Below are 53,966 nucleotides of genomic sequence, written 5' to 3' on the forward strand. Positions count from 1 at the left end.
CGGAAGGTCTGCGAGCAGGTGCCGTGGTGGCGGTAAAAGGCCCCGACCGTGGCAAAGGCCGACGACCGGCCGGCCTTGACCTCCTCATATTCCCTGATCAGGAAACGCCACTTCTGAACATAGTTCCGTTCAATCGTCCGGTCATAGCTGTTGTCGCGCATGGGTCGCTCCTTTCCGCAATCCCATCAGCGAATATCTGAACTTGCACAGCAATGACGATCGGAGGTTTGCCAGGGGGCATCAACGCGTCAGGCTGCCGAACGACGGCCAGCCTCACTCCTCCTCCTGGTCCTTTCTCTCGACAAGGTCCGGGTCGGCGGTGATCGGCCGGTAGATCTCGACCCGGTCGCCCTCGGCGAGCGGCGCGTCGAGCTTGGCGATCTTGCCGAACACGCCGACCTTCTGATGCTCCAGGTCGATTTCCGGGAACTGGCCGAGGATGCCGGAGCGCTCGATGGCGTCGCGCACCGTGCTGTCGTCGGGCATCTCCATGCGCAGCCAGACCTTGTGGACCGGGGTAACGTAGGCAATGCCGATATTCATGGCCTGAAACTCCGAAAAGACTTCTTTGCGCGTATTCTCGTCCGAAAACCGGTTCCCACTTTTCGGGAATACGCGTCAGTTTCCGACGACGATTTCCTTGGCCGCGGGCCGGGTCTCTTCCTCGGCGTCGGCGTCGGCCGGGCGGCTGGAGCGGGCATCGAGAATGCGCTTGCCGGCAAGCAGGAGGCCGAGCACGAGGAACCCACCCGGCGGCAGCGCTAAAAGCAGAAAGCCGCGGTATTCGGGAATGACCGTGATCTCCAGGAAGCTGAAGCTGTCGCCGAGGAACAGCGAGGCGTTGGCGAACAGCGTGCCGGCGCTGATGATCTCGCGGATCGCTCCCAAGACGACGAGGGCGAAGGTGAAGCCGAGGCCCATCATCAGGCCATCGAAGGCGGCCGGCAGCACCTTGACCTTGGAGGCGAACGCCTCGGCGCGGCCGAGGATCGCGCAGTTGGTGACGATGAGCGGGATGAACAGGCCAAGCACCTTGTAGAGGTCGTGCAGCCAGGCGTTCATGACCATTTCGACCAGGGTCACGAGGATGGCGATGATGAGGACGAAGGCCGGGATGCGGATCTCCGGCTCGATCATCTTGCGCAGGATCGAGACGATGAGGCCGGAGGCGACCAGCACGGCGGTTGTGGCCAGCCCCATGCCGAGGCCGTTGGTGGCCGTGCCGGTGACGGCCAGGAGCGGGCAAAGCGCCAGCATCTGGGCAAAGACGACGTTGTTGCTCCACATGGCGTCGCTGGCGATGCGTTTGTAGTCGGTGCTCATGGATTCGCCTCGCTGGTCTTTTTCGGCAGGGTGGTCAGCGCGTCGCGATAGCTGGCGAAGAATTCCAGGCCCTCCCGGACCGCCTTGACGACGGCACGCGGGGTGATCGTCGCGCCGGAGAACTGGTCGAACCGGCCGCCGTCCTTTTTCACCCTCCAGTCGTCCTGCGACGTGTTGCCGAAGGACAGGCCGGAAAAGTTCTCGATCCAGGCGCTCTTTTCGGCCTCGATCTTGTCGCCGAGGCCCGGCGTCTCCGCATGCTGCAGGACGCGGACACCGATGAGTTCGCCGTTGGCGGAAACGCCCATCAGGATCAGGATCGCACCGCCATATCCCTGTCCCGTGACCCGGTAGGCGATGGCCGTGACCTCGCCGTCGCGGATCGCCGGATAGATCATGCGGGAGTTGTCGCCGGTGGCGGAGAATTTCCAGGCGTCGACGACGGGATCGTTGTCGTGCAGGTCCTCGGGCATGACCATGGAGAGCGAGGCCTGAAGGTCTTCCTTATGCCGCTGCTCGATGGCGTCCTCGGTGCCGGCAAAGCCCGTGGCGAGAAGCGCGGCGCCGATCAGGGCGAAACCGCCGAGAAGGGCGGCGAGGTAGATCGGCGAGCGGCTGCCGTGCTCGCCGGCGGCCGTGGCGCTCGATGCCGCATCGGCGGCGCCGTCGGGCTCGACGAGCGCCTCGGCCTCGCTGCCGGTGTCTTCCGTTTCCGGCGGGCGTCGGCGGACGAGGCGGCGGGAGAGCTTTTCGTAGAAACTGGAACCTGGAATCCGCGCCATTGCCGTCAGATCTCTTCGTAGCGGATCGGCTCGCCGGAACGGGTGCGGCCGTAGATGCGGGGACGGACATAGTGGTCGATGAGCGGCACGGCGGCGTTCATCAGGAGGATGGCAAAGCCGATACCCTCCGGATAGGCGGCCCAGGTGCGGATGATGAAGGTGAGCGCGGCAACGCCCGCCCCGAAGATCAGCTTGCCCATGCCGGTCGCCGGTGCCGTCACATAGTCGGTGGCGATGAAGAAGGCCGCGAACAGGAAGGTGCCGGAGACGAGGTGGATGGCGGGGCCGGGATAGCGGCCCGGGTCGATCGCCTGGAAGAGGCCGGCCAGCACGGCCATCGTCACGATCATCGCCACCGGTGCGTGCCAGGTGATGGTGCGGGTGGCAAGGAGCAGGATGCCGCCGAGGAGGATGGCCACAGCCGAGGTCTCGCCCATGGAGCCGGGCACGATGCCGAGCGCCATCGCCGTCAGCGACAGTGAGCCGCCGACCACCTCGTTGACCGGGACACCGAGACCGAGCTGGGTCTTGATGGCGCCGAGCAGCGAGGCGCTGGAGACGGCATCGAAGGCGGTATGGCCGGCAAAGGTGATCTCAAGGCCTTCGAAAAAGCCCGGCGAGCCCCCGGTGAACATCGGCTGGGGCGTCAGGAACTGGGTCATCTCGATGGGAAACGAGATGAGCAGCACGGTGCGGGCGATCATCGCCGGGTTGAAGACGTTCTGGCCGAGGCCGCCGAAGGCGTGCTTGGCAAGAACGATGGCGATGAAGGAGCCGACGACGCCGATCCACCAGGGTGCCCAGGGCGGCAGCGTCATGGCAATGATCCAGCCGGTGACGACCGCCGAGCCGTCAAGCAGAAAGGGCTTTTGCGGCTTGCCGCCAAGGGCGAGGGCAAAGGACTCCGCGGCAATAGCCGCAGTGACGGTGACGAGGAACAGGAATACGGCCGGCCAGCCGAACTCGTAGAAGCCGAACAGTGTCGCCGGGGTCAGCGCGACCAGCACCAGCACCATCGTCCGCGAGATGCTGCTTCCGGAATGGGCGTGCGGTCCGCCGACGAGATCGCTCATGCCCCGATCGTTTCCTGCTTGGCCCGTTTCTTTTCCGCCTCGGCCTTCTTCTTGGCCTCGCGCTCGGCCTTCATGCGGGCCATCGCTTCCTGCTTGGCGCGCTTCTGGCGCTCCATGCGCTCCTCGCGGAACTGGGTGAGGCGCTTGGTCTCTTCCTGCTTGTGCTTGGCGCGCTGCTGGGCGGTCAGCTTGCCCTTGGCGTAGTTGAAGTACTGCACCAGCGGGATGCTGGCCGGGCAGACCCAGGCGCAGGAGCCGCAGGCGATGCAGTCGAGGAGGCCGATCTTGACGGCGGCGTCGAGCTCCTCCTTGCGGATGTGGCCGGCCATCTCGAACGGCGTCAGGCCGCAGGGGCAGGCGGAAACGCAGGAGGCGCAACGGATGCACGGCATCGTCTGGCGCGCCGGCGTCTCGTCGGGGCAGAGGGCGAGGACGCCGTTGCTGCCCTTGACGATGGAGGTGCGGGTCGAGGCGATCGGCTGGCCCATCATCGGGCCGCCGAGGAGCAGGCGGTCCGGCTCCTTGTTGAAGCCGTCGCAATGGTCGATCAGGTGCGAGATCGGCGTGCCGATCGGCACCTCGAAATTGCCGGTCCGCTTCATGGCGCCGCCGCTGACGGTGACGATGCGCGAGATCAGCGGCCGGCCGAAGCGGACCGCCTCGCGGATGGCGTAGCAGGTGGCGACGTTGTGGACGACGACGCCGATATCGGCGGTGAGCGCGCGGGCCGGCGTTTCCTTGCCGGTCAGGGTCTGGACGAGGTGCTTTTCCGATCCCATCGGATAGCGGGTCGGGACCCTGGCGATCAGCACGTCCTTGAACTGGTTGGCCGAGCAGACGGCCTTCAGGGCGGCAAGCGCTTCCGGCTTGTTGCCCTCGATGGCGATGATCGCGCGTTCCACGCCGAGCGCATGGCGCAGGATGCGGATGCCGTCGATGACGGCCTCGCTGCGCTCGCGCATCATGCGGTCGTCGCAGGTCAGGTACGGCTCGCACTCCGCGGCGTTGATGACCAGCGTCTCCAGCTTGTTGCGGTTGCGCAGGCCGAGCTTGACGGCGGAGGGGAAGGTGGCGCCGCCCATGCCGACGATGCCGGAGGCGGCGACGCGCTCCGCAATGACGTCGGGTTCGACGGCGAAGGGATCCTCGATCGGGGCCGGGAGTTCGCCCCACTCGTCCTTGCCGTCCGGGCGCATGGTGATGGTCTGGCCGGGCAGGCCCGAGGGGTGCGGGGCGACGAAGCGGCCGATGGCGCTGATGCGCCCGGAGGTCGGTGCGTGGATGGCGGCGGAGACAGGTCCGCGGGCGGATGCAAGCACCTGGCCCTTCTTCACCTCGTCGCCCTTTTCGACGACGGTGACGGCGGGCGCGCCGATATGCTGCTGCAAGGGAATGCGCAACAGGCTCGGCAGCGGCACGGTCTCGATCGCCTTGCCAGCAGCGAGGTCCTTGCGCTCGTCGGGGTGGATGCCGCCCTTGATCCGGAACATCTTCATCGCCGCCTCCCTCATGCCGCCAGCCCCGTATCCGGCTTCGGCCAGTGCCAGGTCATCAGGGTGTCGGTGACGGGGCGCATGGTGATGGCGCCGGTGGGACAGACCTCTTCGCAAACCTCGCAGCCGGTGCAGGCGTCGTCGACGACGCCGTGCATCTGGCGCGACGCGCCGACGATGGCGTCGGTCGGGCAGCGCTTCAGGCACTTGGTGCAGCCGGTGCACAGATCCTCGAATATGAAGGCGGTGACCGGGCCCTTGTCCTTCATGCCGGAAAGATCCGCCTCGACGCCGAGCTTGTCGGCGAGCTGGCTGGCCAGCGTCTTGCCGCCCGGCGGGCACATGGCGACGCCGATCTCGCCCTTGGCGAGGCCTTCTGCCGCCGCCGAACAGCCGAGATAGCCGCACTGACCGCAATTGGTGCCGGGTAAGAGGCCCTCGATTTCCTCGGCGATCGGGTTGCCCTCGACGCGCAGATAGTAAGCCGCAAGGCCCAGTCCACCGCCAAGCGCTCCCCCCAGTCCGAAAAGAACGGCCATCGCCTCGATCATCCGTTTCTCCTCATTGCGGCACCAGGCCGGCAAAGCCCATGAAGGCGAGCGACAGGAATCCGGCGGTCAGGAACGCCACCGGCGCGCCGGAAAAGGCGGCCGGCACGTCGGCGATCCGGAGCCGTTCGCGCAGGCCCGCGAAAAGAACCATCACCAGGGTGAAGCCGACGGCGGAGCCGAAGCCGTAGAGCATGCTCTCCACGAAGCTGTGCTTTTCCTGGACGTTGAGCAGGGCGACGCCGAGCACCGCGCAGTTGGTGGTGATCAGCGGCAGGTAGATGCCGAGCACCTGGTGCAGCACCGGCGAGACCTTGCGCACGGTCATCTCGGTGAACTGCACGATGGCGGCGATCACCAGGATGAAGGTGAGGATGCGCAGATAGCCGAGCCCGAGCGGCTGCAGCATCAGGGTCTCCAGCACCCAGCTCGCGGTCGACGCCACGGTCAGCACGAAGGTGGTGGCAAAGCCCATGCCGAGCGCCGCCGACAATTTGTTGGAGACGCCCATCAGCGGGCACAGGCCAAGGAACTTGACCAGCACCACGTTGTTGACCAGAGCCGTCCCCAGCAAAATGATCAGGTAATGTTCCATTGCGCGCCCAACCGTCCTGTCGTTCGCGACTGCGTTGGTCTCAAAAAGAGCATTATCCATGCCAGACGGGGGTGGTGCGGGAGACGGCCGGGCGAAGGCGCCGGATTCTTGACGAAACGTCGCCGAATCCTTTTGTTGCACTGCGGTAGAATATTTGTCGATAATGCGACATCGCGTAAGTGTCGTCGTCCGTGCTTGTCGCAAAGCCTACACAACGGGCCCCTTGAGAGCGACAAACGCCACGGTAACGGGCCTTTTCGGAGCGCCGGACCACGCCCTTAAAGGCATGCATCTTGCTTTAAGTATCGCCGAACCTTTTGAGGGCGGGCGAGGTAGGGATGAGCAACGAACCCGGCAAAGAGCAACATTTCGAAGCCTGTGCAGCGCTGACGGCGATCCTGTCGTCGCTGCCGGACGACCTGCCGCCGGAGGTGGAGGAGATCTTCGGGCCGAGCGCCATGCCGGTCGACGGGTCGTTGCCGCCGCGGCTTTACCGCGAGACGGTGGAGCAGCTCTCCGTCGCCATCTCGGTCACCGACACCGAAGCCAACATCGTCTATGTCAACCCGGCCTTCGAGGCGCTGACGGGCTATGCCGTCAAGGACGTCGTCGGCCAGAACGAGGCGCTGCTGTCGGCGAAGGCGACGCCGCGGGCGGTCTATCTGGAGCTCTGGAAGACGATCTCCGGCGGCGAGACCTGGCACGGCAAGCTGGTCAACCGGAAGAAATCAGGCGAGCGCTACCTGGCGGAGCTGACCATCGTGCCGGTGAAGAACCGGCTCGGCACCATCCGCTACTATCTCGGCATGCACCGGGACATCACGGAGATAAACCATCTCCAGCGCCAGGTGGAAAACCAGAAGAACCTGATCGAGAGCATCATCGACAGCGCTCCGGTGGTGATGGCGCTGGTCGATGTCTCCGGCAAGGCGATCATCGACAACCGGGCCTACAAGCGGCTCGCCCACGATATGGGCGATGCGGTGCCGGCGGAGTATTTCCTCGACGAGCTGAGGCCGCTGCTCGGCGACGACATGCAGAGCGCCTGCGAGGAGGAGCGAACGCTCTCCGGCGTCGAGGTCCGGGTTCTGATTCCGGGCATGCGGGTGCGCTGGTTCTCCTGTTCCACGATCTGGGTGCGCGAGTTCGAGCTTGCCGCGGACAGCTATTTCGAAAGCCGGCTGCAGAATGCGCTGCTGCTCGTCTGCAACGAGGTCACCAATCTGAAGAGCCAGTACGAGCACGCCAGGTTCCACGCGGTGCGTGCCGAGATGACGGAACTGGAGATGCGCCGGAACCTCACCGAGGTGATCGAGGGCGCTCTCTACCAGTTGCAGGGACCGCTCAACGTCATCCAGGCGATGGCCGGCATGCTGAGCCGTCGCGATGGCGCCGACGGGGCGCTGTCGCAGGCGACCGACGCGGCGCTGATGTCCGGCCAGCAGGCGATCGAGCGCCTGAAGACGGCGCTGCCGCCGGAGAGCCCGCCGGTCAAGGCGCCGGTCAATCTCAACCAGGTGATCCGCGACGTCCTCGTCATGTCGGCGAACAGGCTGTCGGCCGCCGGCATCGTCGTCGACTGGACCCCGGAGCGAGATCTCGCGCCGGTCTACGGCCAGGAGAACCTCCTGCGCATTCTCCTGAAGACCCTGATCGACAACGCCATCACCGCCGTCGGCGAGCCCGGCGCGCATGACCACGAGGTGCGCATCACCACCATCGTCACCGACGACGGCATGATCGAAACGGTAATCCGCGACGGCGGCCCCGGCATCGACCGCGCCGACCGCTCCCGCATCTTCGAGCCGTTCTGCTCGCTGTGGAGCGAGAAGCGGCGCGGCGCCGGCATGGGCCTTGCCCTTGCCCGCCAGATCGTCGGCGAACTCGACGGCGACATCCTGATCGACGACGGCCACCACATTGGCTGCGTGATGCGGATCGCCCTGCCCGCCTGCCGGCGCGATCCGTCGCCCGACGACCGGACCCGGAAGAGAGGGTGATGACGCCCATGGATGATCAGCGCAAACTCAGCCGATCCGACCGCATCTGCCCGCGGCCCGTCTACTGTGCCTTCTACAAGCAGGAGCTGGAGACGCTCTACAAGGTGAGCGGCCTGTTGAGCCGGTCGCTGAACCTGCGCGAAACGTCCAAGGAAGTGCTGAAGCTGTTGCACGAGGAAGGCCGGCTGCACTACGGCATGATCGGCCTCGTCGACAACGAGACCGGCGAGCTGCACATCACCGACGTCCACCAGGACAGCGCCACCATCGCCCATGACGTGCGCTACCGCGCCGGCGAAGGGGTGGTCGGCACGATCCTCCATTCGCGCAACGCCATCATCGTGCCGCGGATCGCCGAGGAGCCGCGCTTCCTCGACCGGCTCGGGGTCTACGACCCGGACCTGCCGTTCATCGGCGTGCCGATCCTTTACGGCAGCGATGCGCCGCTCGGCGTGCTCGCCGCGCAGCCGATGCGCAACGACAAGTTCCTGGAAGACCAGGCCAAGCTCCTCGAAATGATCGCCTCGCTGATGGCCCAGACCGTGCAGCTCTCGCGCGCGGTCGAACTGGAACAGGACCAGCTTCGCTCGGAGCGCGACCGGCTACACCGGCGGGTCAAACAGCAGCATGGCTTTGCCAACATCATCGGCGACACGGAGACCATGCGGGTGGTGTTCGAGCAGGTCCGCGTGGTCGCCAAGTGGAACACCACGGTGCTGATCCGCGGCGAATCCGGTACCGGCAAGGAGCTGGTGGCCAACGCCATCCATTACAATTCGCCGCGCGGCAGCGGCCCGTTCCTGAAGCTCAACTGCGCCGCGCTGCCGGACAACCTCCTGGAATCGGAGCTCTTCGGCCACGAAAAGGGCGCCTTCACCGGTGCCACCTCCCTGCGCAAGGGCCGCTTCGAACAGGCCGACGGCGGCACGCTGTTCCTCGACGAGATCGGCGAGATCTCGCCGGCCTTCCAGTCGAAGCTGCTCAGGGTCCTGCAGGAGGGCGAATTCGAGCGGGTCGGCGGCAACCGTACCCTCAAGGTGGATGTGCGGATCATCGCCGCCACCAACAAGGACCTTGAGAGCGCGGTGGAAAAGGGCGACTTCCGCGAGGACCTCTACTACCGTCTCAACGTCATGGCGATCACCATGCCGGCGCTGCGCGACCGGCTCGACGACATTCCCGAACTCGCCCGCTTCCTCGTCGCCAAGGTGGCGGAAAAGCAGGGCCGCGAGCTGATGTTGACCGACAGCGCACTCCGGCTCCTGATGCGTTATTCCTGGCCGGGCAATGTGCGCGAGCTGGAGAACTGCATGGAGCGGGCGGCGGTGATGAGCGCGGACGGGACCATCGACCGCGACGTCATCGCGCTTGCGGGACTGCCCGACAAGGCGCTCCTCAGTCCGGCGCCGGCCCGCCCTCTGGCGCCGTCGCCGGCCCCGCCGATGCCGCCCGTTCCGGCCCGGGCGAGCCCGCCGGAGACCGGATCGGGCAGCGGCGCGCGGCTCTGGGAGGACGATGCCCTTAGCGAGCGCGAACGGGTGATCGCGGCGCTGGAAGAGGCCGGCTGGGTGCAGGCCAAGGCGGCCCGGCTCCTCGACATGACGCCGCGCCAGATCGCCTACCGGATCAAGGTGCTCGACATCAAGATGCGCCGGATCTGAACCTTCCGCGCCAACGCCGTCGCAGGCGTCGGCCCGTTTCTCCATCCATTCATTGTCGCGAATGGCACAAAGGCCCGGCCGGGCGATTGTCGGTTTCAGGACACGCGCGGTCGCCGCATACCTTTCTGAAATCCTCGTAAAATCAGTATGTTGCCGCATCGCGGCAAGCTGGCACGGCCGTTGCTATGCCGGGAGGGACCGTTAAGCCGTCATTAATATGAGCCCTGTCAGCGAAGGAGCCCAGAGGGATGGAACTGAAAGTTCTCGGACCGGCCAAGCCGTCGGAAGACGGCTGCTCGAAGGGCTCCTGCGGCTCGACCGACGATCAGATGGCGCACCTGCCGGAGCACATCCGCGAGCGGGTCAAGAACCATCCCTGCTATTCGGAGGAGGCGCACCACCACTATGCCCGCATGCATGTGGCGGTGGCGCCGGCCTGCAACATCCAGTGCAATTACTGCAATCGCAAATACGATTGCGCCAATGAGAGCCGGCCGGGCGTCGTCTCCGAACTCCTGACGCCGGACCAGGCGGTCAAGAAGACGCTGGCGGTGGCCGCCACCATCCCGCAGATGACCGTGCTCGGCATTGCCGGCCCGGGCGATCCGCTGGCCAATCCGTCGCGCACCTTCGACACCTTTCGCCAGCTCTCCGACAAGGCGCCGGACATCAAGCTGTGCGTCTCCACCAACGGGCTGACACTGCCTGACCATGTGGAGGAGCTGGTCAAGCACAACATCGACCACGTGACCATCACCATCAACTGCGTCGACCCGGAGGTCGGGGCCAGGATCTATCCCTGGATCTTCTGGAAGAACCGGCGCATCCGCGGCGTCAAGGCGGCGAAAATCCTGATCGCGCAGCAGCAGAAGGGCCTTGAGATGCTCGTCGAACGCGGCGTCTTAGTGAAGGTCAACTCCGTGCTCATTCCCGGCGTCAACGATGAGCACCTGAAAGAGGTGAGCCGGATCGTCAAGGAAAAGGGCGCGTTCCTGCACAATGTCATGCCGCTGATCGCGGAAGAGGAGCATGGCACCTATTACGGCGTCATGGGCCAGAGGAGCCCGAGCCAGTCGGAGCTGACGGCCCTGCAGGATGCCTGCGGCGACATGAACATGATGCGCCATTGCCGCCAGTGCCGGGCCGATGCGGTCGGCCTCCTTGGCGAGGACCGCGGCCAGGAATTCACCCTCGACAAGATCGACGCCATGGAGATCGACTACGACGCGGCGATGGCAAAGCGCGCCGAGATCCACCAGGCGATCGAGGCCTCGCGCGATGCGCAGCGCGCAGCCCAGACGGCGAAGTCGGCCACGGCGCCGGCAAGCGGCCTGCCGAAGGGCCTGCGCTCCGTCTACATGGCGGTCGCGAGCAGCGGCCAGGGCGTCGTCAACCAGCATTTCGGCCACGCCAAGGAATTCCTCGTCTACGAGGCGAGCCCCGAGGGCGCGCGCTTCATCGGCCATCGCAAGACCGACCAGTACTGCGCCGGCGACACCACCTGCGGCGATGCGGAGACGGCGCTTCAGCGGACCATCCGCGTGCTCGACGGTTGCGAGGTGGTGCTGTGCTCCAAGATCGGTATCGAGCCCTGGGGGCACCTTGAGGACGCCGGCATCCTGCCGAATGGCGAGCACGCCATGGAGCCGATCGAGGAGGCGGTGATGGCCGTCTACCGGGAGATGTTCCAGACCGGCCAACTGGCCCCGCCGGCATTCGAAAACCGGTCGGCCTGAAGGAGAGCGGCATGGCCTATGAAATTACCGCTGCGTGCGTCAACTGCTTTGCCTGCATGGATGTCTGCCCGAGCGGGGCGATCCGTGAGGCAAAGCCTCATTTTCTGATCGACGCGGCGAAATGCACCCATTGCGAGGGCGACTTCGCCGATCCGCAATGCGCCAGCATCTGTCCGGTGGAGATGGCGATCCTCAACGAGTTCGGCGAGGCCGCCAACCCGCAGGGATCGCTGACCGGCATCCCGCTTGAAAGACTGCAGGCGCTTGCCGCTGCCGGCATACTTTGAAGGACGATAGGGCGATGCTTGCCAAGCTTCCCGAGCCTGTCGAGATCGCCGGTGGCGTGCACTGGATCGGTGCGCTCGACCCGGATCTTCGAACCTTCGACCTGATCCTGAAGACGGCGAACGGCACCACCTACAACGCCTATGCGGTGCGCGGGCCGGAGGGCGTCGTCGTCGTCGACACGGTCAAGGAGGAGTTCTCCGAGGAGTTCTTCACCCGGCTCGAACAGGTCGCGGATTATGACGAGATCCGCGCGGTCATCCTCAACCACCTGGAGCCGGACCATACCGGCGCCGTGCCGGAGCTGATGCGCCGGGCGCCGCACGCCCACATCTTCTGCTCCGTGCGGGCGCTGAAGGTGCTGACCGCGTTGCTCAAGGACGAGCTCGACAATTACGGCTACACGCTGACCGACACCGGCGACCGCTGCTCCCTTTCCGGCCGGCCGATCAGCTTCGTCAATACGCCGTACCTGCACTGGCCGGACACCCAGTGCACGTTCCTGGAAGACGAGAAGCTTCTGTTCTCCGGCGACGTCTTCGGCTGCCATTTCTGCGACGACCGGCTCTACAACGACCGGGTCGGCGATTTCCGGTTCTCGTTCGAATACTACTTCAAGCACATCATGCGGCCGTTCAAGCGCTGGGTGCTGCAGGCCGTCGACAAGATCGAGCCGCTGGCGCCGGAGCTGATCGCGCCGGCGCACGGACCGATCCTGCGCGACAATCCGCTTTCCTATGTGCGCAGCTACCGCACGCTCTCCAACTCCTACCTGCCGAACGAGGTGGAGGGGCGCGAGAAGAGCCTGCTCGTCTTCTACATGAGCGCCTATGGCGCCACCGCCGACATGGCCAAGGCCGTCCATGACGGGGCGTCATCCGTGGAGGGCGTGCGGGTCTCGCTGTACGACCTTCAGGGCGGCGAGACGGAACCCTTCGTCGACCTCATCGAGAGCGCGGACGGCCTCGTCTTCGGCTCGCCGACGGTCAATGGCGATGCGGTCAAGCCGGTGTGGGACGTGCTCGCCTCGCTGATCTCGATCGAGACCCGCGGCAAGCTCGGCGGCGCCTTCGGCTCCTATGGCTGGTCGGGCGAGGCGGTGCCGATGATCGAGGACCGGCTGCGCGGCCTGAAGATGCGGGTGCCGGCCAAGGGCCTCAGGATCAAGTTTCATCCGACGGACAAAGAACTGGACGACTGCCGGGACTATGGCCGGACGCTGGCGGAAAGCCTCGTCGGCAAGGCCAAGCCCAAGGTGGTCGATTTCGCAGATCTCTAGCGCGTATTCCCGAAAAGTGGGAACCGGTTTTCGGACAAGAATACGCGCTGAAACAAAAGGATAGAGCGTTTCGCGCGATCCTGTGATCGCGTGAAGCGCTCTGGACAACCGGGGGAAGGCCGGCCGCCTTGAACGGCCGGGCCCGAGAAAAGACGCAACGGAAAACACCGTGGTCCATCGAAGGAGTCAAAAATGGCCAAGGGTAAATTGAGCTTCACGGACATCGACGTGACCGTGACCGTTCCCGCCGGCACGCGGGTCATCGAGGTGTCCGAGAAAGTCGGCGCCGGCATCATCTACGGCTGCCGCGAAGGCGACTGCGGCACCTGCCTGATGAAGGTCGAGGGCGGCATGGAATACCTCTCCGAGCCGACGGCGCTGGAAGACAAGGTGCTGAAGGAAAACATGGCCGGCAAGGACATGCGTTGCGCCTGCCAGGCCCAGGTGTTGGGCGACGGCGAGGTCAAGGTCCACCCGGCCTGACGACGACCCCGCAAAGACAAGGAGACTGTCATGCCGAAAATCATCTTCCAGCACCCGGACTTCGACGAGTTCGAGGTGTATGCGCCGGCGACCAGCCACAAGCGCACCGTCCTGTCGCTGGCCCAGGAATACAAGGTGCCGATCATGTTCGACTGCCAGGACGGCGAGTGCGGATCCTGCGTCGTGCACGTCACCGATATCGACGGCGGCCCGACCCATATGGGCGAGCACATGACCGAGAAGGAAAAGACGGTCCTGCGCGAGATCGGCAAGATCTCCAAGGACGAGTTGGAGAAGATCGTCGTCAACGACATGGCGAGCGAATGGCGGCTCGCCTGCCAGATGATCGTCCGCGACGAGGACATCCGCATCACCTACGAGGCGGCGCAATGACCAAGCCCTTGCCACTTGCGGCGGGGGATACCCAAACGCTCCATCAGGCGCTGTTCCAGCGCCTGATGGCGAGCGCGCGGGGCGGACCGAATGACGGCTTCGTCGCCCAGATGCTGGCGAGCTGGATGGCGGACCGGGGTGGCCTGCCGCGGTGGATGGGGCTTTGCGAGGACCGTTTCTGCGAAATGCTGCACCGGCATTTCGAACACCTTCCACTCGTCTCCGGCGTGCGCGAGGACCACGCCCTGCCGGACGACATGGACGAACTGGAAGACCTGCGCGCGCTCCTCCTGGAGTTCCGCGCCGGGGAACGGGAATCCGAACTTTTCATCACCGACCTCGTCGTTGCCGGCTGCGGCTCGGCCGACCATCTTTGGTCGGATCTCGGGCTCTTTTCCCGGCCGCAACTGACTGAGATGCTGACTGTCAACTTCCCGGCGCTTGCGGCGAAAAACGACAAGAACATGAAGTGGAAGAAGTTCCTCTACAAGCAGCTCTGCGAGCGCGAGGGCCTCAATGCCTGCCGCGCGCCGAGCTGCGCCGTCTGCGCGGATTATGCGCAGTGCTTCGCGCCGGAGGAGTGAGGGCGGGGGTGTTGCTCTCTTCCAATGGATGATTATCATTATCTGGCTAATTAACGTCGATTGCTGTTGAGCATCGCATCGCAGATGTTGTTTCACAGCTGCTGCACACTCTGCCGTCACCCCGGCCCCGAGGCGGGGGTCCAATGCCCCTATCGGAACGGTATGTCGGAGACGATCGTAAAGGCCGTTTCTGGATTGCTTCGCTGCGCTCGCAATGACGGTTGTGGCTGGTTTTTCTCGTATTTTCAACGTCATCGCGAGGAGCCGAAGGCGACGCGGCGATCCAGTGTTCGGTCGCAGTGGGGTACCGTGTCGAGTTGGGTAATGGATCCCGGGTCTCCGCTGCGCTCCGCCCCGGATGACGATGAGTATTTAGCCGGCTTTTGACCAAAATTGAGCGGATGGTCATGTCCGCTCAATCGGACATCCCGCTGTTCGCGTCTGTCACGCTGCGTACGACCACCGTCACATCCTCCTCTTCCAGCTCCACGCGCTCCTTCATCTCCGGCGTTGTAAGAATTGTGCCGTTCGCATCGACAAGAAGCACCAGCGTCAGTCCCATGCGGCTTGCCGTTTCCTGCCAGCCGCCCGGGCCGGCGATGGACAGGGCGGTTGCGGCGGCGTCGGCGAGGGCGCCGTTGTCGGCGATGACGCTGGCCGAGACGATGTGGTCGACCGGGCGGCCGGTGCGCGGGTCGATTATGTGGGAATAGCGCACGCCGTCGTGCTCGCGGTAGCGGTAGTAGTTGCCGGAGGTGTAGAGGACCTCGTCCGGCTCCAGCTTGACCGCGCCGAGCACGCCCCAGCCGTTGGGATCGCGGATCGCCACGTGCCAGCGGCGCTTGCCGTGATGTCCGATGACGTTGACGTCGCCGCCGGCATTGAGGACGGCGTCAGGGATGCCTCTGTCCTTCAGTTTTTCCGCCGCCCAGTCGAGAGCGAGACCTTTGGCGAAGCCGCCGAAATCGAGCTCAACGGCCGGGTTGGTCGACGACACCTCGTTGCCATGGATGACGAGGTCGGACATGGACGGATGGCGGGACACGAGGGCGGCGATGGCGGCGTCGTCGGGCGGCGGGCCGACCGGGCGGTCGTCCTGGTGGAAGCCCCAGAGGCCGATCAGGCCGCCGATTGCCGGGTTGAAGAGGCCGCCGCTTTTTTCTTCCAATTCCCTGCCGCGCAACAGCGCGTCTTTCAGCAGCGGGCTGACGGTCATCGACCGGCCCTCGGCGATGGCCTTGTCGAGCCGGGTCGTCTCGCCGGGGCGCCAGGCGTGCCAGTCGCGGTGCATCTTCGAAAATCGCGCCGTGATCTCGGGCATGACGGCGTCGGCGCGCGTCTTTTCCGCGGCCGGGACGGCGATTTCCACCAGTGTGCCGAAGACATAGAGGGTGTAGCGGGCGTCGTCGCGGCGCTCGTCGCAGGCGGCAATGCCGCCGGCGATCAGGACAGCGAAGAGGGCTTTTACAAAAAACCGTGCCGTCATCCGCACCGCATCACGCCTTGCGCAGGAAAGCTCCACCCAGCGACGTGAGCACGAAAGGCGCGGTGGCGCAATGGCGGGCGGCGAGGAGCCCGGCGCCAAGGCCGACGGCCGCGGCGAGGCCCGCGCCGAGATCGCCTGCGCCGAAGCCTGCGGCCGTTGCCGCGGCAACGATCATCGCCAGGAGCGGCAGCATGTAGGCGACGATGGCGGCACGCAACAGCGCGTTTTCCGGCAGGACGAGCACGACGCGGTCGCCAACCCGAGCGTCGACGTCGTTGATCATCCTCAGCCGGCTCGCCTTGCCGCCGAGGACCGAGCCGAGGGCGGCGGTGCCGCAACCGGATTTCGCCGCGCAGGAGGCGCAGCCGGCCGTCCGATCGGTCTCAAGGACGACGTAGCGGCCGTCGCGGGAGACGACCCTGGCGGCCGCTTCGATGGTGCGGGTAACGATGGCGGCGTCGCTCATGGTGCCGTGGCCTCCTGGCCAAGCCCGATGCCGGTCTTTTTCAGATGCGCGGCGAGGGCGCTATCCATGGTCGCGGCGTGGAGGTCGAACCAGGACGGCAGGTCGGCGACATAGGCCCGGCCCATGGAAATCCGGCCGCGGGCGACCCGTTCGCCGATCTGGGAGAGCTGGCCGAGGACGCGGCGGTGCTCGCCGCGATGCTCTGTCAGCGCCGGAAAGCCGCTTTCGACCATCATCCGGTCCTCTTCGGCGAAATGCGCCTCGGTATGGGCGCAAAGCTCGGCAAAGAGCGCCTGGAAGGCGGCCGGATCGGCGGCCGTGCCGAGCCTGTTGACAAGGTCGGCGAAGGCAAGATGGGTCTCGTCCATGGCGTCGACGCCAAGGCGATGGCGATCCTCCTGCCAGACGAGCAATGTCACCGGTCGGTCTCTTCCTGTTCGCCGGCGTCCTCGCGGTGGTCGGCAATGCTGACGACGTTGCTGTCGCCGTGCGAGAACGGGCATTTGCCCGCCGTCTCGGCGGCGATTTCCTTCCTGGCCTCTTCGGCGAGGTTCGATCCGAGCAGCCAGCGCGGCCGGGCGGGGCCGGACGTCGGCCAGGCCGGCATCGGTGCGACGGTGTTGGCGGTATCGGCGGTCTTGAGGTTCTGGGTCGTCATGTCGGTCTCCTTGTCGGAAGGATCGGCAGTCATCTGAGTGCTCCGGACTGTCATCCGGCGGTCGCCCGCGCGGCATCCAGGAAGGCGTCGAGGGACGTCTCGACGATCTCGATGTTCTTGGTGGCGCAGTAGCGCCGTTCCTTGTCCGTCGGGCTCTCGATCAGCGCCCAGCCGGCGGGCTCGGCCGCATCGAAGATGATGTCCGACATCACCATGCGCTCCGTGTCGCGGGTGAAGCGCATGCCGAGGAACAGGTAGCGCTTGGCGCGGCGCCGCTTCTTCAGGAACAGCGGTACGCCGAAGCCGCCCATCAGCTCTGTGATGTAGTCGACATAGTCGGCATCGGACGCGATGTAGACCGGCGTCGGCGTGGGCGAGCCCATCGGCTTGAAGAGGACCGGCAGGTCGGGGTCGGCCTCGTCGAGGCTGACGGCGCGGTAGGCCGTGCCGTCGTGCTGGAACAGGACGAAGCGATAGTCGGTGCCGCCGATGCGGGCGATCCCCTTGATCAAGAGGTGCGGGGTGGTCGCAAAGCTCTCCTGGAGCTGGGTGTCGCGGTTGATGTCGATGACATAGGACGGCTTCAGCGCGGCCAGCCAGTCGTGCATCGGCGCGCGGCTCCAGGTCCGTGCGCCATAGAGCTTGGTCAGGAACTGCTCGATATAGCGCCGGCCGCGCTTCAGCTCGATGTTCATGGCCGCGCGCGGGAACTCGTACATGAGCTTGGGCGCCATCGGCCGGCCGCCGTTCATGGCGACGATCAGGCTGTCGCTGTCGGCGGGCAGGGGCTCGCCGGTGCCCTCTTCGACAACGCCCTTGAGGACGCCGGGGCCGAGATAGGGCACGACCTCGCCGCGGGCGATGCCGCCGATGATCGCTTCAAAATCGGGTCCTGTGGTCACTCTGATCTCGCCTTCCTGGTGTCGGTCTCTTGTGTCGCAGCAAGTCAAGCAAGAACCGAACCACATTGGCGGTCGATCTAATTCATTGAGTTGAATGGGAAAACGCGCGTCGCCGGGTTGTCGGCTTTGCGACAGGTCCCGCCAGGGCTGTCGGTTTTGTCGCACCTTGCCGGCGGTGTCGGCATCGTCGCAACGGTGTCGGGACGGCTCTGTCGGGTCTCCGACAATCGCGCCGCCCGAATGCCGGTTTTTGTTTGTGTTGCAACCAATGACGTGCGCGGCGCCGAATATGAAAAAACATTTAAAAACAATATGTTATTCAGAAAAATCGGAATTGGCACAGCCCTTGCGATACCGGGGAGGCTTTAACGTTTCGCACACACTTCGGTTCGGCGGAACACGGGACACAGACTGCTTTAAGGAGAAGCACAATGGCACTTCGTCAATGCGCGATTTACGGCAAGGGCGGCATCGGCAAGTCGACCACCACGCAGAACCTGGTGGCCGGCCTCGCCGAGCTCGGAAAGAAGGTGATGATCGTCGGCTGCGATCCGAAAGCCGATTCCACCCGCCTCATCCTGCACGCCAAGGCACAGAACTCGATCATGCAGATGGCCGCCGACGCCGGTTCGGTGGAAGATCTGGAACTGGAGGACGTCCTCAAGGTCGGCTACCAGGACATCAAGTGCGTGGAGTCCGGCGGTCCGGAGCCGGGCGTCGGCTGCGCCGGCCGCGGCGTCATCACCGCCATCAACTTCCTTGAGGAAGAGGGCGCCTACGAGGAAGACCTCGACTTCGTGTTCTACGACGTCCTCGGCGACGTTGTCTGCGGCGGCTTCGCCATGCCGATCCGCGAGAACAAGGCCCAGGAGATCTACATCGTCGTCTCCGGCGAGATGATGGCCATGTACGCGGCCAACAACATCGCCAAGGGCATCGTGAAATACGCCAATTCCGGCGGCGTCCGCCTCGCCGGCCTGATCTGCAACTCGCGCAACACCGACCGCGAGGACGAGCTGATCATGGCGCTGGCGGCCAAGCTCGGCTCCCACATGATCCATTTCGTGCCGCGCGACAACGTCGTCCAGCACGCCGAGATCCGCCGCATGACCGTCATCGAGTACGACCCGAAGGCGAAGCAGGCGGACGAGTACCGCACCCTGGCGCAGAAGATCATCGACAACGAGAAGTTCGTGATCCCGGTTCCGGCCTCCATGGACGAGCTGGAAGACCTCCTGATGGAGTTCGGCATCATGGAAGTCGAGGACGAGAGCATCGTCGGCCAGAAGGCCGAAGAAGCCGGCGCCGCCGCGTAACGCCACACACGGACGGGAGGGGAAGGCGTCGCCGCGCCTTCGCCCCGGTCTCCGGTGAATTGGAGAAACACCAATGTCGACAATGACCAAGCAAGAGACCGAAGACCTCATCCAGGAGGTTCTCGAGGTCTATCCCGAAAAAGCCGCCAAGGACCGCGCCAAGCACCTGACGGCGAACGACCAGGCGGTCGATAAATCGTCCAAGTGCATCACCTCGAACCGCAAGTCGCTGCCGGGCGTGATGACGATCCGCGGCTGCGCCTATGCCGGCTCGCGCGGCGTGGTGTGGGGTCCGGTCAAGGACATGATCCACATCTCGCACGGTCCGGTCGGCTGCGGCCAGTACTCGCGCGCCGGACGCCGCAACTACTATGTGGGCACGACGGGCGTGAACACCTTCACGACGATGAACTTCACCTCCGACTTCCAGGAGAAGGACATCGTCTTCGGCGGCGACAAGAAGCTGGCCAAGATCATCGACGAGATCGAGATGCTGTTCCCGCTGAACAAGGGCATCACGGTGCAGTCGGAATGCCCGATCGGCCTCATTGGCGACGACATCGAGGCGGTCTCCAAGACCAAGGCCGAAGAGCATGGCAAGACCATGGTCCCGGTCCGCTGCGAGGGCTTTCGCGGTGTCTCCCAGTCGCTCGGCCACCACATCGCCAACGACTCGATCCGCGACTGGGTGTTCCCGAAGTCGGAAGGCAAGGCGTTCGAGGCGACCCCCTACGACGTCACCATCATCGGCGACTACAACATTGGCGGCGACGCCTGGTCCTCGCGCATCCTGCTTGAGGAGATGGGCCTCAGGGTCATCGCCCAGTGGTCCGGCGACGGCACGCTTGCCGAGATGGAAAACACCCCGAAGGCCAAGCTCAACCTTCTGCACTGCTATCGCTCGATGAACTACATCTCGCGGTACATGGAAGAAAAGCACGGCATTCCGTGGATGGAATACAACTTCTTCGGCCCGACCAAGATCGAGGAAGCCCTGCGCAAGATTGCCGAGCGCTTTGACGACAAGATCAAGGAAGGCGCGGAGCGGGTCATCGAGAAGTATCGTCCCGAATGGCAGGCGATCGTCGACAAGTACCGCCCGCGCCTCGAAGGCAAGCGCGTCATGCTCTATGTCGGCGGCCTTCGTCCGCGCCACATCATCGGCGCCTACGAGGATCTCGGCATGGAAGTCGTCGGCACCGGCTACGAGTTCGCCCACAACGACGACTACGACCGCACCATCAAGGAGATGGGCAACGCGACGCTGATCTACGACGACGTCACCGGCTACGAGTTCGAGGAATTCGTCAAGCGGGTGAAGCCCGACCTGATCGGCTCCGGCATCAAGGAAAAGTACATCTTCCAGAAGATGGGCATTCCGTTCCGGCAGATGCATTCCTGGGATTATTCGGGCCCCTATCACGGCTATGACGGCTTCGCCATCTTCGCCCGCGATATGGACATGACCCTGAACAATCCGTGCTGGGATGCGATCACGCCGCCGTGGAAGCGCGGCAGCGCGGACGTCGCGGAAGCGGCCGAGTAAAGCACCGACAGTTTTACCCAAACACTTCGCTTGTTCACGGATTGGTGGCGCGAAGGAGGACGAGATGAGCCAGACAGTCGATAAAATCAAGCCCAGTTACCCGCTGTTCCGGGACGACGACTACAAGAAGTCGCTGACCGACAAGCAGGAGCTGTTCGAGGAAAAGGTCGAGCAGGGAAAGATCGAGGAGATCTTCCAGTGGACGACCACCGAGGAATACAAGGACCTCAACTTCTCCCGTGAGGCCCTGACCATCAATCCGGCCAAGGCCTGCCAGCCGCTCGGCGCGGTGCTGTGCTCGCTCGGCTTTGAAAAGACCCTGCCGTATGTGCATGGCAGCCAGGGGTGCGTCGCCTATTTCCGCACCTACTTCAACCGCCACTTCAAGGAGCCGATCGCCTGCGTGTCCGACTCCATGATCGAGGACGCGGCGGTGTTCGGCGGCCAGAAGAACATGTTCGACGGCCTGAAGAACGCCAAGGCGCTCTACAAGCCGGAAATGATCATGGTCTCGACCACCTGCATGGCCGAGGTCATCGGTGACGACCTCAACGCCTTCATCGGCAACGCCAAGAAGGAAGGCCATATCGAGGAAGACTTCCCGACCCCGTTCGCGCACACGCCGAGCTTCGTCGGCTCGCACACGACCGGCTGGGACAACATGTTCGAGGGGACGATCCGCTACTTCACCCTCAACAAGATGGACGACAAGGAAGTCGGCTCGAACGGCAAGATCAACATCGTGCCGGGCTTCGAGACCTATCTCGGCAACTACCGGGTGATGCACCGCTACATGCAGGAGATGGGTGTCTCCTACTCGTTCCTGTGCGATCCGACCGAGGTGCTCGACACGCCGGCCGACGGCGAATACCGGATGTATGCCGGCGGCACCAAGCGGGAAGAGGTCGAGGACGCGCCGAACGCCATCGACACGCTGCTGCTGCAGCCCTGGCAGCTCGTCAAGACGCGCAAATACACCAAGGCGACCTGGACCCACGAGACCCCGGCCATCGACATCCCGATGGGCCTTGCCGGCACCGATGCGTTCCTGATGAAGGTCTCGGAGCTGACCGGCAAGCCGATCCCGGCCTCCATCGAGACCGAGCGCGGCCGCCTCGTCGACATGATGACGGACAGCCACGCCTGGCTGCACGGCAAGAAGTACGCCCTTTGGGGCGATGCCGACTTCGTCATGGGGCTTACCAAGTTCCTCCTGGAGCTCGGCGCGGAGCCGCGTCACATCGTCTGCCACCACGCCAACAAGCGCTGGAAGAAGGCGATGGACAAGATCCTCGAGGACAGCCCCTACGGCAAGGACTGCGAAGTCCATACCGGCAAGGACCTGTGGCACATGCGCTCGCTGGTCTTCACCGACAGGCCGGACTTCATGATCGGCAATTCCTACGGCAAGTTCATCGAGCGTGACACCCGCTACAAGGGCGAGGAGTTCCAGGTGCCGCTGATCCGGATCGGCTTCCCGATCTTCGACCGGCACCACCTGCACCGCTCCACCACCCTCGGCTACGAGGGCGCCATGACCATCCTGACGACCCTCGTCAACGGTGTCCTGGAGCAGCTCGACAAGGAAACCATGGGCATGGGGACGACGGACTACAACTACGACCTGGTCCGCTAAACCCGTCGCCGCGTTTCAGGCTTTCTCCGCCTGCCGTCCCGGTTCCCGCCGGGGCGGCAGATCCGGGGGAAGCCCGAGGCGTTTTTTGAGGAGGCGTTCATGCCCAACGTAATGCTGAGACGAAGCGACGACGGACAGCTCCTGTTCTACGTCGCCAAGAAAGACCTGGAGGAAACGGTGGTTTCGGTGGAAACCGACACCGACGACGCCTGGGGCGGCACCATCGAGCTGTCGGACGGGTCGAGATATTTCATCGAACCGATCAGCCCGCGGCCCGACTTTCCAACCACCTTGCGCTTCAACCGCGCCTGACCCCAGTTGAGGGAGTTCCGATCATGGCCATGATGATTGTTGCCGACGTGTGCACCGCCTGCGGCGATTGCGAACCCGATTGCCCGACCAGCGCGATTTTCCCGCGCAAGGGCGTTTACGCCATCGACGCCGAAAAATGCACCGAATGCGAGGGCGAGCACGACAACCCGCGCTGCCTGGAGCTGTGCATGGAAGACGACTGCATCGTCCCGGCGTAACACTGCTCGACGGAGGGAACCGGGGGGACGACGGCACGGCAGGCGGACAGTCATGTTCCGGCTCGCCGTGCCGCGACCACCGGTCCGGTTTCCTCAGCCTGCGTTCCATACGATCCTTATCCCCTCTTCGTGCCAAGGAGACGCGGCCGATGTCCGACGCCCCGCTATCCCGCGAACTCGCCCTGCGCATCGGCCTTGCCGCGCGCAGCCTTCCCGGCATCGATGCGGGGACGCTGATCGGCATCGTCGTCGACGCGGTCGGCCTGCCGCTGACGGCCGACAAGCTCAACAATCTCGGCATGAAGGCGTTCCGCCAGGCCGGCGGCGAGACGCTTCTGCCGGTCGCCGCCGACGACCTAAAGGCGGCGCTGTCGTTCCTGCGCGGCAAGGACCTGCCCGAGGACGAGGCAACGCCCGCGATCGCGCCTTATGCGGACGGCGACATGCCCGGCTCGCTGCGGGTCGCCTGCGCCTCCAACCGGGGCGAGGATCTCGACGGCCATTTCGGCTCCTGCACCCGGTTCCTCGTCTACCAGGTCTCGCCGGAGGAGGTTCGCCTGATCGACATCCGCGCGACCGATGGGGGCACCGATGCCGAGGACAAGAACACCTGGCGCACCGAGCTGATTTCCGACTGCCAGGTGCTGCATGTGGTCTCCATCGGCGGACCGGCAGCGGCCAAAGTGGTGCGCGCCAACATCCATCCGGTGAAGCATGCGGCCGGCGCCAAGGCGCGCGACGTGGTCGCCGACCTGCAGAAGGTGCTCGCCGGCACGCCGCCGCCCTGGCTGGCGCGGGCGATGGGCCGGGAAGCGACCACTCTCGATCCGTTCCGCGAGGCGGCCGAGCAATGATCGCCGACGCCGAGATCGATGCGATCGCCTCCGTCGTCGCCGAGGAGGGGCCGGGGGACGCGACCGTTGCCTCCCTGCGCCAACGCTGGCCGGACCACCACTTCACCTTCTGCTCCGACGACGACGTCAACGCCGCCCGGCCGGTGCGCGAGGCCGACGGCTTCAACCTTTATCTCGTCACCGGCAGCGGAGGCTGCATCTCGTTCACCAGCAGCCCGGAAAGCGCGACCGGGCTCGTGATCGCGGAAGTCGAGGAATGGGACAGTTAGGACAAAGGTTTGGGATGATCGATCTGGAGCCGTCCGAAGTCTATCTCGACGATCTGTGCGGTACGACGCCGCCGGATCCCGACCATGCCGGCCTGATGGCAGGCGTCGTCCAGCTTCTTCCCGATCTCAACTTCCACCTGGCGCTGACCCGCACCGGCTGGCACCGCATCGGCGGCGTTGTCGACGAGGACGGCGACCGGATCGCCTTCAATCTGAGGCAATGGGCCGAGACCGAGTGCGAGCACGACATGTTTGCGCTCTATGAGCGCTTTGCCGATGCCGGCTATCTCACCACCCGTTACGACGGGCGGACCCACTATTTCGTCGCGCCGATGGGCGACCGGGCGCCGAACTTCGTCCAGCTCGAGGTCGAGGAGATCGTCGAGGTGGTCGACCGGCCGCTGTTCGTCGACGACGAGGTGCCGGACGACATCGAGGACCTGCTCGACCCGCCGGGCGCCTTCGGCGCCAGGCTGGAGCCGATGGTGCTGGCGCCGTCGCGCTACATCTTCCGGGCGATCACGGACGTTGCCGATCTCGTCGCCGAACACGTCACTTCGGGCGGCTCGGACCTTCGCTACATCCGCTTCCTGGAGGAGTGGGACCGCTCCAGCGCCGGCAATACGACGCGGTTCTGCGACCACTTCGTGCTGCGCCTCTTACCGTTCCAGGATCGCTTCGGCGAGCAGAAGGTGGAGGCGACGCCGCTGCCGATCGACACGCTCACAATCCCCAAGGAGGGCATCGGCACCCTCAGCGGCCGGCCGCTCGCCGACTACCTGACCGACTACGACAAGACGGCCGGGTTCCCGATGGCCTGGTATTTCGCGATGGTGCTCCTGAAGAAGGCCCTGACCGCGATCCCGCCGGCGGTCTTTACCGACGTGAAGCACAACTACCGCTACCTGCCGGAATGCGATATCGCCGTCCTGGAAGGCTGGATGCACAAGCCCTACAGCTTTTGAGCGACGGCGGAAGTGAGGTAAATCAGGCGATCCGAGAATTGACGCGCAAGCAGTATACGCATATTATATGCGCATCAATTGTCTTGGATGCTGTCCATGAAACGCGCCGCCAATCTCAGCATCGATGCCGCCCTCCTCGACGAGGCGAAGGGGCTTGGCATCATCCTGTCGCAGGTCCTGGAAAGTGCCCTGCGCGACGAGGTCCGCGAGGTTCGGGCCGAGCGCTGGCGGACCGAGAACCGTGCCGCGTTCGACAGCTATGCCGAGGCCGTGGAGCGCGACGGCGTCTTCAGCGACGGAATTAGAGGCTTCTAGTGCGCCAGTTTGACGTCTGCCGGAATCCCAATCCGGCGATGCGCGCTCGCGTCCCCTATCTCGTCATACTCCAATCGGACCTGCTCGATCCGCTAGCGACCGTCGTCGTTGCGCCGCTGCTTGCGGAGGGCGCATTCCGACCCGTGACCAAGCTACATCCGGTGTTTGAAGTCGAGGGTGAGCGCTTCATCCTGTCGACGGGCGAACTGGCCGGCGTTCCGCGCCGGGCCGTCGGCGAGAGGATCTCCTCGCTGGCCGGGGAGCGCGACGCGATCATTGCGGCCCTTGATCTCCTCTTCACTGGCATCTGATCCCGAAACGCCTGTGTTTACCGGACAAAGCCCCCGCCATTGTCGGGTTTGCGACACCGCTTCCATGCAAAAGATCGAATAAAATCAAGCCGCAACCAACTGGCATGTCGCTTGCTGTTGTTTATTTGAGCGTTCCATGACAGCGGGGTTTGTGGCGGATGAAACAAAAAGACATTGCGGAACTCCTCAACGAGCCCGCCTGCGAGCACAACACCAAAGCGAAGTCCGGCTGCACGCGGCCGACGCCCGGCGGCGCATCCGGCGGCTGCTGCTTCGACGGCGCGCAGATCGCGCTGCTGCCGGTTGCCGACGTCGCCCATATCGTCCATGGCTCGATCGCCTGCGCCGGCAACGCCTGGGACAATCGCGGCTCGAAATCCTCCGGCGCCAAGATCTACAAGCTCGGCCTGACGACGGACCTCAGCGAACAGGACGTCATCATGGGGCGCGGCGAAAAGCGCCTGTTCCATTCCATCAAGCAGGCGATCGACAGCCAGGCCCCGGCCGCCGTCTTCGTCTACAACACCTGCATTCCGGCGCTGATCGGCGACGACATCGAGGCCATCTGCAAGGCGGCGACGGAAAAGTGGGGGACGCCGGTCGTCCCGGTCGATGCGGCCGGCTTCTACGGTACCAAGAACCTCGGCAACCGCATCGCCGGCGAGGCGATGGTCAAATACGTCATCGGCACCCGCGAGCCGGATCCGGTGGCCGAGCACCTTGAGCGCCCGGGCGTCACCGTCCACGACATCTCGCTGATCGGCGAATACAACATCGCCGGCGAGCTCTGGCACGTCACGCCGCTGTTCGACGAACTCGGGATCAGGGTGCTCGGCTCGCTCTCCGGCGACACGCGGTTCCGCGAGGTGCAGACCATGCACCGGTCCGAAGTCAACATGATGGTCTGCGCCAAGGCGCTCATCAACGTCGCCCGCAAGCTCAAGGACCAGTACGGAACGCCCTGGTTCGAGGGCTCGTTCTACGGCGTGCGCGACATGAGCCAGGCGCTGCGCGACATCGCCGCCCTGATCGGCGACGACGATCTGACCGCCCGCACCGAGGCGTTGATCGCCCGCGAGGAAGCTCGTGTACATGAGGCGCTGAAGCCCTGGCGCAGCCGGCTCTCCGGCAAGAGGGCGCTGCTCTACACGGGCGGCGTCAAGGCGTGGTCCATCGTCTCGGCCTTGCAGGACCTCGGCATGGAGGTGGTCGCCACCTCGACCCGTAAGTCGACCGAAGACGACAAGGCGAAAATCCGCGAGCTGATGGGCGAGAACACGCGCATGCTCGACGAGAGCCAGGGCGCGCGCGCCCTCATCGACATGGTCCATGAGACCAATACCGACGTGCTCATTGCCGGTGGCCGCAACATGTATACCGCACTCAAGGCAAGGCTGCCGTTCCTGCACATCAACCAGGAGCGCGAGCACCCTTATGCGGGCTATGAGGGCATGATCACCTTTGCCCGGCAACTCGCCCAGACCATCGAAAGCCCGATCTGGGAGGCGGTGCGCCGGCCGGCGCCCTGGAACGCGGCGGTCGCCGCGGCAGCAGCGGAGTAGGGCGGATGGCCGAGATCGTCAAACGCAACAAGGCGCTTGCCGTCAGCCCCCTGAAGGCAAGCCAGACCATGGGCGCCGCGCTCGCCTTCCTCGGCATCAAGGACACCATCGCGATGCTGCACGGGGCGCAGGGCTGCACCGCCTATGGCAAGATTTTCCTGATCGGCCATTTCCGCGAGCCCGTGCCCCTGCAGACCACGGCGATGGACCAGGTGTCGACCGTCATGGGCGCCGATACGAACGTCATCGACGGCCTTGCCACCATCTGCGGCAAGAACGCCCCGGCGCTGATCGGCCTGCCGACGACGGGCCTTGCCGAAACCGAAGGCTCCGACACCGCCGGTTCCGTCAACGTCTTTCGCAAGAAGCACCCGGAGCACGACGGCACGGCCATCGTCGCGGTGGAGACGCCGGACTATGCCGGCTCGCTGGAAGCCGGATTCGCCAAGGCCGTCGCCGCGATGATCGACAAGCTGGTGCCGGAGGCCGAGACAAAGGGCGGCGATCCGGCATCGGACCGCGTCACCGTCCTCGTCAACGGCGCGCTGTCGCCGGGCGACATCGAAGAGGTCAAGGAGATCGTCGAGGCGTTCGGCCTGGCCCCCGTCGTCCTGCCCGACCTTTCCGGCAGCCTCGACGGCCACCTCGCCGATGCGGATTTTTCGCCGCTGACGACCGGCGGCACGGACATCGCCGAATTCGCCCGCCTCCACGAGGCCCGCGCGACGCTGGTCATCGGTCAGAGCCTTTCCCATGCCGCCGACCTTTTGGCGCAGCGCACCGGCGTTCCGGAGCATCGCTTCGCGCATCTGATGGGCCTCGATGCGGTCGACGCCTTCGTCGATGCCCTGCGCCGGGTCTCCGGACGCGATGTGCCGGCGCGGCTTTCCCGCCAGCGCTCTCAACTCCAGGACGCCATGCTCGACGCCCATTTCCATCTTGGCATGGTGAAGATGGCCGTTGCCGCCGATCCGGACCTTTTGAAGGCCTATGGCGATCTCGTTACCGGCATGGGTGCCGAGCTTGCCGTTGCGGTCGCGCCGTCGAACGCGCCGGTGCTGAAGTCCGTGCCGTCTGAGGCGGTCAAGATCGGCGACCTGGAAGACCTTGAAAAGCTGTCGCGCGCGGCCGGCGTCGACCTCGTCATCGGCAACGCGCACTGCGCGGCGACGGCCGAACGGCTGGGCGTGCCGCTGCACCGGGCGGGCTTTCCGCAATTCGACCGCATGGGCGCGCCGGCGAAGGTTTCCGTCGGCTATCGCGGCAGCCGGCAGGTGCTGTTCGATCTCGGCAACCTGATGATCGAGGCGGAGCCGGCGACCATCGCCCCCTATCGCTCGATCTATGCGCAGGACGGCGCCGACGATGCGGCCAGCTCAGTGGCAGAAGGACTGTGACCATGGCAGGCGCGCGGCTCGCCCGCAGATTGACGCTGGTGGAAGATTTCGACGGGGACGGCTTCATGGAAAAGGCCCTGAAGGTGGCATTCGCCACCACCGACCAGACCCATGTGGATCAGCATTTCGGCTCGGCCGTCAGGTTCGCCGTCTACCACGTGACCATGGACGAGGCGCGGATTGCCGAGGCCATCGCCTTTGAGGCAGCCAGCCAGGACGGCAACGAGGACAAGCTGGCCGCGCGCATCGCGGCGCTCACCGGCTGCGCGGCGGTCTACTGCCAGGCGGTCGGCGCCTCGGCGATCGCGCAACTGAAGAAGGTCGGGGTGCAGCCGCTGAAGGTGGCGCCCGGCACGCCGATCAAGGCGCAGCTTGCCCAGTTGCAGCAGGAGCTGCGCGAGGGGCCGGCGCTGTGGATCGTGCGCGCCCTTTCCGAGGAGCGCGATCCGAACCGGTTCGACGACATGGAGGCGGAAGGCTGGAGCGAATAGCGCCCGGCGCCGCCACAACGGGGAGACTTCGATGAACGATTTCATGGAGATGGTGGTGACGCCGGACGATCCGTCGCTGGCGACGCCGTTTGCGACCGAAATGCTGCGCCAGATGCGCGCCGTCGACAGCTACGGCACCTGGGACAATGCCGGCGACCACGAGATCCTCGATCCCTTCGTGATGACCAAGGAGCGCAAGCGCGAGGTGCCGGTGATCGGCGATCCGGACGAGCTGGTGCTGGCCCGTGTGAAGGCCTGGTACAACGCGCTGTCGGCCTCCATCGAGGCCGAAACCGGCCTGATGGCTGTGCCCATGGTCAACCTCACCCATGAGGGCTTCGGGCGCGCGATCATCGCCGTCGGCCGGCTGATCGTCGTCGACAGGAACCTGCGCGACGTCCACCGCTTCGGCTTCAAGTCGCTGGACGCCATGTGCGAGGAGGCGACGAAGATCGTCGCCAAGGCGGTCGCGCTCATCGAAGAGCATCGCGACGTCGCCAAGCTGTAATTCCGTGAGGGAGATCTGGATATGGACGAGGAGGCGCTGAAGGCGCTGCGCAAGGCTTCCAAGAGGGCCAAGCGGATCGCCGGCGAAAAGGCCATGGAGCTGCACGACCTGGTCGAGGACCGGCTGCCGGCGGCCTATGAGGAACTGCCGCGGGTGGCCGAGGAGACCTATGCGGCGTGCAAGGAATGGGCGGAGGCGGAAGCCGCGTTGCAGGACGCCGAAGGCGCGACCGCGAGCTGAGGGATTTGATGACATGACTGCAATTACCGGCCTGACGCTCGGCGGCATCGAATGGGTGCCGCAGTTCGTCCTGGAACTCGACCCCAAGAATTGCATCGGCTGCGGCCGCTGCTTCAGGGTCTGCGCCCGCGACGTCTTGGAACTGGTGGAGCGCGAAAGCCTCGGCCTTGCCGATGACGACGAGGATGACGACGACGATCCGTTCGGCGATGACGACGATGACGATGACGGCTTTTCCGACGACACCTCGATGGTGATGTCGCTGAAGAACCGGCTCGACTGCATCGGCTGCGAGGCCTGCTCGCGGATATGCCCGAAGAACTGTTTCACCCACGGATCGGCCGCCGCTGTCGCGGCCTGAGCTCGGCCCCTCCGGCCGAGCGAACCCTCACACCTCAAGGAATTTCTGTCATGCTTCCGAAACCGGAAAAGCACGTCTTCGTCTGCGCCCAGTCGCGCGAGCCCGGCCATCCGTTCGGAAGCTGCGCGGAGAACAAGGCGGAGGACACCTTCATGCTGTTTCTCGCCGAGGTGAAGGCGCGGGCGCTCGAAGGCCGGGTGCAGGTGACCAACAGCGGCTGCCTCGGCGGTCCCTGCGCCGAAGGCCCGACCGTCGTCGTCTATCCGGACGGGGTGAAATACCGCAACGTCCGGGAGCCGGAGGATATCGCCGCGATCTTCGAGGAGCACCTGCTTGCCGGCGCGCCCGTCGCCCGGCTTCAGGTCGCGACCGAGGGCTGGGGCTGACCATGGCGGCAGATCCGTTCCAGGCGAACCGGGTGATCCTCATCCACAAGCAGCCGACCAGCGCGCGGATCCGCTTCTTCCTGCACGACACCGGCAGCATCTGCGGCTTCTCTCCCTTGCCGGAGGGGGCCGCGATGGCGATGCACGGCGGCGGCGTGGTGGCGTTTCCCGGAACGATCGTGACTGCCGCCGCCGAGCGCCTCGGCCTCGATACCGCCGATCTTGCCGCCGAGCCCGGCTTTGCCGCCACCGTCGATGCCGACGGTGGCCAGATTGCCGTCCACCTCGCCCGCTTCACCGCTATCGATCCGCCGTTCGAGATGACCGACGACTGGGGCGGCAAATTCATCGAGCTGACCGAGGCGCGCAGCCTGCCGCCGGTCGAGCTGCAGCTCCTGCGCGACGCCTACGAGGCGCTGATCGGCTGACGGCCCAGCCGGACAATCTTGTCAGCTTTGCGACAAAGATTCGGGTGACGGCCGCGACACCACGGTGTTTCCGGTCATCTTACTGACACTCTGAATCGGTGGGAATTCCCGGAAATCCGGTCATTTTCCCAATTGGCACAAAGGCTGCATTCCGGTCAGGTGTTGACATGCCAACCGTTATGCAGTCGAAGTAAATAACGCCATGACCACCGACACGAACGTTCTCACACCTGTCCTGTCTTTCCTCGATGCCGAGGGGCACCGCGCCGGCGAAGACCGGTTCCGGCTGATCGACGCCATCGATCGGCTGGGGTCGATCTCGGCCGCCGCCCGCGACCAGGGGCTCAGCTACAAGGGCGCCTGGGACGCGGTCAATGCCCTCAACAACCTGTTCTCAAAGCCGCTCGTCGTTGCCCGCCCCGGCGGCCGGCACGGCGGCGGTGCCGAGGTCACGCGGGAGGGGCGGCGCGCGATTGCCGCCCACAAGCTTCTGACCGAACGGCTGGGTACCGTCCTTGCCGACCTCGACGCCGCGCTTTCCGGCACTGCCGACGGCGGCCTCAGTCCCCTTTTGTGGAGTTTCGCCATGAAGACCAGCGCCCGGAACACCTATTACGGCATCGTCAGCCATGTGCAGGCCGGCGCCGTAAATTCGGAGATCTCGCTCGACATTTCCGAGGAGACGACGCTGACGGCGATCATCACCAACCAGAGCGCCATCTCGCTCGGCATCCATCCGGGCCGCGAGGTGTTCGCGCTGATCAAGGCTTCGACGCCGATCCTGATGCGCGCGGACGAGACCGCCAGGACCTCGGCCCGCAACCGCATCTGCGGCACCGTCGCCGCGGTCACCCCCGGCGCGGTCAACACCGAGGTCGTCATCGACATCGGCGCCGGCAAGACGCTCGTCGCCATCGTCACCAAGGCGAGCGCGGAGGACCTGGAATTCCAGCCGGGCGAGCGCGCCTGCGCCCTCATCAAGGCCTCCCACATCATTCTCGGCGTCGACTGATCCGTCCTCCCAACGGTCCGTCGAGTGTCGCGTCGCCCAACCCAACCACAGGAGTTTCTCATGTTTTTGAAATCGACCGCCCGCTTCGGCCGGGCCACCCTTCTTGCCGCCCTCGTGGCCGGCATCTCCGCCCCGGCGCTTGCCGGCGAGGTCAAGGTCGCCGTTGCGGCCAACTTCACGGCCGCCGCCAAGGATATCGGCGCGGCGTTCAAGTCCGAGACCGGCCACGACGCCGTGCTCTCCTTCGGCTCCACCGGCAAGCTCTACACCCAGATCGCCAATGGCGCGCCGTTCGAAGTGTTCCTCGCCGCCGACCAGGCGCGGCCGGAAAAGACCGAGAAGGAGGGCCTCGCCGTCGACGGCAGCCGCTTCACCTACGCCGTCGGCAAGATCGTGCTCTACAGCCTTGATCCGGACCTCGTCGACGACGGCGGCAAAGTGCTGGAAGGCGACGGCTTCACCCGGCTTGCCGTCGCCAATCCCAAGACCGCGCCCTATGGAACTGCGGCCGTGGAAGCGCTGAAGGGGCTCGGTCTCTACGATACGGTCGAGAGCCGGCTCGTCTTTGGCGAGAATATCGGCCAGACCTTCCAGTTCGTCGCCACCGGCAACGCCCAGCTCGGCTTCGTCGCGCTCTCCCAGATCGCCGGCAACGATGACGGGTCCCGCTGGGCGGTTCCGGGGGACCTTTACAAGCCGATCCGCCAGGACGCCGTGCTTCTCAAGACCGGTGCCGACAGCGAGGCGGCCGCGGCCTTCCTATCCTTCCTTAAGGGATCGTCCGCGGCCGCCATCATTGAAGGGTATGGCTACGGCGTGGAATAACCATAGGCGGGACAGGCAAAACGGAGCGGGCATCCAATGTGGGAAGCGGTCATCCTGACGGTAAAGCTGGCGACGATCACCACGGCGGTGCTTCTCGTCGTCGGCACGCCGATCGCTTGGTGGCTCGCCCGCTCCACGGCCTGGTGGAAGGAGGCGGTCGGCGCGGTGGTCTCGCTGCCGCTGGTGCTGCCTCCGACCGTGCTCGGCTTCTACCTGCTCATCGCGCTCGCCCCGTCGAGCCCGCTGGGCCAGGGCGCGGCCGCGATCTTTGGCCATACGCTGCCCTTCACCTTCGCCGGCCTAGTCGTTGCCTCGGTGATCTATTCGCTGCCCTTCGTCGTCCAGCCGGTGCGCAACGCCTTTGAGGCGTTCGGCGACCGGCCGCTGGAAGTGGCGGCGACGCTGAGGGCCTCGCCGCTCGACAGCTTCTTCACCGTCGCCCTGCCGCTCGCCCGGCCGGGGCTCTTGACAGGAGCCGTCCTCGGCTTTGCCCATACGGTCGGCGAGTTTGGCGTCGTCCTCATGATCGGCGGCAATATTCCCGGCGAGACCAAGGTGCTCTCCATCGCCATCTACGACTATGTGGAGACGCTGGAATGGGGCAAGGCGCATATCCTGTCGGCCGGCATGCTGGTGTTTTCCTTCCTCGTCATCCTCGTCATGATGGTGACCGAACGGCGGCTGCGGAACCGGCTGACATGAGCTTGTCCGATACCGATACGCCGCCGGAAATCGAAGCAAGATTCCGGGGACGCAGGGGCGCGTTCGACCTCGACGTTGCCTTTTCCTTTCCCGCGCGCGGCATGACGGCGCTCTTCGGGCCCTCCGGCTGCGGCAAGACGACGATCCTTCGCTGCATGGCCGGGCTGGAGCGGATGGAGGAGGGCCGCCTCGTCGTCAACGGGGCGCTCTGGCAGGACGACAAAACCTTCGTTCCGACCCACAAGCGGCCGATCGGCTATGTCTTCCAGGAGGCGAGCCTTTTTGCGCATCTGTCGGTGCGCGAGAACCTTCTCTTCGGCAAGCGGCGGACGCGGGCGACCCGCGCCGGGCTCGACCTCGACGAGGTGGTGCGGCTCCTCGGCCTCACCGACCTTATGGGCCGCTCGCCGCTCAGGCTTTCCGGCGGCGAGCGTCAGCGCGTGGCGATCGGCCGGGCGATCCTGGCGACGCCGGAAATCCTCCTGATGGACGAGCCGCTCGCCGCCCTCGACCGGTTCGCGAAAAACGAGATCCTGCCCTATCTGGAGCGCCTCCACGAGGAGCTGGCGATCCCGGTGCTGTTCGTGACCCACGACCTCCTGGAAGCCGAACGGCTCGCCGACCGCATGGTGCTGATGGACAAGGGCCTCGTTCGCGCCAACGAGCCGATCGACGAACTCCTTGCCGACCCGAGCCTGCCGCTCGCCCGCATGCCGGAGGCGACGGCGGTTCTCACCGGCAAGGTCACCGACATCGACGAGGTCTACGGGCTTTCCACGCTGATGGTCTCCGGCGCGGAGTTCCTCATTCCCGGCAATCTCGGCCCGGTCGGCTCGGTCCGGCGGCTGCGCGTCGCCGCGTCCGATGTTGGCCTCACCCGGTCGCGGGCGAGCGGCGGCTCCAGCATCCTCAACGGCCCGGTCGCGCGCATCACCGATGTGCAGCCGATGGGCGACTTCCAGATGACGGTGTTCTTGAAGATCGGCCCGGGCGGGCGCGGCGCACCGCTGCTTGCCCGCATCACCCGGAAGTCCTGGGACACGCTCGGGCTCGAGGTCGGCGACCTCGTCCATGCGCTGATCAAGAGTGCGGCGCTGGCGAAGGATGTGTAGGGAAAACGACGGCGGGCGGACGAACTGCGCCCGCTTGTCGCAGCAGCGACATATGCCGGTTCGCTGAATTGTCGTAAAGGCGACAACGGCCCGGCGATGCGAAATTCGCTGAAATCCCGCAGTTTCAACGCTTTAAGAAAGCCTTAAACGGCTGGCACGGCTCTTGCTGATCTTCTCCCGACATCACTCCACGGGATGAGGACCGAGCCCATGCTGACCCTGACCGACAAGGCCCGCGAGACCATCGACCGGCTGATCGCCTCCGCCGACCAACCGCTGACCGGCCTGAAGATCGCGGTCAATTCGGGCGGCTGCTCGGGCCTGCAATACGGCATGGCGCTGGTCGAGACGCCGGCCGCCGACGACCAGGTCGTCGATTGCAACGGCACCAAGGTCTATGTCGATCCGCTGAGCGTGGAAATCCTCTCCGGCACGACCATCGATTTCGTCGAAAGCCTGGAAGGCTCCGGCTTCACCTTCGACAATCCGAACGCGGCGTCCAAATGCGCCTGCGGCAAGAGCTTCGCCGCCTAGAGCATCCCCTCCTTCAGCAACAGCGAGACGACGCCATGTGGGACTATTCCGAGACCGTCAAGGAACACTTCTACAACCCGCGCAATGCCGGCGCGATCGATGGCGCCAACGCCACCGGCGACGTCGGCTCGCTGTCCTGCGGCGACGCGCTGCGCCTGACGCTGAAGGTCAATCCCGACACCGAGGTGATCGAGGATGCCGGCTTCCAGACCTTCGGCTGCGGCTCGGCGATCGCGTCCTCTTCGGCGCTGACGGAAATCATCAAGGGCATGACCCTGGAAGAGGCCTTGAAGGTCTCCAACCAGGACATCGCCGACTATCTCGACGGCCTGCCGCCGGAAAAGATGCACTGCTCGGTGATGGGCCGGGAAGCGTTGCAGGCGGCCGTTGCCGACTACAAGGGCGAGGAGTGGAAGGACGACCACGAGGAAGGCGCGCTGATCTGCAAGTGCTTTGCCGTCGATGCCGTCCTCATCGAGGAGACCGTGCGCGCCAACGGGCTGACGACGGTCGAGGAGGTCGCCCACTACACCAAGGCCGGCGGCGGCTGCGCCTCCTGCCATGAGGGCATCGAGGAGATCCTTGCCAAGGTGCTGGCCGAGGCCGGCGCGACCTTCGATCCGGAAGCCGCGCCCAAGCCCGTCGTGGAAGCGACGCCAGCGGCTCTCGTTGCCGGCATGACCGGCGTCCAGCGCATCAAGAAGATCGATGAGGTGATCGAGAGCCTGCGCCCCATGCTGCAGGCCGATGCGGGCGACGTGGAGCTGGTCGAGGTCATGGAGGACAAGGTCTACGTCAACATGAAGGGCGCCTGCATCAACTGCCAGCTCGCCTCGGTCACCCTCAACGGCATCCAGGAAAAGCTGGTGGAGGAACTCGGCGAGTTCATCCGCGTCATTCCGGCGAGCCAGCTTGCCAAGGGCCCGGCGAAGAAGCCGGCGATGGTGCCGCTCGGCGAGCTGGTGCAGTCATGACCGCGCATATGACCATGGGGACGACGATGGACGGTATCTATCTCGACAACAACGCGACCACCCGCGTCGACGACGAGGTGGTGACGGCGATGCTGCCCTATTTCACCGAGCAGTTCGGCAATCCGTCGTCCATGCATCAGTTCGGCAACCGGGTCGGCCACGCGCTGAAGACGGCGCGGGGGCAGATCCAGGAGCTGATCGGCGCCGCCCATGACAGCGAGATCATCTTCACCTCCTGCGGCACGGAATCGGACTCCACGGCAATCCTGTCGGCGCTCAGGGCGCAGCCGAACCGACGCGAGATCATCACCACGAATGTCGAGCATCCGGCGGTGCTGGCGCTCTGCGAGCACCTGGAAAAGGACGGCTACATCGTCCACTACCTGAAGGTGGACATGAAGGGCCGGCTCGACCTTCGCGAATACCAGGCTCTCTTGTCCGACAAGGTCGCCATCGCCTCCATCATGTGGGCGAACAACGAGACCGGCACCCTTTTCCCGGTCAAGAAGATGGCCGAGATGGCCTTCGATGCCGGCGTCATGTTCCACACCGACGCCGTGCAGGCCGTTGGCAAGGTGCCGATCGACCTGAAGAGGACCGCGATCAGCATGCTGTCGATCTCCGGCCACAAGCTGCACGCCCCGAAGGGCATCGGCGTTCTTTACCTGCGCCGCGGCGTCCGCTTCCGGCCGATGCTGCGCGGCGGCCACCAGGAGCGCGGCCGGCGTGCCGGCACGGAGAACTCGGCCTTCATCGTCGGCCTCGGCAAGGCCGCGGAACTGGCGCTTCAGCACATGGAGGAGGAGCAGACGCGGGTGCGCGATCTGCGCGACCGGCTGGAGGAGGGGATCCTTTCCGCCGTGCCGCATTGCTTCGTCACCGGCGATCCGGACCACCGGCTGCCGAACACCTGCAACATCGCCTTTGAGTTCATAGAGGGCGAGGCGATCCTGATGCTGATGAACAAGCTCGGCATCGCGGCGTCCTCCGGCTCGGCCTGCACCTCCGGCTCGTTGGAGCCGTCCCATGTGATGCGGGCGATGGACATCCCCTATACGGCCGCCCACGGCTCGATCCGCTTCTCGCTGTCGCGGCACAACACGGAGGCCGAGATCGATCGGGTCATCGAGGCGATCCCGCCGATCGTCGCCCAGCTCAGGAAACTCTCGCCCTATTGGGGTGCTGACGGCCCGGTGGAGAACCCGGAAGCCGCCTTCGCGCCGGCCTATTCGTGAGGATGCGGTGATGGATCATGCGCCCGTGATCATCGACGACACCACGCTGCGCGACGGCGAGCAGACCGCGGGCGTTGCCTTTTCCGCGGAGGAAAAGCTGGAAATCGCCACAAGGCTCGACCGGCTCGGCGTGCCGGAGCTGGAAGTCGGCATTCCCGCGATGGGCCCGGCGGAACGCGAGACCATTCGGGCGATCGCCGATCTCGGCCTTTCTGCCGATCTCCTCGTCTGGTGCCGGATGGCGCCGGCCGATCTCGCCGCCGCCGAGGGTCTCGGCGTTTCCATCATCGACCTCTCCATCCCGGTCTCCGACCAGCAGATCCGCCACAAGCTCGGCCGCGACCGCGACGAGGTGCTGGCGCGCATCGCCGACATGGTGCCGAAGGCGCTCGACGCCGGTTTCGAGGTCTGCATCGGCGGCGAGGATTCGTCCCGCGCCGATATCGAGTTCCTGCTTCAGGTGCTGGACGCGGCCGCCAAGGCCGGCGCCCGCCGGTTCCGCTTCGCCGACACTGTCGGCATCCTGGAGCCCTTCGCCACCGCCGCCATCTTCCAGCGCCTGCGGGCTGCCACCGATCTCGAACTGGAAATGCACGCCCATGACGATTTCGGGCTGGCGACGGCGAACTCGCTGGCCGCGGCCCAGCACGGCGCGACCCATGTCAACACCACGGTCAACGGGCTTGGCGAGCGCGCCGGCAACGCGCCGCTGGAAGAGTTCGTCATGGGGATGAAACACCTTTACCAGCGCGACACGGGCGTGACGCTCGCCGACTTCTCCGCGCTCTCCGATCTGGTCGCTGAGGCCTCGGGCCGGCCGGTGCCCTTGCAGAAGTCGATCATCGGTACGGCGGTCTACACCCATGAGGCCGGCATCCATGTGGATGGGCTTCTGAAAAACCCGCTCAACTACCAGGGCCTCGATCCGGCGGAGATCGGCCGCTGCCACGAGGTCGTGCTCGGCAAGCATTCCGGCACCCGGGCCGTCCAGCATGCCTTCGACGGGCTCGGCGTGCCGCTGACCCGGGACGAGGCGGAGACGGTGCTCGCCCGCATCCGCACCTTTGCGGAGACGCGCAAGCGCTCGCCGACGCCGCTCGACCTTCTCGACATGCACCGCGACGCGAGCCGCGACATCACCGTGGAGATCGGATAACGGCATGGGCCTTTGGCGCGACATCCGGGAGGACATTTCCTGCGTTTTCGAACGCGACCCGGCCGCGCGCTCCACGCTTGAGGTCATGGCCACCTATCCGGGCGTCCATGCCCTCATCTGGCACCGCATCGCCCATCGCCTGTGGAAGCGGGGCCACCGGTTCCTCGGCCGCTTCATCTCCTGGGTCGGCCGGCTCCTCACCAATGTGGACATCCATCCGGGCGCAACCATCGGCAAGAAATTCTTCATCGACCACGGCGCCGGCGTCGTCATCGGCGAGACGGCGGAAATCGGCGATGGCGTCACGCTCTATCACGGCGTGACGCTCGGCGGGACGACCTGGAACAAGGGCAAGCGGCACCCAACGCTGGAAGACAACGTCGTCGTCGGGGCCGGCGCCAAGGTGCTGGGCGCCATCCGCATCGGCTGCAATTCCAAGGTCGGGGCGAATTCGGTGGTCGTCTCCAACGTGCCGTCGGGCTCGACCGTCGTCGGCGTTCCCGGGCGCGTGGTGAGGAAGTCCAAGAAGGTCGCCTATTTCAATCCGCACGGCATCGACCTCAACCACCACCTCATTCCCGACCCGGTGGCCGAGGCCATCTCCTGCCTCGTCAAGCGGATCGACGAACTGGAAGGCCAACTCGGCAAGAAGGCCGATGCTGACGAGTGCGACGATTGCACGGCCCATGACGTCTGCGAACCTCCGGTGCGGGAGGCGTCCCATGGCTGAGACTGCCGCTATGCGCAGCGAGGCGCCGACAGTCGACCTCCTCGACATGTCCGGGACGGAGCTTTATTTCGACGAGCCCGTGGCGCCGGAGATCGCCGCGCTTCTGGAAGAGGCGCGCTCAGGCGTCGAGCCCGACGTGGCCGAGGCGCTCCTGAAAGAGGCGCTTCACCGCGCGCCGGATGATCTCACCGTCATCGTCGCCATCTACCGCTTCTACTATTTCCGCCACGACTATGCGGCGACCCTTGAGATCGCCGACCTCGCCATGCAGGCCGCCGGCCGTCGCCTCAACGTTCCCGGCGACTGGCGGGCGCTGACGGCAGCCGACATCGACCGGGCCGGCGCCGCCAACATGGCGCTGCTGAGGTTCTATCTCTGGGCGCTGAAGGGGGCCGGCTATCTCCTGATGCGGCTGGGCCGTATGGAAGAGGCGATCGCACCGCTTGAAACCCTTTGCCGGCTGGACGTTGCCGACCGCATCGGCGGCGCCGGACTGCTTGAGCTTGCCCGCGAGACCATCGACACCCCCGACCGAGAGAGGACGGACCGTTGAGAAACGACGAACTGGAAGCCGAACTCGAAGATCTCTCCAGCGCGGAGGATTTCCTCGATTTCTTCGAGGTTCCCTACGATTCGCAGGTGGTTTTCGTCAATCGGCTGCACATCCTGCAGCGGTTCCACGACTATCTGGAGGCCGACAAGGAAGGTCCGAGCGGCGAGGAAGGCTGGATTGGCTACTACACTCGCCACCTGACCACGGCCTATCAGGACTTCGTTGCCTCCGATGCGCGGACGGAAAAGGTCTTCAAGGTCTTCAACGCCCAGGATCCCAAGCCGGTCTTCGTGCCGCTCGACACCCTCTTGAAATAGGTTTTGTCCATGGAGCCGCCCCGTTTCGATTATGGCGATGAAGTCCGGGTCGTGCGCAATCTGCGTAACGACGGCACCTTTCCGGGCGAGGCGACCGGCGCGCTCTTGGTGCGTCGCGGCTCGACCGGGGTCGTGCGCGATATCGGCACCTTCCTGCAGGACCAGGTCATCTACACCGTCCACTTCACCGACAGCGATAAGCTTGTCGGCTGCCGTGACCGGGAACTGATCGGCGGCGAGGAGCCGTGGGTGCCGAGCCTTTTCGAGTTCGGCGACAAGGTCGTCGCTTCTATCACCCTCGGCATCAACGGCGATGTGGTCGCCGCCAAGGGCGATCCGGGCGAGATCCTGAAGGTGGTGCGCGATGCGCCGGGGGGCGTTGCCTATCATGTGCGGTTCCGCGGACGCACGCTGCAGGTGCCGGAAACGGCGCTGGCGGCCGCGCCGGGCGAGGAGACTGCGCCGGACGACGAGACGGTCGAAGAGGGGGCGGAATGACGGGCGTCCTGGCTCACCACCTGATGCGCGCCGCGCTCGCCCGCTACGGCAAGCGCTACGATCAGCTCGACGGCGCCGAACAACGCCGCGCCGATGCCGATGCGCGCCACGCCATGCGCGTGGAGGCGCTGGTGCTGGAAAGCGCCGAGGCGGCCGGAGTCGTCATCCCGGAGCGTTCGCTGACCCAGACCTGCGAGGAAGTGGCAGCCCGCTACGAAAGCCCGGAGGCCTTGGCCGCCGACCTTGCTGCCAACGGCCTGACGCCGGCCGACCTTCGCACTGCCCTTGAGCGAGAACTGATGGTGGAGACCGTCCTTGAAAAGGTTGCGTCGATGACACCGGAAGCGAGCGAGGCCGAGATCCGCGCCTGGTACGACGCCCATCCGATGAAGTTCCAGGCGCCGGAGACCCGCACCGTCCGGCACATCCTCGTCACCATCAACGACGACATTCCCGAAAACCGTCGTGCTGCCGCGCGGGCGCGGATCGACGCGCTGAAGGTCGATCTTTCCGGCGTGACGCCGGAGGACCTCGGCGCGCGGTTCGCCGACCTTGCCCTTCGCCACTCCGAATGCCCGAGCGCGCTGGAAGGCGGGCGGCTCGGCCGGGTGCCCGCCGGAAAGCTCTATCCGGAGATCGACCGGGTGCTGTTCGCGCTTGCCGAGGGCAGCGTCGGCGATGTGGTGGAGACGGAGGCCGGGTTCCACATCGTCTATTGCGAGATCGTGCATCCGGCGGGGCAGGTGCCTTTTGCCGAGGTGCGCGACAAGATCGCCGAGGCGATGATGAAAAAACGCCGCGAAAAAACCCAGACCAACTGGATGGCGGCATTGCTGAAGGGAGCGGCGCCGGAACGGGCGAAGTCAAAGGCGGACCTAGAGGTTCTTGGCAGAACGGTGTAGCGCGATGGTGAAACTTTCCAGGCGGCATTTCCTCGTCACGGGCGCGGCTGCGGTCGGCGCCCTTGCGGCGGCTCCTTTCGTCTCCCGCCTCGGGAGCGGCGCCCGCGTCCTCGTCATCGGCGGCGGGCCGGGCGGTGTTGCCGCGGCAACGGCGATCAGGGCGGCAGAACCCTCGGCCTCGGTCGTCATGATCGAGCGCGATCCGAAGCGGTTGGCGCCCGGCGCCTACCGCTCCTTCGTCTCCGCGTCGCGCCAGGGCGGCGATTTTGCAGCGCTTGCCGCCAACGGCATCGAGCTCGCCATCGACGACATCCGCGGCATCGACTGGGGGGGCAGGCGCGCCGAGGCGCTGAGCGGCCGGGCGTTTTCCTTCGACCGGGTCGTGTTGGCGCCGGGCATTTCCATGCGCGAGGAGGGCATCGAGGGTTACGACCGGGCCGCAAGCATCGCCTTTCCGCACGGTTGGACCGACCGCCAGGGCGCGGCGGAACTGGCCGCCCAGGTGCGGGCGATGGCGGACGGCGGCACGGTCGTCATCCGCGTTCCCGCCGGGCGCATGCGGTTCCCCGAGGGTCCCTATCGGCGGGCAGGCGAGATCGCGACCTACCTTGCCGAGGACAAACCGAAGGCGCGGGTGGTGATGGTCGACGAATCTGACGCAACGCCGGCGCGGCGCGCGCGCGTGGCGGCCTTGGCAGCGCGATTCGGCGACCGGTTCGACCATCTGGATGCCACTGCCTTCCGGCGCGTCGTCGCCGTCGACCGGGAGAGGCGCCGGCTGATTGGCACCAATGGCACCGTCCATGGTGACGTCATCAACTTCATCCCGGCCCAGGCGGCCGGGCGCATCGCCCGGGTCTCCGGACTTGCCGGTGCGGACGGCTGGTGCCCGGTCGCGGCGGAGACACGGCGTTCGGCGATGCGGCCGGATGCCTTCCTTCTCGGCGATGCGGCGTCCGTCCCCGGCCTCGAAATGGGCGTCGGCGACTTCGCGGCGGCGGCAGAGGCGATCGCGAAAACGGTCTGACGCCGGGGCGAAATGCGGCGCGGAACGGGTCCTTCTGCGGTCCCGTTTTGCGTCCGCCATTGACGTTCGGGTCCCGGCACCACAGGTTCTGGGTCTGACGCCTGCCTCTTGGCAGGCGTTTCTTGCCGTCTTCCCAAGGACCCCACCGCCCATGTCTTTGAACATCAACCCCGTCGAGGCGTTCGACCTCGTCGTTTTCGGCATCACTGGCGACCTTGCCCACCGCAAGATCCTGCCGGCTCTCTGCCACCGCTTTTCCATCGGCCAGATCCCCAAGGAAACGCGGATCATCGGCGTTGCCCGCGGCGAGAAGTCGAAGGAGCAGTTTCACGCTGAGATGGCCGAAGCGCTCGACAAGCACCTTCCGAAGGGGCGGTGCGATGACCAGTGCGTCAAGGATTTCCTCGACTGCTTCCACTATGTGAAGCTCGACGTGCTCGGCGAGGATGGCTGGCAGGAGCTGAAGGACCTGCTCAATGAGCGGCCGAACCCGGTCCGCGCCTTCTATCTTTCCGTCGCCCCGTCCCTGTTCGCCGAGATCTCGGTGCGCCTGGGCAAGTCGGGGATCGCCACAGAGGGCAGCCGGATCGTCCTGGAAAAGCCCTTCGGGCACGACCTGCAATCGGCAAAGGACCTCAACGCCCGGCTCAAGAGCTGCTTCGACGAGTGCCAGATCTACCGGATCGACCATTATCTCGGGAAAGAGACGGTGCAGAACCTGATGGCCCTGCGTTTTGCCAATGCGCTCTTCGAGCCGCTCTGGAATTCCCAGCACATCGACCATGTGCAGATCACGGTCGCCGAGACCCTCGGCATTGCCGGGCGCGGCGGCTACTACGACCATGCCGGCGCCATGCGCGACATGGTGCAGAACCACATGATGCAGGTGATGTGCCTGATCGCCATGGAACCACCGGCGCGGTTCGACGCGGATTCGGTGCGCGACGAAAAGCTGAAGGTGATCAAGGCGCTCGATCCGCTCGACATCCGCAACACCGTGCGCGGCCAGTACCGGGCCGGCAATGGCGGCGGGAGCTATCGCGAGGAAGCGGAAAACCCGGACAGCATGACGGAAAGCGCCGTCGCGCTGAAGGCGGCGATCTCCAACTGGCGCTGGTCGGGCGTGCCCTTCTATCTGCGCACCGGCAAGCGGCTCAGGGCGCACGTCTCGGAGATCATGATCAAGTTCAAGGAGCCGCCGCACAACATCTTCGAGCAGTCGCGGCCGGCCGAGGGCAACGCGCTGATCCTGCGCCTGCAGCCGGGCGAGGGCATCACCCTGATGATGACCATCAAGGAGCCGGGCTCCGGCGGCATGCGGTTCCTGCGCGTGCCCCTCGACATGAGCTTTGCGGAAACGCTGGGCGGACGGACGGGCGTCCTCGGCAACGCCTATGAGCGGCTGATCATGGACGTCATCCGTGGCGACCAGACCCTGTTCATGCGCGGTGACGAGGCGGAGGCGGCCTGGGCCTGGGTCGATCCGGTGATCGCCGCCTGGCAGGAAAGCGGCGAACGCCCGCAGCCCTATGACGCGCTCGGCTCCGGGCCGGAGGCAGCGCTGGCGCTGATGCACCGCGACGGGCGGGAATGGCGCGAGATCGAGACCGAGCCCGACGCATGAGCGTGCGGGTCGTCCCCTATCCGGACCGGGCGGCCGAAATGGCGGGCCTTGCCGAGACGGTCGCCAGAGAACTCGCCGCCGCATTGGAGGACAAGGGTCGTGCGAGCCTTGCCGTTCCCGGCGGCACCACGCCGGGGCCGTTCCTGACGGCGCTCTCCGGCGTCGATCTCGACTGGGCGCGCATCGACGTCATGCTCACCGATGAGCGCTTCGTGCCGCCGACCTCGGAGCGCTCCAACACGCGGCTCCTGAAAGAAACGCTCTTTCGCGACCGGGCGGCGTGCGCCGCGCTGGTGCCGCTCTTTGCCGACGTCGAGACCCCTGAGGCGGCGGTCGCGGAACTGTCGAGCGATGTTTCCGCCGCTCTGCCGCTCGATGTCTGCGTCCTCGGCATGGGGGCGGACATGCACACCGCCTCGCTGTTTCCCGGTGCCGACCGGCTGAAAGAGGCGCTCGATCCGGAAACGGACGCCATTTTGATGTCGATGCGTGCGGACGGCGCCGGCGAGCCGCGCATCACCCTGACGGTAAGGGTGCTGCGCGCAGCGGCCAATCTCCATGTGCTGATTGCCGGGGAAGAGAAAAAGCACGCCCTGGAGCGGGCGATGGCGGGAACGGACTGGTCCGAAGCGCCGGTACGCGCGGTGCTGTCCGCCCCGACCTCTGTAACCGTGCACTACGCCGATTGAGGGTCAGGAAATCCTCGGCCGCTCACCGGACGCCATGCGCTGTTCGATCTCGTCCATCACGGGCATCAGGTCGGCGACGGTGTCGATGACGTAGTCGGCATCGGCGAGCACACTGCCGGCCTTCTCGCGCAAGGCCTGGCGGTCGCTATCTCTGAGGGCGCCATATTCCTCCGCCGACAGCCCGGCCTCGTTGCCGGAGAGCGCGACACCGACGGTCCAGGAGCCGGCGGCGCGGCCCTCCGTGATGCCGGGCGCGGTGTCGTCGACCTTGACGACGGAGGCGGCCGGCCAGACGCAGAGATCCAGAAAGCAGCGATACATCATCAGCGGCGTCGGCCGGCCTTCCGGCACGTCGTCGGCGCAGACGAGGTTGTCGGGGGCATATCCCTGATCTGCTGCGCGCGGCAGCACCCCCTCCATGACGGAGCGGGTGTAGCCGGTGGTCGAGCCGATCTTCAGGCCGCCCGCGCGAAGGGCGGCGACTGTCTCCGCCGCGCCGGGGATGAGGTCGGCATAGTCCGGCACGACGGCGCTCACCCGCGGCACGTAGAGTTTGTAGACCTCGTTCGCGGCCGCCTCGTCGAAGGGCGCGCCGCCATGGGCCTCGCGCCAGGCATCGGCAATGTGCGGCATGGCGCCGAGCGCCCTGATGTGGTCGAGCTTCGGCAGGCCCATGGGCTTTCGCGCGTCGGCGATGGAGATCGGTACGCCGAACTCGGAAAAGACGTCGACGAAGGCGCCCATCGGTGCGCTCGATCCGAAGTCGACCATGGTGCCGGCCCAGTCGAAGACGGCGGCCTTGAGGTGCTTGTAGGTCATGGAACCCGGCTGTGGCTGGAAGGGGCCGGCGGGAGCGCCGGCCGAAACGGTACGTCAGCCGTTGCTACCACGGTTTGCGGTAGGTTTCATGGCAGGCGTTGCAGGTCTTGGCGATCTTCTTGAAAGTATCCGCCGCCGGGACGACCCTGGCGACCTCGGCCGACAGGCGGATGCCCTCCGGCGCGCCCTTGCCGGCGTTCTTTGCCAGCTCCTTGCCGAGGCTCTTCAGGTCCTTGGCGCGCGAGGTGAAATCCGGCCAATCCTCCCAGATCACCGGCAGCGCATCGGAGGGGTGCTGCAGGCTGTCCTTGGGAAAGAGCGCCGTCATATCCGCGCCCGCATGGGCATGGATATGCTTGCCCGCGGCCTTCACGACGGCCTTTTCGTAGGGGACCTCGCCCTTGAACATCGGGGTCACCCTCTTCATGGTGTCCTTCAGTTCCTGCATCACGTCCATGCGCTCCTTGACGATGCCCTTGGCCTCGGAATGGGCGAGGGAGGGCGGATCGTCCGAGACGATGGCCGCCGCCGCGAGGGCGACGGCCACCAGGACCATTCCGGCCGCGCCGAGGCGCAGCCGTCCGTTCCTATTTTCCGACACTATAGAACACCTTGGACTCGCTACCGCCGCCGAATGTGACGACATCATAACGAGCATCCGGGTCGTCGCCCATCCCCGGCGAGCCGTAGGGCATGCCGGGCACGGCAATGCCGCGCACCTTCGGGCGCTCCGAGAGCAGCTTGCGGATCGCCGGCACCGGCACATGGCCCTCGATGACATAGCCGTCGACCATCGCCGTGTGGCAGGAGGTGAGTTCGTCCGGCACGCCGACCTGCTCTTTCGGCGCCATGATGTCGTCGGTGTCGGTCGCGGTGACGTTGAAGCCGGCCTCCTTCATGATGTCGACCCAGAGGTGGCAGCAGCCGCAGGTCGGCGACTTGTAGACATGCATTTCCGGCATCTCGGCGGCCGTCGAGGCGACCGGGAGGGCGAACAGGACGCCGGCAACGGCAGCCCCGAGGACGCTGCGGCGGGTCGTTGCGGAAAGGCGGGGGGTGAGATGTGCGTTCATGGTTTCAGATCCTTGGCGCGGATGCCCGGGCCTTGCTTCGGCCTTCGGGCGCGTCGCGCGATTGGGCGGCCGTATCGTGGGCCAGCCTCAGAGGTCATTGGAATTGGTTTGGAATCGTCTTCGGTGTCGCGCTCAGGCGGCGCGTGGCGGCTTCAGCGGTATCGCCGGGGCGCGTCCGAAGGCCTGGTCGTCGGCCCGGGCATAGGCAGGGGTGCCGGCGCAAAGCCGAGGCATGGTGGCCGCGGGAAGGGGGATGCCGGCATCGACCGCGCAGGCATGGGCGGCGGGCGACGGCTGGCAGCAGTTCCAGGGATCGGCCGCCGTGACGGTCGGGCCGGTCATCCGGTCGCCGGAGATGGCGCCGAGAGCATCTGCGTCGGGAGCATGGTGCATGGCCGCGTGGCTTGCAGGCGCTGCAATGTTCGCCCTGCTGGCCATGGCAAGATGGCCGGCGGCGCTGAAGACGAGCGCAAAACTCAGAATGAGGGACATAACGCGGCGGAGCATGGGTGCCTTTCTAGCGCCGGAATGGGTCGACGCCAAGGCGGCGGGCCTCCGCAACATTCCCGATGCGGCGCTTTTACCCGGTCGCTTTGCGGGAAAAAATCCGCAAAGCCACTCTAAACGGGAAGGCGTTTTGCTTATATACTCGTATCGTCATATGAGCCGCGACATGCATGAGATGTCCCTGACCGCGAGCCTGATGGAGATCGTCGCCGAGACGGCGCGGCGGGAGGGCTTTGACCGGGTGACGGTGGTGCGGCTGGAGATCGGCGCGCTGTCGCATGTCTCGCCGGAGGCGATGGAATTCTGCTTTTCCGCCGTTGCCGGCGGCACGGTGGCGGAGGGCGCGGAACTCGATATCGTGCGCATTCCGGCAAAGGCCTGGTGCCTCGACTGCGCCAAATCGGTGCCGATCGCGGAGCGATACGATCCCTGCCCCCATTGCGGCGGGCACCAATTGCAGCCGACGAGCGGCGAGGAACTGAAGCTCAAGGAACTGGAGGTGGCGTGATGTGTACGGTCTGCGGATGCGGTAACCCGGACAAGCCCGGCAAGGAGGGCGAGCACAGCCATGACCACGCCCATGATCATCAACACGATCACGACCATGGGCATCACCACCACCACGACCATGAGCACGGTCACGACCATTCCCACGCCCATTCCCATGGCGCCGACGGCACCATCGATTTCGGCGCCGGACCGGCGGGCGTCCATGTCGCGGGGCTCTCCCAGGAGCGGATCGTCAGGATCGAGCAGGACATCTTCGCCAAGAACGATGCCTATGCGGCCGACAACCGGCGCTATTTCGCCCGCACCCGCACGCTGGTCCTCAACCTCGTCTCCTCGCCCGGCGCCGGCAAGACGACGTTGCTTGTCCGCGCGATCGAGGACCTGAAGGAAAAGCTGCCGATCGCCGTCATCGAGGGCGACCAGCAGACCTCCAACGACGCCGACCGGATCCGCGAGACCGGCGTTGCGGCCGTGCAGGTCAACACCGGCAAGGGCTGCCATCTCGATGCCCATATGGTCGGCCACGCGCTCGACGACATGCCGCTCACCCCGGGGGGTGTGCTCTTCATCGAGAATGTCGGCAACCTCGTCTGCCCGGCCGGCTTCGACCTCGGCGAGGCGCACAAGGTGGTGATCCTCTCCGTCACCGAGGGCGAGGACAAGCCGATCAAGTATCCGGATATGTTCGCGGTCTCCGACCTGATGGTGATCAACAAGACCGACCTGCTGCCGCACGTCGATTTCGACGTGGCAAGGGCCGTCGACTACGCTCGCAAGGTCAATCCGCGGATCGAGGTCGTGGAAGTCTCGGCGCGCACGGGCGAGGGGCTTCGCGCGCTCACTGACTGGATCACGGCGCGTCTTGTGGGTGTGGCGAAGGCCGCCGAATAGGCTTTTCGGAAAGGACCGTTTCATGTGCCTGGCGCTTCCGGCGGAAGTCACCGAGCTCCTTGGCGACGACATGGCGCGCGTCAGCCTCGACGGCGTCGGCAAGGAGATTTCCATCGCACTGGTGCCGGATGTGGTGGTCGGCGACTACGTCATCCTCCATGTGGGCTATGCGCTGTCGAAGCTCGACAAGGCCGAGGCGGAAAAGACCCTGGCGCTGTTCGCCGAGGCGGGGCTGACCTCGGACGCGGCGCAATGAAAGCCTTCAGCGCATGAAATTCGTCGACGAATATCGCGACGGTGAGCTGGCAAAGAAGCTGGCCTCCCGGATCGCCGCATCGGTGCGGCCGGACCGGGAGTACGCCTTCATGGAATTCTGCGGCGGCCACACCCACGCCATCTCGCGCTACGGGGTGGAGGACCTTTTGCCGGCGAACGTCCGCATGGTCCACGGCCCCGGCTGCCCGGTCTGCGTGTTGCCGGTCGGGCGCATCGACACCGCCATCCGGCTCGCCCGGAACCCCAGCGTTACGCTCTGCACCTATGGCGACTTGATGCGGGTGCCGGGCTCGAACGGCACCAGCCTGATGAAAGCCAAAGCGGAAGGTGCCGACATCCGCATGGTCTATTCCACGCTCGATGCGCTGAGGATCGCCGAAGCGGAGCCGGCGCGCGAGGTGGTGTTCTTTGCCATCGGCTTCGAGACGACGACGCCGCCGACGGCGGTCGCCATCAAGCTGGCCGAGAAGAAGGGCCTCAACAACTTCACCGTCTTCTGCAACCATGTGCTGACGCCGTCGGCGATCCAGAACATCCTGGAAAGCCCGGATGTGCGCGATCTCGGAACCGTGCAGATCGACGGCTTCGTCGGCCCGGCGCACGTCTCCACCGTCATCGGCACCGAGCCCTACGCGTTTTTTGCCGAGGAGTTTCAAAAGCCGGTGGTGATCGCCGGCTTCGAGCCGCTCGACGTGCTGCAGGCCGTCGCCATGCTCATCGACCAGGTGAACGAGGACCGGCACGAGGTGGAGAACGAATACACCCGTGCCGTGACCGCCGAGGGCAATGCGGTCGCCAAGGCCGAGGTCGCCGAGGTCTTCGAGCTGCGCCGCTCGTTCGAGTGGCGCGGGCTCGGCGAGGTGCCCTACAGCGCCCTGAAGCTCAAAGCCAAATACGCCGCGTTCGATGCCGAGGCGCGGTTCGATCTTCAATACATCCCGGCCGACGACAATCCGGCCTGCGAGTGCGGGGCGATCCTGCGCGGCGTCAAGGAGCCGGCCGAATGCAAGCTCTTCGGCACGGTCTGCACGCCGGAAACGCCGATGGGCTCCTGCATGGTCTCCTCGGAGGGCGCCTGCGCGGCGCACTGGACCTATGGCCGGTTCCGCGCCGCTTCGCGGGTCAAGAGGGCCTCATGAACCGCCCGGAAAAGCCCTTTCGGCGCAAGCTCGATATCAAAAACGGCCGGGTCGACCTCTCGCACGGCGCCGGCGGGCGGGCGATGGCCCAGCTTGTCGCCGACCTCTTCGTTGCCGCCTTCGACAACGACATGCTTTCCGCCGGCAACGACCAGGCCGCCTTCGACGTCTCTGAAGGCCGGATGGTGATGACGACCGACGGCTATGTGGTCTCGCCGCTGTTCTTTCCCGGCGGCGACATCGGCTCGCTTTCCGTCCACGGCACGATCAACGACGTGGCAATGGCAGGCGCCAGGCCGCTCTATCTCTCGGCGAGCTTCATCATCGAGGAAGGCTTTGCGCTCTCCGACCTTTCTCGGATCGTCGGCTCGATGGCGGCGGCGGCGCGCGATGCCAGGGTCAAGATCGTTACCGGCGACACCAAGGTGGTGGAGCGGGGCAAGGCCGACGGCGTTTTCATTTCGACCACCGGCGTCGGCGTCGTGCCGGAGGGGCTCAACCTTTCCGCCGATGCGGCGCGGCCGGGCGACAAGGTGCTGTTGTCCGGCACCATCGGCGACCACGGCATTGCCGTCATGTCGAAGCGGGAGAACCTGACCTTCGACACCGAAATCCTGTCGGATTCCGCTGCGCTCCACGGACTCGTCGCGGCGATGGTTGCCGCCGGCGGTCCGGGTCTCCGGCTGATGCGCGATCCGACCCGGGGCGGACTTGCGGCGACCCTCAACGAGGTGGCGGCGTCTTCCGGCGTCGGATTCAAGCTTGAGGAGGCGGCGATCCCGGTGCGGCCCCAGGTCCATGCGGCCTGCGAGTTCCTCGGCCTCGATCCGCTCTATGTGGCCAATGAGGGAAAGCTCGTTGCCGTCGTTGCGCCGGACCATGCCGAGGCGGTGCTTACGGCCATGAGGGCGCATCCGCTCGGGCTCGACGCTGCGCCGATCGGCGAGGTCGTCGCCGACGACAACCGCTTCGTCCAGCTCACCACCGCCTTCGGCGGCGGGCGCATCGTCGATTGGCTCTCCGGCGACCAGCTTCCGCGCATCTGCTGAGGGCTCCGGCTCGCCCGCGGTTGCAAAAGCCGGCGGAACGTGGTGCGAAGAGCAGAAGGCCTGTCGCCGATCACGTTGCGGGAATGTCTCCCGCCCCGGAGTTCCCTCGCCGCATGCGCGTTCTGTTCCTTGTCCACAGCTTTAACAGCCTTGCCCAGCGGCTCTTCGTGGAACTTTCAGAGCACGGCATGGAGGTTTCGGTCGAGTTCGACATCAACGATGCGGTGACCCGTGAGGCGGTCGCCCTCTTCAAGCCCGATGTGGTGCTGGCGCCGTTCCTGAAGCGGGCGATCCCGGAGGACGTCTTTACCGCCGTGCCGTGCCTCATCGTCCATCCGGGCGTGCGCGGCGACCGCGGCCCCTCGGCCCTCGACTGGGCGATTCTGAGGCGGGAGAAGCTCTGGGGTGTGACGATCCTGCAGGCCGAGGCCGAGCTGGACGCCGGACCGGTCTGGACCTGGCGCGAATTCGCCATGCGGCCGGCGGCCAAGTCGAGCCTCTACCGCAATGAGGTGACCGAGGCAGCCGTCGAGGCGGTGATGGAAGCGCTGGCGATGATCGCCGTCGGCGACTTTTCGCCGGAGCGGCGCTCGCGCGGCAGCGACTGGGAGGTGACGGGCGTCGCCAACCCGCTCTGCCGCCAGGGCGACCGGACCATCGACTGGCAGCGGGATTCCACTCTCAGGGTGCTGCGCAAGATCCGCTCCGCCGACGGATCGCCGGGCCTGCTCGACGACATCGAGGGAACGCCCTTCTACCACTACGACGTCCATCCGGCCGAAGGGCTGACCGGCGAGCCGGGCGCGCTGATCGCCCGCTCCGGCAATGCCATCGCTCGGGCAACGCGCACTGGCGCGATCTGGATCGGGCATCTGAGGGCGACGGCAGACGGCTCCCTGAAGCTGCCGGCGGTGCGGGTGCTCGGCGCGCGGGCGGCGCAGCTCCCGGAGGTGCCGGACGGCTATCGCGAGATTTCCTACACCGAGGCGGGCGACGTCGGGTTCCTGGAATTTTCCTTCTACAACGGGGCGATGTCGACCGATCAGTGCCGGCGGCTCAAGGATGCCTATATCGAGGCGTTGTCCCGCCCGACCAAGGTCCTGGTCTTGACCGGCGGGCCGGACACCTGGTCGAACGGGCTCCATCTCGGCGTCATCGAGGCAGCGGACAGTCCGGCCGACGAGTCGCTCGCCAATATCGAGGCGATGGATGACCTCTGCCGGGCGATCGTCACCACCACGGACCGGCTGGTGATATCGGCCGTTCGCGGCAATGCCGGGGCCGGCGGCGTCTTTATGGCGCTTGCCGCCGACGAGGTCTGGGCGCGCTCCGGCGTCGTCCTCAATCCCCACTACAAGGACATGGGCAACCTCTACGGTTCCGAATACTGGACCTATCTGTTGCCGAAGCGGGTCGGCGCGGAGAATGCGGAGCGGATCGCGGCGGCGCGGCTTCCCATGGGCGTTGCCGAGGCGGTGCGGCTTGGGCTCGTCGACAAGGCATTGACCGGGGATCCGGTCGCGCTTGACGATGAAATCCTGCAGGAGGCGACGGCGCTGGCGGCAACGCCCGGCCTTGCCCAGCGCATCTGGGACAAGCGTATGTCACGGGCGCGCGATGAGGCGGACAGGCCGCTTGCCGATTACCGGGCCGAAGAGATCGAGAAGATGAAGCTGAACTTCTACGGCTTCGATCCGAGCTACCACGTCGCCCGCAACAATTTCATCCGCAAGGTGCCGAAATCGCGCACGCCGCTGACGCTGGCGCGCCATCGCTCCACAAAAGCCTGAGGCCGAAAAGAAATGCCGGCGCGACGGGTGAGATCGCGCCGGCTTTGACCCGCGTTTGCGGTGGCCTTCCCCCCGGATGCCGCCACGCGCGCGGGCTCATGCCGGGCTTTCGCGGGGGGAAAGCCCGACACAGTGTCTCGTTATTGCGCCGGCATCTGCGGCGGTTGTCCGTAGCCTGCCGGCGGCTGGCCGTATCCCGCCGGGGGCTGACCATATCCTGCCGGGGGCTGGCCATACCCTGCCGGGGGCTGCTGCATCCGTTGGCCTTGCGGCATCTGGCCCTGCGGCGGGGTCGGCGGCTCGATCTTGTTGAAACCGGCCGGCACCTCGAACAGGGCTGTATCGGGCTTGCCGGGGCGGATGTTGCGCAGCTCGCGGACCATGCCGCCCGGCATGTTCTCATAGACGCTGAGGGCGTATTCCGGATCGTAGAGGATCGTGCCGGTGACATAGCGCCCGTCCGGCGAGCGGAACGAGATCTCCCAGCGCTCCACCGTGCGGCCGCCGAAATCCTCCTTGTTCTGGAGCGCGGCCTGCATGACCGAGCCGTCGGGCATGGCCTGGCGCATCGGCATCTTGCGATTGGCGTCCCACCAGATGCGGATCGGCTTCGGCGCGCCCTTGGGCGTCACCTCCCAGACCTCGACCTCGGTGCCGCCGAGCTGTTCGGTGGCGACCTTCTCGCAGCCGACATCGTCGGACGGCTCGCAAGGAACGGTCTGCGGGCCCATCGATGCGCCGGCGCCGGACGGCGGCAGCGTCATTTCCATGTAGGTGCGCTCGTCGGGAAAGACGATGCGGGCGATGCCCTCCTTGGGCAGGCGGATTTCGATCACCCGTCGGCCCTGGTGGAGCGAGTCCATCCGCACGCCATCGTCGGAGACGTAGAGCGTGCCGCTCTGGACGCCGCGCTGGGGCATGGTGATGACCGCATCGGCGGTGAATTCGGTGGTGGCGCCGGCGGTCTCCGCCGCCGCGACTGCCCCGGCACTGAGAAGGCTCAGCGCTCCCATCAGCAGTCCGGTGCCTGGTCCCTTGATCTGCATAGCCTCGCCTTTCCTGTCGTTGCAAAGATCGGTCGGACAGGGCGCTTCGTGGTGACGGTGAGGCGCCCGGACGCGAGCCCGCCGCGAGGTGGCGCGGCGGGTCGCAAGGTTTGG

The 53,966-nt window shown here is 65.8% G+C and carries 65 protein-coding genes; 48 read left to right on the forward strand and 17 right to left on the reverse strand.

Annotated features, from left to right (window positions below; all coding sequences use genetic code 11):
- Positions 1-273: 273 nt before the first annotated feature.
- The 7 genes from CH339_RS16790 to rsxA form a co-directional block, all read right to left on the reverse strand.
- Positions 274-543, reverse strand: a complete 270-nt coding sequence (locus CH339_RS16790; protein WP_111435531.1) for an RnfH family protein — start codon at positions 541-543, stop codon at positions 274-276.
- A gap of 75 nt (positions 544-618) precedes the next feature.
- Positions 619-1,323 (reverse strand): electron transport complex subunit E, encoded by a 705-nt coding sequence (locus CH339_RS16795; RefSeq protein ID WP_111435532.1) that lies wholly within the window; start codon positions 1,321-1,323, stop codon positions 619-621.
- Complete coding sequence (rsxG, locus tag CH339_RS16800) at positions 1,320-2,105, reverse strand: electron transport complex subunit RsxG (RefSeq protein ID WP_111435533.1); 786 nt, start codon at positions 2,103-2,105, stop codon at positions 1,320-1,322. The genes CH339_RS16795 and rsxG overlap by 4 nt, the downstream gene beginning before the upstream one ends.
- Before the next feature lie 5 nt (positions 2,106-2,110).
- Positions 2,111-3,178, reverse strand: coding sequence for an RnfABCDGE type electron transport complex subunit D (locus CH339_RS16805; RefSeq protein ID WP_111435534.1), 1,068 nt, complete (start codon positions 3,176-3,178; stop codon positions 2,111-2,113).
- Positions 3,175-4,674: an electron transport complex subunit RsxC gene (gene rsxC / locus CH339_RS16810; RefSeq protein ID WP_111435587.1), complete on the reverse strand. Its 1,500-nt coding sequence runs from the start codon at positions 4,672-4,674 to the stop codon at positions 3,175-3,177. The genes CH339_RS16805 and rsxC overlap by 4 nt, the downstream gene beginning before the upstream one ends.
- Before the next feature lie 11 nt (positions 4,675-4,685).
- Complete coding sequence (locus tag CH339_RS16815) at positions 4,686-5,222, reverse strand: RnfABCDGE type electron transport complex subunit B (RefSeq protein WP_111435588.1); 537 nt, start codon at positions 5,220-5,222, stop codon at positions 4,686-4,688.
- A 10-nt stretch (positions 5,223-5,232) separates the two neighbouring features.
- Positions 5,233-5,814, reverse strand: coding sequence for an electron transport complex subunit RsxA (gene rsxA, locus CH339_RS16820; protein ID WP_111435535.1), 582 nt, complete (start codon positions 5,812-5,814; stop codon positions 5,233-5,235).
- A 338-nt stretch (positions 5,815-6,152) separates the two neighbouring features.
- Here rsxA and nifL point away from each other — a divergent pair, with 338 nt between their 5' ends.
- The 8 genes from nifL (at position 6,153) to CH339_RS16860 (ending at position 14,235) form a co-directional block, all read left to right on the forward strand.
- Positions 6,153-7,814 (forward strand): nitrogen fixation negative regulator NifL, encoded by a 1,662-nt coding sequence (gene nifL, locus CH339_RS16825; protein WP_111435536.1) that lies wholly within the window; start codon positions 6,153-6,155, stop codon positions 7,812-7,814.
- Positions 7,815-7,822: 8 nt separating this feature from the next.
- On the forward strand, positions 7,823-9,475 hold the full coding sequence (gene nifA / locus CH339_RS16830) for a nif-specific transcriptional activator NifA (protein WP_111435589.1): 1,653 nt from the start codon (positions 7,823-7,825) through the stop codon (positions 9,473-9,475).
- Between the two features lie 248 nt (positions 9,476-9,723).
- A complete protein-coding gene (gene nifB / locus CH339_RS16835) occupies positions 9,724-11,211 on the forward strand; it encodes a nitrogenase cofactor biosynthesis protein NifB (protein ID WP_111435537.1) in 1,488 nt (495 codons plus the stop codon).
- Positions 11,212-11,222: 11 nt separating this feature from the next.
- Positions 11,223-11,498, forward strand: coding sequence for a 4Fe-4S dicluster domain-containing protein (locus tag CH339_RS25330; RefSeq protein WP_111435538.1), 276 nt, complete (start codon positions 11,223-11,225; stop codon positions 11,496-11,498).
- A 14-nt stretch (positions 11,499-11,512) separates the two neighbouring features.
- Entirely contained in the window at positions 11,513-12,775 is a 1,263-nt protein-coding gene (locus CH339_RS16845; protein WP_111435539.1) for an FprA family A-type flavoprotein, read from the forward strand.
- 192 nt (positions 12,776-12,967) lie between these two features.
- A complete protein-coding gene (locus CH339_RS16850) occupies positions 12,968-13,258 on the forward strand; it encodes a 2Fe-2S iron-sulfur cluster-binding protein (protein WP_111435540.1) in 291 nt (96 codons plus the stop codon).
- Positions 13,259-13,288: 30 nt separating this feature from the next.
- Positions 13,289-13,651, forward strand: a complete 363-nt coding sequence (locus CH339_RS16855) for a 2Fe-2S iron-sulfur cluster-binding protein (protein ID WP_111435541.1) — start codon at positions 13,289-13,291, stop codon at positions 13,649-13,651.
- The gene (locus CH339_RS16860; protein ID WP_111435542.1) at positions 13,648-14,235 is read left to right on the forward strand and encodes a nitrogen fixation protein NifQ; all 588 of its coding nucleotides are present in this window, start codon (positions 13,648-13,650) and stop codon (positions 14,233-14,235) included. The genes CH339_RS16855 and CH339_RS16860 overlap by 4 nt, the downstream gene beginning before the upstream one ends.
- 415 nt (positions 14,236-14,650) lie before the next feature.
- On the opposite strand, the gene CH339_RS16865 is transcribed toward CH339_RS16860, so the two are convergent.
- From CH339_RS16865 to CH339_RS16885, 5 genes are read right to left on the reverse strand one after another with little or no spacing between them, the layout of a single operon-like run.
- A complete protein-coding gene (locus CH339_RS16865) occupies positions 14,651-15,721 on the reverse strand; it encodes an FAD:protein FMN transferase (RefSeq protein ID WP_111435543.1) in 1,071 nt (356 codons plus the stop codon).
- Between the two features lie 10 nt (positions 15,722-15,731).
- Positions 15,732-16,187, reverse strand: a complete 456-nt coding sequence (locus tag CH339_RS16870; protein ID WP_111435544.1) for a SoxR reducing system RseC family protein — start codon at positions 16,185-16,187, stop codon at positions 15,732-15,734.
- Positions 16,184-16,606 (reverse strand): bacteriohemerythrin, encoded by a 423-nt coding sequence (locus tag CH339_RS16875; protein WP_111435545.1) that lies wholly within the window; start codon positions 16,604-16,606, stop codon positions 16,184-16,186. Before CH339_RS16875 ends, CH339_RS16870 begins: the two co-directional genes overlap by 4 nt.
- Complete coding sequence (locus CH339_RS16880; protein WP_111435546.1) at positions 16,603-16,878, reverse strand: hypothetical protein; 276 nt, start codon at positions 16,876-16,878, stop codon at positions 16,603-16,605. Before CH339_RS16880 ends, CH339_RS16875 begins: the two co-directional genes overlap by 4 nt.
- 17 nt (positions 16,879-16,895) lie before the next feature.
- On the reverse strand, positions 16,896-17,747 hold the full coding sequence (locus CH339_RS16885; protein ID WP_201241083.1) for an SIR2 family protein: 852 nt from the start codon (positions 17,745-17,747) through the stop codon (positions 16,896-16,898).
- Between the two features lie 431 nt (positions 17,748-18,178).
- Between CH339_RS16885 and nifH the strand changes: the two genes are divergently transcribed.
- The 34 genes from nifH (at position 18,179) to pgl (ending at position 44,752) form a co-directional block, all read left to right on the forward strand.
- On the forward strand, positions 18,179-19,063 hold the full coding sequence (gene nifH / locus CH339_RS16890; RefSeq protein ID WP_111435548.1) for a nitrogenase iron protein: 885 nt from the start codon (positions 18,179-18,181) through the stop codon (positions 19,061-19,063).
- A gap of 82 nt (positions 19,064-19,145) precedes the next feature.
- Positions 19,146-20,609: a nitrogenase molybdenum-iron protein alpha chain gene (gene nifD / locus CH339_RS16895; RefSeq protein ID WP_245408160.1), complete on the forward strand. Its 1,464-nt coding sequence runs from the start codon at positions 19,146-19,148 to the stop codon at positions 20,607-20,609.
- A gap of 64 nt (positions 20,610-20,673) precedes the next feature.
- A complete protein-coding gene (gene nifK, locus CH339_RS16900) occupies positions 20,674-22,245 on the forward strand; it encodes a nitrogenase molybdenum-iron protein subunit beta (RefSeq protein WP_111435550.1) in 1,572 nt (523 codons plus the stop codon).
- Between the two features lie 99 nt (positions 22,246-22,344).
- Positions 22,345-22,557, forward strand: coding sequence for a putative nitrogen fixation protein NifT (gene nifT / locus CH339_RS16905; protein WP_111435551.1), 213 nt, complete (start codon positions 22,345-22,347; stop codon positions 22,555-22,557).
- 23 nt (positions 22,558-22,580) lie between these two features.
- Positions 22,581-22,775, forward strand: coding sequence for a 4Fe-4S binding protein (locus CH339_RS16910; RefSeq protein WP_111435552.1), 195 nt, complete (start codon positions 22,581-22,583; stop codon positions 22,773-22,775).
- A gap of 149 nt (positions 22,776-22,924) precedes the next feature.
- Positions 22,925-23,629, forward strand: coding sequence for a NifB/NifX family molybdenum-iron cluster-binding protein (locus CH339_RS16915; protein WP_111435553.1), 705 nt, complete (start codon positions 22,925-22,927; stop codon positions 23,627-23,629).
- A complete protein-coding gene (locus CH339_RS16920; RefSeq protein ID WP_111435554.1) occupies positions 23,626-23,898 on the forward strand; it encodes a DUF6129 family protein in 273 nt (90 codons plus the stop codon). Before CH339_RS16915 ends, CH339_RS16920 begins: the two co-directional genes overlap by 4 nt.
- A 14-nt stretch (positions 23,899-23,912) precedes the next feature.
- Positions 23,913-24,863: a hypothetical protein gene (locus tag CH339_RS16925; RefSeq protein ID WP_111435555.1), complete on the forward strand. Its 951-nt coding sequence runs from the start codon at positions 23,913-23,915 to the stop codon at positions 24,861-24,863.
- A 96-nt stretch (positions 24,864-24,959) separates the two neighbouring features.
- A complete protein-coding gene (locus CH339_RS16930) occupies positions 24,960-25,178 on the forward strand; it encodes a type II toxin-antitoxin system CcdA family antitoxin (RefSeq protein WP_170138564.1) in 219 nt (72 codons plus the stop codon).
- On the forward strand, positions 25,178-25,489 hold the full coding sequence (locus CH339_RS16935) for a CcdB family protein (protein WP_111435557.1): 312 nt from the start codon (positions 25,178-25,180) through the stop codon (positions 25,487-25,489). The genes CH339_RS16930 and CH339_RS16935 overlap by 1 nt, the downstream gene beginning before the upstream one ends.
- Positions 25,490-25,647: 158 nt before the next feature.
- On the forward strand, positions 25,648-27,051 hold the full coding sequence (gene nifE / locus CH339_RS16940) for a nitrogenase iron-molybdenum cofactor biosynthesis protein NifE (RefSeq protein ID WP_111435558.1): 1,404 nt from the start codon (positions 25,648-25,650) through the stop codon (positions 27,049-27,051).
- A gap of 5 nt (positions 27,052-27,056) precedes the next feature.
- Positions 27,057-28,448: a nitrogenase iron-molybdenum cofactor biosynthesis protein NifN gene (gene nifN / locus CH339_RS16945; RefSeq protein WP_111435559.1), complete on the forward strand. Its 1,392-nt coding sequence runs from the start codon at positions 27,057-27,059 to the stop codon at positions 28,446-28,448.
- Between the two features lie 2 nt (positions 28,449-28,450).
- Complete coding sequence (nifX, locus tag CH339_RS16950; RefSeq protein WP_201241085.1) at positions 28,451-28,939, forward strand: nitrogen fixation protein NifX; 489 nt, start codon at positions 28,451-28,453, stop codon at positions 28,937-28,939.
- A 31-nt stretch (positions 28,940-28,970) separates the two neighbouring features.
- Positions 28,971-29,447 carry a NifX-associated nitrogen fixation protein gene (locus CH339_RS16955; RefSeq protein WP_111435560.1) on the forward strand — a complete coding sequence of 159 codons (477 nt, stop codon included), beginning with the start codon at positions 28,971-28,973 and terminating at the stop codon, positions 29,445-29,447.
- 21 nt (positions 29,448-29,468) lie between these two features.
- A complete protein-coding gene (locus CH339_RS16960) occupies positions 29,469-29,687 on the forward strand; it encodes a CCE_0567 family metalloprotein (RefSeq protein WP_111435561.1) in 219 nt (72 codons plus the stop codon).
- Positions 29,688-29,700: 13 nt separating this feature from the next.
- On the forward strand, positions 29,701-30,048 hold the full coding sequence (gene fdxB, locus CH339_RS16965; RefSeq protein WP_111435562.1) for a ferredoxin III, nif-specific: 348 nt from the start codon (positions 29,701-29,703) through the stop codon (positions 30,046-30,048).
- A 50-nt stretch (positions 30,049-30,098) separates the two neighbouring features.
- Positions 30,099-30,434 (forward strand): (2Fe-2S) ferredoxin domain-containing protein, encoded by a 336-nt coding sequence (locus tag CH339_RS16970; protein WP_111435563.1) that lies wholly within the window; start codon positions 30,099-30,101, stop codon positions 30,432-30,434.
- 2 nt (positions 30,435-30,436) lie between these two features.
- Positions 30,437-30,862, forward strand: coding sequence for a hypothetical protein (locus CH339_RS16975; RefSeq protein ID WP_111435564.1), 426 nt, complete (start codon positions 30,437-30,439; stop codon positions 30,860-30,862).
- A gap of 202 nt (positions 30,863-31,064) precedes the next feature.
- A complete protein-coding gene (locus CH339_RS16980; RefSeq protein WP_111435565.1) occupies positions 31,065-31,874 on the forward strand; it encodes a TOBE domain-containing protein in 810 nt (269 codons plus the stop codon).
- Positions 31,875-31,934: 60 nt separating this feature from the next.
- The gene (modA, locus tag CH339_RS16985; RefSeq protein ID WP_111435566.1) at positions 31,935-32,699 is read left to right on the forward strand and encodes a molybdate ABC transporter substrate-binding protein; all 765 of its coding nucleotides are present in this window, start codon (positions 31,935-31,937) and stop codon (positions 32,697-32,699) included.
- Between the two features lie 36 nt (positions 32,700-32,735).
- The gene (gene modB / locus CH339_RS16990) at positions 32,736-33,401 is read left to right on the forward strand and encodes a molybdate ABC transporter permease subunit (protein WP_111435567.1); all 666 of its coding nucleotides are present in this window, start codon (positions 32,736-32,738) and stop codon (positions 33,399-33,401) included.
- Positions 33,398-34,513 (forward strand): molybdenum ABC transporter ATP-binding protein, encoded by a 1,116-nt coding sequence (gene modC / locus CH339_RS16995; RefSeq protein WP_111435568.1) that lies wholly within the window; start codon positions 33,398-33,400, stop codon positions 34,511-34,513. Before modB ends, modC begins: the two co-directional genes overlap by 4 nt.
- 210 nt (positions 34,514-34,723) lie before the next feature.
- Positions 34,724-35,047: a HesB/IscA family protein gene (locus CH339_RS17000; RefSeq protein ID WP_111435591.1), complete on the forward strand. Its 324-nt coding sequence runs from the start codon at positions 34,724-34,726 to the stop codon at positions 35,045-35,047.
- A 35-nt stretch (positions 35,048-35,082) separates the two neighbouring features.
- The gene (gene nifU / locus CH339_RS17005; protein WP_111435569.1) at positions 35,083-36,021 is read left to right on the forward strand and encodes a Fe-S cluster assembly protein NifU; all 939 of its coding nucleotides are present in this window, start codon (positions 35,083-35,085) and stop codon (positions 36,019-36,021) included.
- 26 nt (positions 36,022-36,047) lie between these two features.
- Positions 36,048-37,256: a cysteine desulfurase NifS gene (gene nifS / locus CH339_RS17010; RefSeq protein ID WP_111435592.1), complete on the forward strand. Its 1,209-nt coding sequence runs from the start codon at positions 36,048-36,050 to the stop codon at positions 37,254-37,256.
- Positions 37,257-37,266: 10 nt separating this feature from the next.
- Positions 37,267-38,412 (forward strand): homocitrate synthase, encoded by a 1,146-nt coding sequence (gene nifV, locus CH339_RS17015; RefSeq protein WP_111435570.1) that lies wholly within the window; start codon positions 37,267-37,269, stop codon positions 38,410-38,412.
- A 4-nt stretch (positions 38,413-38,416) separates the two neighbouring features.
- Positions 38,417-39,142 (forward strand): serine O-acetyltransferase, encoded by a 726-nt coding sequence (gene cysE, locus CH339_RS17020; RefSeq protein ID WP_111435571.1) that lies wholly within the window; start codon positions 38,417-38,419, stop codon positions 39,140-39,142.
- Positions 39,135-39,695, forward strand: coding sequence for a hypothetical protein (locus CH339_RS17025; protein WP_146610220.1), 561 nt, complete (start codon positions 39,135-39,137; stop codon positions 39,693-39,695). The genes cysE and CH339_RS17025 overlap by 8 nt, the downstream gene beginning before the upstream one ends.
- On the forward strand, positions 39,692-40,012 hold the full coding sequence (gene nifW / locus CH339_RS17030) for a nitrogenase-stabilizing/protective protein NifW (RefSeq protein WP_111435573.1): 321 nt from the start codon (positions 39,692-39,694) through the stop codon (positions 40,010-40,012). Before CH339_RS17025 ends, nifW begins: the two co-directional genes overlap by 4 nt.
- Positions 40,013-40,021: 9 nt before the next feature.
- Entirely contained in the window at positions 40,022-40,510 is a 489-nt protein-coding gene (locus CH339_RS17035; RefSeq protein WP_111435574.1) for a nitrogen fixation protein NifZ, read from the forward strand.
- Positions 40,507-41,412 (forward strand): nitrogen fixation protein NifM, encoded by a 906-nt coding sequence (gene nifM / locus CH339_RS17040; RefSeq protein WP_111435575.1) that lies wholly within the window; start codon positions 40,507-40,509, stop codon positions 41,410-41,412. The genes CH339_RS17035 and nifM overlap by 4 nt, the downstream gene beginning before the upstream one ends.
- Positions 41,413-41,416: 4 nt before the next feature.
- Entirely contained in the window at positions 41,417-42,439 is a 1,023-nt protein-coding gene (locus tag CH339_RS17045) for an FAD-dependent oxidoreductase (RefSeq protein WP_111435576.1), read from the forward strand.
- Between the two features lie 151 nt (positions 42,440-42,590).
- Entirely contained in the window at positions 42,591-44,063 is a 1,473-nt protein-coding gene (gene zwf, locus CH339_RS17050) for a glucose-6-phosphate dehydrogenase (RefSeq protein ID WP_111435577.1), read from the forward strand.
- Positions 44,060-44,752: a 6-phosphogluconolactonase gene (pgl, locus tag CH339_RS17055; protein ID WP_201241086.1), complete on the forward strand. Its 693-nt coding sequence runs from the start codon at positions 44,060-44,062 to the stop codon at positions 44,750-44,752. The genes zwf and pgl overlap by 4 nt, the downstream gene beginning before the upstream one ends.
- Positions 44,753-44,755: 3 nt before the next feature.
- Here pgl and phnX read toward each other — a convergent pair whose 3' ends face one another.
- The 4 genes from phnX to CH339_RS17075 all read right to left on the reverse strand — a co-directional run bounded on the left by phnX (position 44,756) and on the right by CH339_RS17075 (position 47,151).
- Entirely contained in the window at positions 44,756-45,571 is an 816-nt protein-coding gene (phnX, locus tag CH339_RS17060; protein WP_111435578.1) for a phosphonoacetaldehyde hydrolase, read from the reverse strand.
- 64 nt (positions 45,572-45,635) lie between these two features.
- Positions 45,636-46,172, reverse strand: a complete 537-nt coding sequence (locus tag CH339_RS17065) for a c-type cytochrome (protein WP_170138565.1) — start codon at positions 46,170-46,172, stop codon at positions 45,636-45,638.
- Positions 46,159-46,644, reverse strand: coding sequence for a DUF411 domain-containing protein (locus CH339_RS17070; protein ID WP_244669203.1), 486 nt, complete (start codon positions 46,642-46,644; stop codon positions 46,159-46,161). Before CH339_RS17070 ends, CH339_RS17065 begins: the two co-directional genes overlap by 14 nt.
- Positions 46,645-46,776: 132 nt before the next feature.
- Positions 46,777-47,151, reverse strand: coding sequence for a hypothetical protein (locus tag CH339_RS17075; RefSeq protein WP_146610221.1), 375 nt, complete (start codon positions 47,149-47,151; stop codon positions 46,777-46,779).
- 166 nt (positions 47,152-47,317) lie between these two features.
- Here CH339_RS17075 and hypA point away from each other — a divergent pair, with 166 nt between their 5' ends.
- The 6 genes from hypA to CH339_RS17105 all read left to right on the forward strand — a co-directional run bounded on the left by hypA (position 47,318) and on the right by CH339_RS17105 (position 52,806).
- Complete coding sequence (gene hypA, locus CH339_RS17080) at positions 47,318-47,659, forward strand: hydrogenase maturation nickel metallochaperone HypA (protein ID WP_111435595.1); 342 nt, start codon at positions 47,318-47,320, stop codon at positions 47,657-47,659.
- Entirely contained in the window at positions 47,659-48,552 is an 894-nt protein-coding gene (hypB, locus tag CH339_RS17085) for a hydrogenase nickel incorporation protein HypB (protein ID WP_111435581.1), read from the forward strand. Before hypA ends, hypB begins: the two co-directional genes overlap by 1 nt.
- 22 nt (positions 48,553-48,574) lie before the next feature.
- On the forward strand, positions 48,575-48,808 hold the full coding sequence (locus CH339_RS17090) for a HypC/HybG/HupF family hydrogenase formation chaperone (RefSeq protein ID WP_111435582.1): 234 nt from the start codon (positions 48,575-48,577) through the stop codon (positions 48,806-48,808).
- 13 nt (positions 48,809-48,821) lie between these two features.
- A complete protein-coding gene (hypD, locus tag CH339_RS17095; RefSeq protein ID WP_111435583.1) occupies positions 48,822-49,967 on the forward strand; it encodes a hydrogenase formation protein HypD in 1,146 nt (381 codons plus the stop codon).
- Positions 49,964-51,016: a hydrogenase expression/formation protein HypE gene (gene hypE, locus CH339_RS17100; RefSeq protein ID WP_111435584.1), complete on the forward strand. Its 1,053-nt coding sequence runs from the start codon at positions 49,964-49,966 to the stop codon at positions 51,014-51,016. The genes hypD and hypE overlap by 4 nt, the downstream gene beginning before the upstream one ends.
- A 113-nt stretch (positions 51,017-51,129) precedes the next feature.
- Positions 51,130-52,806, forward strand: coding sequence for a hydrogenase maturation protein (locus CH339_RS17105; RefSeq protein ID WP_111435585.1), 1,677 nt, complete (start codon positions 51,130-51,132; stop codon positions 52,804-52,806).
- A gap of 140 nt (positions 52,807-52,946) precedes the next feature.
- On the opposite strand, the gene CH339_RS17110 is transcribed toward CH339_RS17105, so the two are convergent.
- Entirely contained in the window at positions 52,947-53,852 is a 906-nt protein-coding gene (locus CH339_RS17110; RefSeq protein ID WP_111435586.1) for a hypothetical protein, read from the reverse strand.
- Positions 53,853-53,966 lie beyond the last annotated feature (114 nt).

The sequence above is a fragment of the Rhodobium orientis genome, assembly GCF_003258835.1.
Lineage (GTDB): Bacteria > Pseudomonadota > Alphaproteobacteria > Rhizobiales > Rhodobiaceae > Rhodobium > Rhodobium orientis.

What these genes read in the sequence shown, in the direction of transcription:
- CH339_RS16790 (WP_111435531.1), bottom strand. Translation starts at nt 543, where the DNA reads ATGAATATCGGCATTGCCTACGTTACCCCGGTCCACAAGGTCTGGCTG.
- CH339_RS16795 (WP_111435532.1), bottom strand. Translation starts at nt 1,323, where the DNA reads ATGAGCACCGACTACAAACGCATCGCCAGCGACGCCATGTGGAGCAAC.
- rsxG (WP_111435533.1), bottom strand. Translation starts at nt 2,105, where the DNA reads ATGGCGCGGATTCCAGGTTCCAGTTTCTACGAAAAGCTCTCCCGCCGC.
- CH339_RS16805 (WP_111435534.1), bottom strand. Translation starts at nt 3,178, where the DNA reads ATGAGCGATCTCGTCGGCGGACCGCACGCCCATTCCGGAAGCAGCATC.
- rsxC (WP_111435587.1), bottom strand. Translation starts at nt 4,674, where the DNA reads ATGAAGATGTTCCGGATCAAGGGCGGCATCCACCCCGACGAGCGCAAG.
- CH339_RS16815 (WP_111435588.1), bottom strand. Translation starts at nt 5,222, where the DNA reads ATGATCGAGGCGATGGCCGTTCTTTTCGGACTGGGGGGAGCGCTTGGC.
- rsxA (WP_111435535.1), bottom strand. Translation starts at nt 5,814, where the DNA reads ATGGAACATTACCTGATCATTTTGCTGGGGACGGCTCTGGTCAACAAC.
- nifL (WP_111435536.1), top strand. Translation starts at nt 6,153, where the DNA reads ATGAGCAACGAACCCGGCAAAGAGCAACATTTCGAAGCCTGTGCAGCG.
- nifA (WP_111435589.1), top strand. Translation starts at nt 7,823, where the DNA reads ATGGATGATCAGCGCAAACTCAGCCGATCCGACCGCATCTGCCCGCGG.
- nifB (WP_111435537.1), top strand. Translation starts at nt 9,724, where the DNA reads ATGGAACTGAAAGTTCTCGGACCGGCCAAGCCGTCGGAAGACGGCTGC.
- CH339_RS25330 (WP_111435538.1), top strand. Translation starts at nt 11,223, where the DNA reads ATGGCCTATGAAATTACCGCTGCGTGCGTCAACTGCTTTGCCTGCATG.
- CH339_RS16845 (WP_111435539.1), top strand. Translation starts at nt 11,513, where the DNA reads ATGCTTGCCAAGCTTCCCGAGCCTGTCGAGATCGCCGGTGGCGTGCAC.
- CH339_RS16850 (WP_111435540.1), top strand. Translation starts at nt 12,968, where the DNA reads ATGGCCAAGGGTAAATTGAGCTTCACGGACATCGACGTGACCGTGACC.
- CH339_RS16855 (WP_111435541.1), top strand. Translation starts at nt 13,289, where the DNA reads ATGCCGAAAATCATCTTCCAGCACCCGGACTTCGACGAGTTCGAGGTG.
- CH339_RS16860 (WP_111435542.1), top strand. Translation starts at nt 13,648, where the DNA reads ATGACCAAGCCCTTGCCACTTGCGGCGGGGGATACCCAAACGCTCCAT.
- CH339_RS16865 (WP_111435543.1), bottom strand. Translation starts at nt 15,721, where the DNA reads ATGACGGCACGGTTTTTTGTAAAAGCCCTCTTCGCTGTCCTGATCGCC.
- CH339_RS16870 (WP_111435544.1), bottom strand. Translation starts at nt 16,187, where the DNA reads ATGAGCGACGCCGCCATCGTTACCCGCACCATCGAAGCGGCCGCCAGG.
- CH339_RS16880 (WP_111435546.1), bottom strand. Translation starts at nt 16,878, where the DNA reads ATGACTGCCGATCCTTCCGACAAGGAGACCGACATGACGACCCAGAAC.
- nifH (WP_111435548.1), top strand. Translation starts at nt 18,179, where the DNA reads ATGGCACTTCGTCAATGCGCGATTTACGGCAAGGGCGGCATCGGCAAG.
- nifD (WP_245408160.1), top strand. Translation starts at nt 19,146, where the DNA reads ATGACCAAGCAAGAGACCGAAGACCTCATCCAGGAGGTTCTCGAGGTC.
- nifK (WP_111435550.1), top strand. Translation starts at nt 20,674, where the DNA reads ATGAGCCAGACAGTCGATAAAATCAAGCCCAGTTACCCGCTGTTCCGG.
- nifT (WP_111435551.1), top strand. Translation starts at nt 22,345, where the DNA reads ATGCCCAACGTAATGCTGAGACGAAGCGACGACGGACAGCTCCTGTTC.
- CH339_RS16910 (WP_111435552.1), top strand. Translation starts at nt 22,581, where the DNA reads ATGGCCATGATGATTGTTGCCGACGTGTGCACCGCCTGCGGCGATTGC.
- CH339_RS16915 (WP_111435553.1), top strand. Translation starts at nt 22,925, where the DNA reads ATGTCCGACGCCCCGCTATCCCGCGAACTCGCCCTGCGCATCGGCCTT.
- CH339_RS16920 (WP_111435554.1), top strand. Translation starts at nt 23,626, where the DNA reads ATGATCGCCGACGCCGAGATCGATGCGATCGCCTCCGTCGTCGCCGAG.
- CH339_RS16925 (WP_111435555.1), top strand. Translation starts at nt 23,913, where the DNA reads ATGATCGATCTGGAGCCGTCCGAAGTCTATCTCGACGATCTGTGCGGT.
- CH339_RS16930 (WP_170138564.1), top strand. Translation starts at nt 24,960, where the DNA reads ATGAAACGCGCCGCCAATCTCAGCATCGATGCCGCCCTCCTCGACGAG.
- nifE (WP_111435558.1), top strand. Translation starts at nt 25,648, where the DNA reads ATGAAACAAAAAGACATTGCGGAACTCCTCAACGAGCCCGCCTGCGAG.
- nifN (WP_111435559.1), top strand. Translation starts at nt 27,057, where the DNA reads ATGGCCGAGATCGTCAAACGCAACAAGGCGCTTGCCGTCAGCCCCCTG.
- nifX (WP_201241085.1), top strand. Translation starts at nt 28,451, where the DNA reads ATGGCAGGCGCGCGGCTCGCCCGCAGATTGACGCTGGTGGAAGATTTC.
- CH339_RS16955 (WP_111435560.1), top strand. Translation starts at nt 28,971, where the DNA reads ATGAACGATTTCATGGAGATGGTGGTGACGCCGGACGATCCGTCGCTG.
- CH339_RS16960 (WP_111435561.1), top strand. Translation starts at nt 29,469, where the DNA reads ATGGACGAGGAGGCGCTGAAGGCGCTGCGCAAGGCTTCCAAGAGGGCC.
- fdxB (WP_111435562.1), top strand. Translation starts at nt 29,701, where the DNA reads ATGACTGCAATTACCGGCCTGACGCTCGGCGGCATCGAATGGGTGCCG.
- CH339_RS16970 (WP_111435563.1), top strand. Translation starts at nt 30,099, where the DNA reads ATGCTTCCGAAACCGGAAAAGCACGTCTTCGTCTGCGCCCAGTCGCGC.
- CH339_RS16975 (WP_111435564.1), top strand. Translation starts at nt 30,437, where the DNA reads ATGGCGGCAGATCCGTTCCAGGCGAACCGGGTGATCCTCATCCACAAG.
- CH339_RS16980 (WP_111435565.1), top strand. Translation starts at nt 31,065, where the DNA reads ATGACCACCGACACGAACGTTCTCACACCTGTCCTGTCTTTCCTCGAT.
- modA (WP_111435566.1), top strand. Translation starts at nt 31,935, where the DNA reads ATGTTTTTGAAATCGACCGCCCGCTTCGGCCGGGCCACCCTTCTTGCC.
- modB (WP_111435567.1), top strand. Translation starts at nt 32,736, where the DNA reads ATGTGGGAAGCGGTCATCCTGACGGTAAAGCTGGCGACGATCACCACG.
- modC (WP_111435568.1), top strand. Translation starts at nt 33,398, where the DNA reads ATGAGCTTGTCCGATACCGATACGCCGCCGGAAATCGAAGCAAGATTC.
- CH339_RS17000 (WP_111435591.1), top strand. Translation starts at nt 34,724, where the DNA reads ATGCTGACCCTGACCGACAAGGCCCGCGAGACCATCGACCGGCTGATC.
- nifU (WP_111435569.1), top strand. Translation starts at nt 35,083, where the DNA reads ATGTGGGACTATTCCGAGACCGTCAAGGAACACTTCTACAACCCGCGC.
- nifS (WP_111435592.1), top strand. Translation starts at nt 36,048, where the DNA reads ATGGACGGTATCTATCTCGACAACAACGCGACCACCCGCGTCGACGAC.
- nifV (WP_111435570.1), top strand. Translation starts at nt 37,267, where the DNA reads ATGGATCATGCGCCCGTGATCATCGACGACACCACGCTGCGCGACGGC.
- cysE (WP_111435571.1), top strand. Translation starts at nt 38,417, where the DNA reads ATGGGCCTTTGGCGCGACATCCGGGAGGACATTTCCTGCGTTTTCGAA.
- CH339_RS17025 (WP_146610220.1), top strand. Translation starts at nt 39,135, where the DNA reads ATGGCTGAGACTGCCGCTATGCGCAGCGAGGCGCCGACAGTCGACCTC.
- CH339_RS17035 (WP_111435574.1), top strand. Translation starts at nt 40,022, where the DNA reads ATGGAGCCGCCCCGTTTCGATTATGGCGATGAAGTCCGGGTCGTGCGC.
- nifM (WP_111435575.1), top strand. Translation starts at nt 40,507, where the DNA reads ATGACGGGCGTCCTGGCTCACCACCTGATGCGCGCCGCGCTCGCCCGC.
- CH339_RS17045 (WP_111435576.1), top strand. Translation starts at nt 41,417, where the DNA reads ATGGTGAAACTTTCCAGGCGGCATTTCCTCGTCACGGGCGCGGCTGCG.
- zwf (WP_111435577.1), top strand. Translation starts at nt 42,591, where the DNA reads ATGTCTTTGAACATCAACCCCGTCGAGGCGTTCGACCTCGTCGTTTTC.
- pgl (WP_201241086.1), top strand. Translation starts at nt 44,060, where the DNA reads ATGAGCGTGCGGGTCGTCCCCTATCCGGACCGGGCGGCCGAAATGGCG.
- phnX (WP_111435578.1), bottom strand. Translation starts at nt 45,571, where the DNA reads ATGACCTACAAGCACCTCAAGGCCGCCGTCTTCGACTGGGCCGGCACC.
- CH339_RS17070 (WP_244669203.1), bottom strand. Translation starts at nt 46,644, where the DNA reads ATGAACGCACATCTCACCCCCCGCCTTTCCGCAACGACCCGCCGCAGC.
- CH339_RS17075 (WP_146610221.1), bottom strand. Translation starts at nt 47,151, where the DNA reads ATGCTCCGCCGCGTTATGTCCCTCATTCTGAGTTTTGCGCTCGTCTTC.
- hypA (WP_111435595.1), top strand. Translation starts at nt 47,318, where the DNA reads ATGCATGAGATGTCCCTGACCGCGAGCCTGATGGAGATCGTCGCCGAG.
- hypB (WP_111435581.1), top strand. Translation starts at nt 47,659, where the DNA reads ATGTGTACGGTCTGCGGATGCGGTAACCCGGACAAGCCCGGCAAGGAG.
- CH339_RS17090 (WP_111435582.1), top strand. Translation starts at nt 48,575, where the DNA reads ATGTGCCTGGCGCTTCCGGCGGAAGTCACCGAGCTCCTTGGCGACGAC.
- hypD (WP_111435583.1), top strand. Translation starts at nt 48,822, where the DNA reads ATGAAATTCGTCGACGAATATCGCGACGGTGAGCTGGCAAAGAAGCTG.
- hypE (WP_111435584.1), top strand. Translation starts at nt 49,964, where the DNA reads ATGAACCGCCCGGAAAAGCCCTTTCGGCGCAAGCTCGATATCAAAAAC.
- CH339_RS17105 (WP_111435585.1), top strand. Translation starts at nt 51,130, where the DNA reads ATGCGCGTTCTGTTCCTTGTCCACAGCTTTAACAGCCTTGCCCAGCGG.
- CH339_RS17110 (WP_111435586.1), bottom strand. Translation starts at nt 53,852, where the DNA reads ATGCAGATCAAGGGACCAGGCACCGGACTGCTGATGGGAGCGCTGAGC.